61 protein-coding genes and 1 tRNA gene (2 of these 62 only partly in view) are annotated in these 54,038 nt (G+C 65.3%); 32 read left to right on the top strand and 30 right to left on the bottom strand.

Annotation, left to right across the window (positions count from 1 at the left end):
* The 4 genes from EZM81_RS08935 to EZM81_RS08920 all read left to right on the top strand — a co-directional run.
* Nucleotides 1-86: the final stretch of an MFS transporter gene (locus tag EZM81_RS08935; protein ID WP_136645470.1), read on the top strand. The gene continues 1,177 nt to the left of window position 1, outside the view; 86 of the gene's 1,263 nt are visible here — the last part of the coding sequence; its start codon lies beyond the left edge, outside the window; it ends in the stop codon at nt 84-86.
* A gap of 54 nt (nt 87-140) precedes the next feature.
* On the top strand, nt 141-722 hold the full coding sequence (locus tag EZM81_RS08930) for a DUF924 family protein (RefSeq protein WP_136645469.1): 582 nt from the start codon (nt 141-143) through the stop codon (nt 720-722).
* A gap of 76 nt (nt 723-798) precedes the next feature.
* A complete protein-coding gene (gene lpdA, locus EZM81_RS08925) occupies nt 799-2,196 on the top strand; it encodes a dihydrolipoyl dehydrogenase (protein ID WP_136645468.1) in 1,398 nt (465 codons plus the stop codon).
* A gap of 126 nt (nt 2,197-2,322) precedes the next feature.
* Entirely contained in the window at nt 2,323-3,459 is a 1,137-nt protein-coding gene (locus EZM81_RS08920) for an MFS transporter (protein ID WP_248298171.1), read from the top strand.
* A 7-nt stretch (nt 3,460-3,466) separates the two neighbouring features.
* On the opposite strand, the gene EZM81_RS08915 is transcribed toward EZM81_RS08920, so the two are convergent.
* On the bottom strand, nt 3,467-3,826 hold the full coding sequence (locus tag EZM81_RS08915; RefSeq protein WP_169052341.1) for a rhodanese-like domain-containing protein: 360 nt from the start codon (nt 3,824-3,826) through the stop codon (nt 3,467-3,469).
* Between the two features lie 158 nt (nt 3,827-3,984).
* Between EZM81_RS08915 and uvrA the strand changes: the two genes are divergently transcribed.
* A complete protein-coding gene (uvrA, locus tag EZM81_RS08910) occupies nt 3,985-6,849 on the top strand; it encodes an excinuclease ABC subunit UvrA (RefSeq protein ID WP_136645465.1) in 2,865 nt (954 codons plus the stop codon).
* A gap of 1 nt (nt 6,850) precedes the next feature.
* Here the strand turns inward: uvrA and EZM81_RS08905 are convergent, their stop codons facing one another.
* Nucleotides 6,851-7,201 carry an excinuclease ABC subunit A gene (locus EZM81_RS08905; protein ID WP_136645464.1) on the bottom strand — a complete coding sequence of 117 codons (351 nt, stop codon included), beginning with the start codon at nt 7,199-7,201 and terminating at the stop codon, nt 6,851-6,853.
* A gap of 169 nt (nt 7,202-7,370) precedes the next feature.
* Nucleotides 7,371-8,870 carry a CoA-acylating methylmalonate-semialdehyde dehydrogenase gene (locus tag EZM81_RS08900; protein ID WP_136645463.1) on the bottom strand — a complete coding sequence of 500 codons (1,500 nt, stop codon included), beginning with the start codon at nt 8,868-8,870 and terminating at the stop codon, nt 7,371-7,373.
* A 93-nt stretch (nt 8,871-8,963) separates the two neighbouring features.
* On the opposite strand from EZM81_RS08900, the gene EZM81_RS08895 reads away from it, so the two are divergent.
* The 3 genes from EZM81_RS08895 to coaD all read left to right on the top strand — a co-directional run bounded on the left by EZM81_RS08895 (nt 8,964) and on the right by coaD (nt 10,998).
* The gene (locus EZM81_RS08895) at nt 8,964-9,872 is read left to right on the top strand and encodes a LysR family transcriptional regulator (protein WP_135448713.1); all 909 of its coding nucleotides are present in this window, start codon (nt 8,964-8,966) and stop codon (nt 9,870-9,872) included.
* Nucleotides 9,873-9,928: 56 nt separating this feature from the next.
* Entirely contained in the window at nt 9,929-10,363 is a 435-nt protein-coding gene (locus EZM81_RS08890; protein WP_135448712.1) for a CBS domain-containing protein, read from the top strand.
* Between the two features lie 143 nt (nt 10,364-10,506).
* On the top strand, nt 10,507-10,998 hold the full coding sequence (gene coaD, locus EZM81_RS08885) for a pantetheine-phosphate adenylyltransferase (protein WP_135448711.1): 492 nt from the start codon (nt 10,507-10,509) through the stop codon (nt 10,996-10,998).
* 65 nt (nt 10,999-11,063) lie between these two features.
* Here coaD and EZM81_RS18280 read toward each other — a convergent pair whose 3' ends face one another.
* From EZM81_RS18280 to gap (EZM81_RS08875), 4 genes are all read right to left on the bottom strand, one after another.
* A complete protein-coding gene (locus tag EZM81_RS18280) occupies nt 11,064-11,234 on the bottom strand; it encodes a hypothetical protein (protein ID WP_167850924.1) in 171 nt (56 codons plus the stop codon).
* A 173-nt stretch (nt 11,235-11,407) separates the two neighbouring features.
* Complete coding sequence (gene gap, locus EZM81_RS08880) at nt 11,408-12,409, bottom strand: type I glyceraldehyde-3-phosphate dehydrogenase (protein WP_136645462.1); 1,002 nt, start codon at nt 12,407-12,409, stop codon at nt 11,408-11,410.
* Between the two features lie 104 nt (nt 12,410-12,513).
* Entirely contained in the window at nt 12,514-12,657 is a 144-nt protein-coding gene (locus EZM81_RS18275) for a hypothetical protein (RefSeq protein WP_169052340.1), read from the bottom strand.
* A 34-nt stretch (nt 12,658-12,691) separates the two neighbouring features.
* On the bottom strand, nt 12,692-13,693 hold the full coding sequence (gene gap, locus EZM81_RS08875) for a type I glyceraldehyde-3-phosphate dehydrogenase (RefSeq protein ID WP_135448709.1): 1,002 nt from the start codon (nt 13,691-13,693) through the stop codon (nt 12,692-12,694).
* 188 nt (nt 13,694-13,881) lie between these two features.
* Between gap (EZM81_RS08875) and EZM81_RS08870 the strand changes: the two genes are divergently transcribed.
* Complete coding sequence (locus tag EZM81_RS08870) at nt 13,882-14,856, top strand: DUF808 domain-containing protein (protein WP_136645461.1); 975 nt, start codon at nt 13,882-13,884, stop codon at nt 14,854-14,856.
* A gap of 72 nt (nt 14,857-14,928) precedes the next feature.
* On the opposite strand, the gene tkt is transcribed toward EZM81_RS08870, so the two are convergent.
* Nucleotides 14,929-16,944 carry a transketolase gene (gene tkt / locus EZM81_RS08865; RefSeq protein ID WP_136645460.1) on the bottom strand — a complete coding sequence of 672 codons (2,016 nt, stop codon included), beginning with the start codon at nt 16,942-16,944 and terminating at the stop codon, nt 14,929-14,931.
* 212 nt (nt 16,945-17,156) lie between these two features.
* Here tkt and EZM81_RS08860 point away from each other — a divergent pair, with 212 nt between their 5' ends.
* From EZM81_RS08860 to EZM81_RS08850, 3 genes are read left to right on the top strand one after another with little or no spacing between them, the layout of a single operon-like run.
* Nucleotides 17,157-17,663, top strand: coding sequence for a hypothetical protein (locus EZM81_RS08860; protein WP_135448706.1), 507 nt, complete (start codon nt 17,157-17,159; stop codon nt 17,661-17,663).
* Nucleotides 17,650-18,015 carry a cell division protein ZapA gene (locus tag EZM81_RS08855; protein WP_136645459.1) on the top strand — a complete coding sequence of 122 codons (366 nt, stop codon included), beginning with the start codon at nt 17,650-17,652 and terminating at the stop codon, nt 18,013-18,015. Before EZM81_RS08860 ends, EZM81_RS08855 begins: the two co-directional genes overlap by 14 nt.
* Entirely contained in the window at nt 18,012-18,251 is a 240-nt protein-coding gene (locus tag EZM81_RS08850) for an MliC family protein (protein ID WP_136645458.1), read from the top strand. The genes EZM81_RS08855 and EZM81_RS08850 overlap by 4 nt, the downstream gene beginning before the upstream one ends.
* Nucleotides 18,252-18,373: 122 nt before the next feature.
* On the opposite strand, the gene grxD is transcribed toward EZM81_RS08850, so the two are convergent.
* From grxD to EZM81_RS08820, 6 genes are all read right to left on the bottom strand, one after another.
* Nucleotides 18,374-18,733, bottom strand: coding sequence for a Grx4 family monothiol glutaredoxin (gene grxD / locus EZM81_RS08845; RefSeq protein ID WP_135448703.1), 360 nt, complete (start codon nt 18,731-18,733; stop codon nt 18,374-18,376).
* On the bottom strand, nt 18,730-18,969 hold the full coding sequence (locus tag EZM81_RS08840) for a hypothetical protein (RefSeq protein ID WP_136645457.1): 240 nt from the start codon (nt 18,967-18,969) through the stop codon (nt 18,730-18,732). Before EZM81_RS08840 ends, grxD begins: the two co-directional genes overlap by 4 nt.
* A 1-nt stretch (nt 18,970) precedes the next feature.
* A complete protein-coding gene (locus EZM81_RS08835; RefSeq protein WP_135448701.1) occupies nt 18,971-19,207 on the bottom strand; it encodes a BolA/IbaG family iron-sulfur metabolism protein in 237 nt (78 codons plus the stop codon).
* Nucleotides 19,208-19,238: 31 nt separating this feature from the next.
* A complete protein-coding gene (locus EZM81_RS08830; RefSeq protein WP_136645456.1) occupies nt 19,239-19,727 on the bottom strand; it encodes a GNAT family N-acetyltransferase in 489 nt (162 codons plus the stop codon).
* Nucleotides 19,727-21,889, bottom strand: coding sequence for a phosphoribosylformylglycinamidine synthase subunit PurL (gene purL, locus EZM81_RS08825; protein ID WP_136645455.1), 2,163 nt, complete (start codon nt 21,887-21,889; stop codon nt 19,727-19,729). Before purL ends, EZM81_RS08830 begins: the two co-directional genes overlap by 1 nt.
* A 390-nt stretch (nt 21,890-22,279) precedes the next feature.
* A complete protein-coding gene (locus EZM81_RS08820; RefSeq protein WP_135448698.1) occupies nt 22,280-23,185 on the bottom strand; it encodes a LysR family transcriptional regulator in 906 nt (301 codons plus the stop codon).
* Between the two features lie 187 nt (nt 23,186-23,372).
* On the opposite strand from EZM81_RS08820, the gene murI reads away from it, so the two are divergent.
* On the top strand, nt 23,373-24,185 hold the full coding sequence (gene murI, locus EZM81_RS08815) for a glutamate racemase (RefSeq protein WP_135448697.1): 813 nt from the start codon (nt 23,373-23,375) through the stop codon (nt 24,183-24,185).
* Between the two features lie 75 nt (nt 24,186-24,260).
* Here murI and efp read toward each other — a convergent pair whose 3' ends face one another.
* A complete protein-coding gene (gene efp / locus EZM81_RS08810; protein ID WP_135448696.1) occupies nt 24,261-24,827 on the bottom strand; it encodes an elongation factor P in 567 nt (188 codons plus the stop codon).
* A gap of 87 nt (nt 24,828-24,914) precedes the next feature.
* Here efp and epmA point away from each other — a divergent pair, with 87 nt between their 5' ends.
* The 10 genes from epmA to scpB all read left to right on the top strand — a co-directional run bounded on the left by epmA (nt 24,915) and on the right by scpB (nt 34,213).
* Nucleotides 24,915-25,955 carry an EF-P lysine aminoacylase EpmA gene (epmA, locus tag EZM81_RS08805; RefSeq protein WP_136645454.1) on the top strand — a complete coding sequence of 347 codons (1,041 nt, stop codon included), beginning with the start codon at nt 24,915-24,917 and terminating at the stop codon, nt 25,953-25,955.
* A 212-nt stretch (nt 25,956-26,167) separates the two neighbouring features.
* Complete coding sequence (gene argC, locus EZM81_RS08800; protein WP_136645453.1) at nt 26,168-27,196, top strand: N-acetyl-gamma-glutamyl-phosphate reductase; 1,029 nt, start codon at nt 26,168-26,170, stop codon at nt 27,194-27,196.
* A 126-nt stretch (nt 27,197-27,322) separates the two neighbouring features.
* The gene (gene ccmE / locus EZM81_RS08795) at nt 27,323-27,778 is read left to right on the top strand and encodes a cytochrome c maturation protein CcmE (protein WP_136645543.1); all 456 of its coding nucleotides are present in this window, start codon (nt 27,323-27,325) and stop codon (nt 27,776-27,778) included.
* 69 nt (nt 27,779-27,847) lie between these two features.
* A complete protein-coding gene (locus EZM81_RS08790; protein ID WP_136645452.1) occupies nt 27,848-28,459 on the top strand; it encodes a holin-associated N-acetylmuramidase in 612 nt (203 codons plus the stop codon).
* A complete protein-coding gene (locus EZM81_RS08785; RefSeq protein WP_136645451.1) occupies nt 28,450-28,923 on the top strand; it encodes a holin family protein in 474 nt (157 codons plus the stop codon). The genes EZM81_RS08790 and EZM81_RS08785 overlap by 10 nt, the downstream gene beginning before the upstream one ends.
* 61 nt (nt 28,924-28,984) lie before the next feature.
* The gene (gene argS / locus EZM81_RS08780) at nt 28,985-30,727 is read left to right on the top strand and encodes an arginine--tRNA ligase (protein ID WP_136645450.1); all 1,743 of its coding nucleotides are present in this window, start codon (nt 28,985-28,987) and stop codon (nt 30,725-30,727) included.
* Between the two features lie 73 nt (nt 30,728-30,800).
* Nucleotides 30,801-31,805, top strand: coding sequence for an SPOR domain-containing protein (locus EZM81_RS08775; RefSeq protein ID WP_136645449.1), 1,005 nt, complete (start codon nt 30,801-30,803; stop codon nt 31,803-31,805).
* Entirely contained in the window at nt 31,802-32,794 is a 993-nt protein-coding gene (locus EZM81_RS08770) for a glycoside hydrolase family 3 N-terminal domain-containing protein (protein WP_136645448.1), read from the top strand. The genes EZM81_RS08775 and EZM81_RS08770 overlap by 4 nt, the downstream gene beginning before the upstream one ends.
* The gene (locus EZM81_RS08765; protein ID WP_135448688.1) at nt 32,787-33,578 is read left to right on the top strand and encodes a ScpA family protein; all 792 of its coding nucleotides are present in this window, start codon (nt 32,787-32,789) and stop codon (nt 33,576-33,578) included. Before EZM81_RS08770 ends, EZM81_RS08765 begins: the two co-directional genes overlap by 8 nt.
* Nucleotides 33,578-34,213 carry an SMC-Scp complex subunit ScpB gene (gene scpB, locus EZM81_RS08760; protein WP_136645447.1) on the top strand — a complete coding sequence of 212 codons (636 nt, stop codon included), beginning with the start codon at nt 33,578-33,580 and terminating at the stop codon, nt 34,211-34,213. Before EZM81_RS08765 ends, scpB begins: the two co-directional genes overlap by 1 nt.
* 280 nt (nt 34,214-34,493) lie before the next feature.
* Here scpB and EZM81_RS08755 read toward each other — a convergent pair whose 3' ends face one another.
* The 8 genes from EZM81_RS08755 to EZM81_RS08720 all read right to left on the bottom strand — a co-directional run bounded on the left by EZM81_RS08755 (nt 34,494) and on the right by EZM81_RS08720 (nt 40,001).
* Complete coding sequence (locus EZM81_RS08755; RefSeq protein WP_136645446.1) at nt 34,494-35,573, bottom strand: 2'-deoxycytidine 5'-triphosphate deaminase; 1,080 nt, start codon at nt 35,571-35,573, stop codon at nt 34,494-34,496.
* A 70-nt stretch (nt 35,574-35,643) separates the two neighbouring features.
* A tRNA-Pro gene (locus EZM81_RS08750) sits at nt 35,644-35,721 on the bottom strand.
* Between the two features lie 67 nt (nt 35,722-35,788).
* On the bottom strand, nt 35,789-36,475 hold the full coding sequence (locus EZM81_RS08745; RefSeq protein WP_136645445.1) for a MerR family transcriptional regulator: 687 nt from the start codon (nt 36,473-36,475) through the stop codon (nt 35,789-35,791).
* A 14-nt stretch (nt 36,476-36,489) separates the two neighbouring features.
* Nucleotides 36,490-36,792, bottom strand: a complete 303-nt coding sequence (gene ihfA / locus EZM81_RS08740; protein WP_135448684.1) for an integration host factor subunit alpha — start codon at nt 36,790-36,792, stop codon at nt 36,490-36,492.
* 90 nt (nt 36,793-36,882) lie between these two features.
* Nucleotides 36,883-37,854, bottom strand: coding sequence for a beta-ketoacyl-ACP synthase III (locus EZM81_RS08735; RefSeq protein WP_136645444.1), 972 nt, complete (start codon nt 37,852-37,854; stop codon nt 36,883-36,885).
* Nucleotides 37,851-38,987, bottom strand: a complete 1,137-nt coding sequence (plsX, locus tag EZM81_RS08730) for a phosphate acyltransferase PlsX (RefSeq protein ID WP_135448682.1) — start codon at nt 38,985-38,987, stop codon at nt 37,851-37,853. Before plsX ends, EZM81_RS08735 begins: the two co-directional genes overlap by 4 nt.
* Nucleotides 38,988-39,011: 24 nt before the next feature.
* Nucleotides 39,012-39,218, bottom strand: coding sequence for a 50S ribosomal protein L32 (gene rpmF / locus EZM81_RS08725; RefSeq protein WP_135448681.1), 207 nt, complete (start codon nt 39,216-39,218; stop codon nt 39,012-39,014).
* Between the two features lie 174 nt (nt 39,219-39,392).
* A complete protein-coding gene (locus EZM81_RS08720) occupies nt 39,393-40,001 on the bottom strand; it encodes a YceD family protein (RefSeq protein WP_248298170.1) in 609 nt (202 codons plus the stop codon).
* A 95-nt stretch (nt 40,002-40,096) separates the two neighbouring features.
* Between EZM81_RS08720 and EZM81_RS08715 the strand changes: the two genes are divergently transcribed.
* Nucleotides 40,097-40,579, top strand: a complete 483-nt coding sequence (locus tag EZM81_RS08715) for an outer membrane protein assembly factor BamE (RefSeq protein ID WP_371685734.1) — start codon at nt 40,097-40,099, stop codon at nt 40,577-40,579.
* 15 nt (nt 40,580-40,594) lie between these two features.
* Here EZM81_RS08715 and msrB read toward each other — a convergent pair whose 3' ends face one another.
* Nucleotides 40,595-40,987: a peptide-methionine (R)-S-oxide reductase MsrB gene (gene msrB, locus EZM81_RS08710; RefSeq protein WP_135448680.1), complete on the bottom strand. Its 393-nt coding sequence runs from the start codon at nt 40,985-40,987 to the stop codon at nt 40,595-40,597.
* Nucleotides 40,988-41,040: 53 nt separating this feature from the next.
* On the opposite strand from msrB, the gene EZM81_RS08705 reads away from it, so the two are divergent.
* The gene (locus EZM81_RS08705) at nt 41,041-41,766 is read left to right on the top strand and encodes a GNAT family N-acyltransferase (protein WP_240783960.1); all 726 of its coding nucleotides are present in this window, start codon (nt 41,041-41,043) and stop codon (nt 41,764-41,766) included.
* Between the two features lie 86 nt (nt 41,767-41,852).
* Here EZM81_RS08705 and EZM81_RS18270 read toward each other — a convergent pair whose 3' ends face one another.
* The 4 genes from EZM81_RS18270 to EZM81_RS08685 all read right to left on the bottom strand — a co-directional run bounded on the left by EZM81_RS18270 (nt 41,853) and on the right by EZM81_RS08685 (nt 44,868).
* Nucleotides 41,853-42,389 (bottom strand): DUF4157 domain-containing protein, encoded by a 537-nt coding sequence (locus EZM81_RS18270; protein WP_169052338.1) that lies wholly within the window; start codon nt 42,387-42,389, stop codon nt 41,853-41,855.
* Between the two features lie 230 nt (nt 42,390-42,619).
* Complete coding sequence (locus EZM81_RS08695) at nt 42,620-43,600, bottom strand: methyltetrahydrofolate cobalamin methyltransferase (RefSeq protein WP_135448678.1); 981 nt, start codon at nt 43,598-43,600, stop codon at nt 42,620-42,622.
* Nucleotides 43,601-43,615: 15 nt separating this feature from the next.
* Nucleotides 43,616-44,533 (bottom strand): methylenetetrahydrofolate reductase, encoded by a 918-nt coding sequence (locus EZM81_RS08690; RefSeq protein ID WP_136645442.1) that lies wholly within the window; start codon nt 44,531-44,533, stop codon nt 43,616-43,618.
* 32 nt (nt 44,534-44,565) lie between these two features.
* Nucleotides 44,566-44,868, bottom strand: coding sequence for a virulence factor (locus EZM81_RS08685; protein ID WP_136645441.1), 303 nt, complete (start codon nt 44,866-44,868; stop codon nt 44,566-44,568).
* 276 nt (nt 44,869-45,144) lie between these two features.
* Here EZM81_RS08685 and EZM81_RS08680 point away from each other — a divergent pair, with 276 nt between their 5' ends.
* Nucleotides 45,145-46,287, top strand: a complete 1,143-nt coding sequence (locus EZM81_RS08680; protein ID WP_136645440.1) for a Ppx/GppA phosphatase family protein — start codon at nt 45,145-45,147, stop codon at nt 46,285-46,287.
* A complete protein-coding gene (locus tag EZM81_RS08675) occupies nt 46,284-47,027 on the top strand; it encodes an RlmE family RNA methyltransferase (RefSeq protein WP_135448671.1) in 744 nt (247 codons plus the stop codon). Before EZM81_RS08680 ends, EZM81_RS08675 begins: the two co-directional genes overlap by 4 nt.
* A gap of 116 nt (nt 47,028-47,143) precedes the next feature.
* Here EZM81_RS08675 and EZM81_RS08670 read toward each other — a convergent pair whose 3' ends face one another.
* Nucleotides 47,144-47,713: a DUF882 domain-containing protein gene (locus tag EZM81_RS08670; protein ID WP_136645439.1), complete on the bottom strand. Its 570-nt coding sequence runs from the start codon at nt 47,711-47,713 to the stop codon at nt 47,144-47,146.
* 334 nt (nt 47,714-48,047) lie between these two features.
* On the opposite strand from EZM81_RS08670, the gene EZM81_RS08665 reads away from it, so the two are divergent.
* The 4 genes from EZM81_RS08665 to EZM81_RS08650 are packed head-to-tail and all read left to right on the top strand — an operon-like array spanning nt 48,048 to nt 52,264.
* A complete protein-coding gene (locus EZM81_RS08665) occupies nt 48,048-49,643 on the top strand; it encodes a murein L,D-transpeptidase (RefSeq protein ID WP_136645438.1) in 1,596 nt (531 codons plus the stop codon).
* A 33-nt stretch (nt 49,644-49,676) separates the two neighbouring features.
* Nucleotides 49,677-50,768, top strand: a complete 1,092-nt coding sequence (lpxD, locus tag EZM81_RS08660) for a UDP-3-O-(3-hydroxymyristoyl)glucosamine N-acyltransferase (protein ID WP_135448665.1) — start codon at nt 49,677-49,679, stop codon at nt 50,766-50,768.
* 9 nt (nt 50,769-50,777) lie between these two features.
* Nucleotides 50,778-51,071: an acyl carrier protein gene (locus tag EZM81_RS08655; protein WP_248298169.1), complete on the top strand. Its 294-nt coding sequence runs from the start codon at nt 50,778-50,780 to the stop codon at nt 51,069-51,071.
* Nucleotides 51,068-52,264, top strand: coding sequence for a beta-ketoacyl synthase (locus EZM81_RS08650; RefSeq protein WP_136645437.1), 1,197 nt, complete (start codon nt 51,068-51,070; stop codon nt 52,262-52,264). The genes EZM81_RS08655 and EZM81_RS08650 overlap by 4 nt, the downstream gene beginning before the upstream one ends.
* A gap of 58 nt (nt 52,265-52,322) precedes the next feature.
* On the opposite strand, the gene EZM81_RS08645 is transcribed toward EZM81_RS08650, so the two are convergent.
* Nucleotides 52,323-53,000: an invasion associated locus B family protein gene (locus tag EZM81_RS08645; protein ID WP_135448660.1), complete on the bottom strand. Its 678-nt coding sequence runs from the start codon at nt 52,998-53,000 to the stop codon at nt 52,323-52,325.
* 462 nt (nt 53,001-53,462) lie between these two features.
* On the opposite strand from EZM81_RS08645, the gene EZM81_RS08640 reads away from it, so the two are divergent.
* On the top strand, nt 53,463-54,038 hold the start of the coding sequence (locus tag EZM81_RS08640) for a helicase HerA-like domain-containing protein (protein ID WP_136645436.1). Its footprint extends 987 nt past the window's final position; 576 of the gene's 1,563 nt are visible here — the first part of the coding sequence; its start codon is at nt 53,463-53,465; the stop codon falls past the right edge of the window.

Here is a 54,038-nt window from a genome sequence, read left to right as displayed (position 1 = left end):
CCTCGCCGCTGGCCGTTGGGGCTGTGCTGGACGACGCCTCGGTCGAGGTGCAGGCAGAGGTGCAGGCTGGGGCTGGGCAGACATAGGCGGTTGCGGCCCGCGCCATTCCCTGCAAGGCTTGCCGCAGCACGGAGGCGCCCATGTCGGACCCGATCGAGGTTCTGGAGTTCTGGCTGCACGAGATCGGACCGGAGGGCTGGTATTCCGGCGGGGAAGATATTGACCTGGCCTGCACCCGCTTTGCTGGTCTCTGGCAGGCAGCGCGTGACGGCGGGCTCGAGCACTGGGCCGAAGGGACGGTCGGCACGCTTGCCTACCTGATCCTGACCGACCAGATTCCGCGCAACATCCATCGTGGCACCGCGCTGGCCTTCGCAACCGACCCGCAGGCCCGCGCCGCCGCCCGCAAGGCGCTGGAGGCCGGCTGGGACATGAATGCCCCCGAACCTGAACGCCAGTTCTTCTACATGCCCTTCGAGCATTCCGAGGATCCGGCCGACCAGGAGCTGGCGGTGAAGTACCTGACCGAGCGGGTGGCCTCGGACCCGGAAATGGCGCTGCACGCCCGCGCGCATCAGGAGGTGATCGCCCGCTTTGGCCGGTTTCCCACCCGCAACGAGGCGCTGGGGAGGACCAGCACACCGGAAGAGCAGGCCCATCTCGATCAGGGCGGTTACATGGCCGTGGTCAAACGGCTGAAAAGCCATGCGCCCGATGCATAGGGCCACGGCAACCCCAGCGTTGCCTGGAGTTTCAAGATAGTTTAATGGCAAACTACTTTTTCTGGAGGAGGGAAAGATGGCTGCCCAAAGCTTCGACGTGATCGTGATCGGCGCCGGACCGGGGGGCTATGTCGCCGCCATCCGCGCCAGCCAGCTGGGCCTCAAGGTCGCCATCGTCGAACGCGAACACCTGGGCGGCATCTGCCTGAACTGGGGCTGCATCCCGACGAAGGCGCTTCTGCGCAGCGCTGAGGTCTTCCACCTGATGCACCGCGCCAAGGAATTCGGCCTGAAGGCGGACGCGATCGGCTATGACCTGCCCGCCGTCGTCGCGCGCAGCCGCGCGGTGGCAAAGCAGCTTTCGGGCGGGATCGGCCACCTGATGAAGAAGAACAAGGTCACGGTGTTCATGGGCACCGCGACCCTGCCCAAGGCCGGGACCGTCTCGGTCAAGACCGACAAGGGCACCGAGGAGTTGACGGCGAAGCACATCATCCTTGCCACCGGCGCTCGCGCGCGCGAACTGCCGGGGCTCGAGGCCGACGGCGATCTGGTCTGGTCCTACAAGCACGCACTGGTCGCCAGCAGGATGCCGAAGAAGCTTCTGGTCATCGGCTCGGGCGCGATCGGGATCGAATTCGCCAGCTTCTTCAACACGCTGGGCGCGGACACCACCGTGGTCGAGGTAATGGACCGCATCCTTCCCGTGGAAGACGCCGAGATCAGCGCCTTCGCCAAGAAGCAGTTCGTCAAGCAGGGCATGAAGATCCTGGAAAAGGCCGCGGTCAAGAAGCTCGACCGCCATCCCGGCAAGGGCGTGACCGCCCATATCGAACAGGACGGCAAGATCACCACGCAGGACTTCGACACCGTCATCTCGGCCGTGGGCATCGTCGGCAACGTGGAAAACCTCGGGCTCGAGGCGCTGGGGGTGAAGATCGACCGCACCCATGTGGTGACGGACGAATACTGCCGCACCGGGGTTCCCGGGCTTTACGCCATTGGCGACATCGCCGGCGCGCCCTGGCTGGCGCACAAGGCCAGCCACGAGGGCGTGATGGTTGCCGAACTGATCGCGGGCGGCCGTCCGCACCCGATCAAGCCGAACTCCATCGCCGGCTGCACCTATTGCCACCCGCAGGTGGCCTCGGTCGGCCTGACCGAGCAGAAGGCGAAAGACGCGGGCTACACGGTCAAGGTCGGCCGCTTCCCCTTCATCGGCAACGGCAAGGCCATCGCGCTGGGGGAACCCGAGGGCATGGTGAAAACCGTGTTCGACGCAAGGACGGGTGAGCTTCTCGGCGCCCACATGGTCGGCGCCGAAGTGACCGAGCTGATCCAGGGCTATGTCATCGGCCGCACGCTGGAGACGACCGAAGTCGAGCTGATGAACACCGTCTTCCCGCACCCGACCCTGTCCGAGATGATGCACGAAGCCGTGCTAGATGCCTACGGACGTGCGCTGCATTTCTGATCGCGGCAGGGTTTGCCTGTTCGCACGACTTCCTCTTCGCGTCGGTGTACTGCGGCGCGAACTGATGAAGTCATCGACGAGCTACCCCGGCCGCGCTATCCCTCGATGATGCGCAGCCTTTCCCCCATGTTTCTGGTCCTGCTCTTGTGGTGCGCCGGCCTTGGCGCAGCGGCCCAGTTCGGCAAGATCTCGATCCTCTACGAGACACTGCGCACCACCTACGGCGGCGGGGGAGAAGTCGCGCTTGGCCTTGTCGTGTCGATCGTCGGCATGGTCGGGTTGATCTTCGGCACCACCGCCGGCCTTCTGGTCGCCCGGATCGGCCCACGCCGGGCCATTGTCGCGGCGCTGGCGGCGGGGGCGGCGATGTCGGCGCTGCAAGCCCTGCTGCCGCCCTATCCGCTGATGCTGGCCAGCCGCATCGTGGAAGGGGCGAGCCACCTCGCCATCGTCGTCGTCGGCCCGACGATGATCGCTACGCTTGCCCCCGAACATCGCCGGCCGCTGGCGATGACGCTCTGGTCGTCGTTCTTCGGGGTGACCTACACGATCCTGGCGCTGATCGGCCCCCATGCCGGCCCGACCGGGCTTTTCCTCGGCCACGCCGCCTGGATGGGCGCGCTGGCCGCGATCCTCGCCCTGACCCTGCCGCCCGACCCACGGGGCCATGCGCTGCCGATGGACAACCTTTTGGCCCAGCACGCCCGGATCTACGCCTCGCCCCGCCTTGCCGCGCCGGCGATGGGGTTCTGCTGTTATACCTTCCTTTACGTCGCCGTCCTGACCCTGCTGCCGCCCGAAACCCCCGCGACGCACCGCGCGCTGATCGCGGCAGGGATGCCGCTGGTCTCGATCGCAGTCTCGCTGACGCTGGGGGTCTGGCTCCTGGGCCGGATGAGCGCGGTCACGCTGGTGCAGGCGGGCTATGCCGTGGCGATCCCCGGCTTCCTGATACTCTGGGTCTTCTGGGGGCAGGGGGCCGGGATGGTGGCGGGGGGCTTCCTGCTTTCGGCCGCGCTCGGCATCGTGCAGGGGGCGAGCTTTGCCGCGATCCCCGAGCTGAACGCCAGCCCCGACGACCGCGCCCGCGCCGCCGGGGCGGTGGCGCAGCTGGGCAATCTTGGCACAACGACGGGCACGCCGGTCCTGGCCGCGCTGCTGGCCAACGCCGGGCCGGCCGGGCTGACCGCCGCGGCCGTCACGCTTTCGGCGCTGGGGCTTGCCATTCACGCCGTGCAGAAGGCCCGGCGCGCGCGGCTCTGACCCGGGATCAGTAGGCGACGACCCGGCCGCCGCCCGCCGCCCAGTCGCGCAGGCCGCCAAGGTTGTAGACTGGCCCATAGCCCAGCCGGGTCAGCGCATCCGCCGCCATCCCCGACCGCCCGCCCGAGGCGCAATAGACCGCGATCGGCAGCCCTTGCGGTACTTCGCAGCCCGGCTGGCGCGGGTCGGCCTTCAGCGGCAGCAGTGACAGCGGGATCACCCGCGCCCCCTCGGCCACGCCGGAGGCCTTCGCCTCGGCGAACTCGCGCACGTCGATTAGCACCATCCGTTCGGAGGCGACCTCGCGGGCAATTTCAGCAATGTCGATGCGCTGCGCGCCAGCGCCAGTGGGGAAGAAGGAGAACATGGAAAACCTCTCGTTTGGGTTTACATCTATATACATTAAAAGGTGACAATGTAAACCCCTTCCCCGCGATTTTCCCTGTTCGCCATATGTTCACTTTTTCCGGTTGGAGACTCGGCCAAACCGTCCTATGTCTTGCGCCTGCACCTATGGGGCCGGCCATGGCGGAACAGAAGTTCATCGAAGTGCGCGGCGCGCGCGAGCACAACCTCAAGGGCGTGGATGTCGATATTCCGCGTGACAAGCTGGTGGTCATCACCGGGCTGTCGGGGTCGGGCAAGTCCAGCCTCGCCTTCGACACGATCTATGCGGAGGGCCAGCGGCGCTATGTGGAATCGTTGTCGGCCTATGCCCGGCAGTTCCTGGACATGATGGGCAAGCCGGATGTGGACCATATTTCGGGCCTGTCGCCGGCAATAAGCATCGAACAGAAGACGACCTCGAAGAACCCGCGTTCGACTGTCGGCACGGTGACGGAAATCTACGACTACCTGCGCCTGCTGTTCGCCCGGGTCGGCACGCCCTACAGCCCGGCCACCGGCCTGCCGATCACCGCGATGCAGGTGCAGGACATGGTCGATGCCGTGATGGCGATGGAGGAGGGGACGCGCGCCTATCTGCTGGCCCCCATCGTGCGCGACCGCAAGGGCGAATACCGCAAGGAGTTCCTCGAGCTGCGCAAGCAGGGCTTCCAGCGCGTCAAGGTCGATGGCGCCTTCTATGAGCTGGAGGAGCCGCCGACGCTCGACAAGAAGTTCCGCCACAACATCGACGTGGTGGTGGACCGGATCGTGGTGCGCGAAGGCATCGAGACCCGGCTCGCCGACAGTTTCCGCACCGCGCTGAACCTCGCCGACGGGATCGCGGTCATCGAACTGGCCGACGTCAAGGAGGGCGAGGCGCCCACCCGCATCACCTATTCCGAGAAATTCGCCTGTCCCGTCAGCGGCTTCACCATCGCCGAGATCGAGCCGCGCCTGTTCAGCTTCAACGCCCCCTTCGGCGCCTGTCCGGTCTGCGACGGGCTGGGGGTAGAGTTGTTCTTCGACGAACGCCTTGTCGTCCCCGACCAGAACCTGACGCTGCTGCAAGGCGCCATCGCGCCCTGGGCCAAGTCGAAATCGCCCTATCTGACCCAGACGATGGAGGCCCTGGCCAAGCACTACGGCTTCAACCTCAAGGCCAGATGGAAGGACCTGCCGGAGAACATCAAGGAATTGTTCCTGCGCGGGTCCAAGGGCGAGGAGATCGAGTTCCGCTATGACGAGGGCGGCCGGGTCTATCAGGTCAAGCGCGTCTATGAGGGGATCATCCCCAACATGGAACGCCGCTACCGCGAGACCGACAGCGCCTGGTCGCGCGAGGAGATGGAGCGCTACCAGTCCAACCGCGCCTGCGGCGCCTGCGGCGGCTACAGGCTGAAGCCCGAGGCGCTGGCGGTCAAGATCGCCGGTCTGCACATTGGCCAGGTGGTCGAAATGTCGATCACCGAGGCCTTCGCCTGGGTCGAGGGCGTGGCCGAGACGCTGACGAAACAGCAGAACGAGATCGCGCGGGCGATTCTGAAGGAAATCCGCGAACGCCTTGGATTCCTTGTGAATGTCGGCCTGAACTACCTGACGATGAGCCGTGCCGCCGGCACCCTGTCGGGTGGGGAATCGCAGCGGATCCGGCTGGCCAGCCAGATCGGCTCGGGCCTGACGGGGGTCCTTTATGTTCTGGACGAACCCTCCATCGGCCTGCATCAGCGCGACAACGACCGGCTTCTGACCACGCTGAAGAACCTGCGCGATGCGGGCAATACGGTGCTGGTCGTCGAACATGACGAAGACGCTATCCGCGAGGCCGACTATGTCTTCGACATGGGGCCGGGGGCGGGGGTGCACGGCGGCCGCGTGGTCAGCCACGGCACGCCCGCACAGGTGGCCGCCGATCCGACCAGTCTGACAGGCCAGTATCTTTCCGGCGCGCGCGAGATTGCGGTGCCGAAGACCCGGCGCAAGGGGAACGGCAAGGTGTTGACCGTGGTGGGCGCCACGGGGAACAACCTGAAGAACGTCACCGTCGATTTCCCGCTGGGCAAGTTCATCTGCGTCACCGGCGTCTCGGGCGGGGGCAAGTCCTCGCTCACCATCGAGACCCTGTTCAAGACCGCCGCGATGCGCCTGAACGGCGCGCACGAGACGCCCGCACCCTGCGAGACGATCCGCGGGTTCGAACATCTGGACAAGGTTATCGACATCGACCAGCGGCCGATCGGGCGGACACCGCGTTCGAATCCCGCCACTTACACGGGGGCCTTCACCCCGATCCGCGACTGGTTCGCGGGCCTGCCGGAATCGAAGGCACGCGGCTACGGGCCGGGGCGGTTCAGCTTCAACGTCAAGGGCGGGCGCTGCGAGGCCTGCCAGGGCGACGGTGTTCTCAAGATCGAGATGAACTTCCTGCCGGATGTCTATGTCACCTGCGAGACCTGCAAGGGCCAGCGCTACAATCGCGAGACGCTGGAAATAAAGTTCAAGAACAAGAGTATCGCTGATGTTCTTGACATGACGTGCGAAGATGCCCGCGACTTCTTCCAGGCGGTCCCCGCCATCCGCGAGAAGATGGACGCGCTCTGCGAGGTGGGCCTTGGCTACATCAAGGTCGGCCAGCAGGCAACGACGCTTTCCGGGGGCGAGGCCCAGCGCGTCAAGCTGTCGAAGGAACTCAGCCGCCGGGCAACGGGTCGGACGCTCTACATCCTCGACGAGCCGACCACGGGCCTGCATTTCGAGGATGTGCGCAAGCTTCTGGAAGTGCTGCATTCCCTGGTGGACCAGGGCAATACGGTCGTGGTGATCGAGCACAACCTTGATGTGGTCAAGACCGCCGACTGGGTGATCGACATCGGGCCCGAGGGTGGCGACGGTGGCGGCGAGATCGTAGCCACCGGCACGCCCGAGGACATCGTGAAGGTGGCTGCCAGCCATACTGGCCGATATCTGAAGGATCTTCTGCGCCCGCGTCGTGTCGCGGCGGAATAAGTCAGTTCAGGGCGCGGTCCAGAATCCGGACAGCTTCGATCACCGTCAGCGTATCGCGCGCGACCCTGAGGATCTGGTTGTCGATGCGCAGGTAAGTGCTGCCATCGCGATAGTCCCGAAGGGCAAGGCGTTCCCAGTCGGCGCGCGGAATCAGGACGTAGTCGCCATAGATCGGCTCTCCGTAATGCCAGGAATTGCGGTGCTTTTTCTTGGCTTGGCCGGGGGGAACGCAGGGAACTGCCTTCTTTGCCAGCCCCGGCGGGCAATGCCTGGGCTCTGCTGCGGCGGGAAGGGTTCCCAGAAGGCAACCTGCAGTCAGGGCGGCGGTCAGGATCAGGGTAGGTCTGGGCATGTCTTGCATCTCTGCGTTGCCGGGACGGTCTGCCGTATTTCCGCACCAAGGTCGATGGCGCATTGCGATGACGGACGGCGACCGGCAGATCCTTGCCGGCAGAAGTTCAAAGCAAAAGGGGGGCGCCGGAACTGCCTGCGCCCCCTGCCGGTTTCAGACTGCGATCTGCCTAGTCCAGAGCCTTGAAGTTCAGGCTTGCACCTTCCTTGATGCCGCTGAACCAGCGGGCGGTCACGGTCTTGGTCTTGGTGTAGAAGCGGAAGGCGTCAGGCCCGTACTGGTTCAGGTCGCCGAAGGCCGACTTCTTCCATCCGCCGAAGCTGAAGTAGGACAGCGGCACCGGGATCGGGAAGTTGATGCCGACCATCCCGACGTTGACACGCGAGGCGAAGTCGCGCGCGGTGTCGCCGTCGGCGGTGAAGATCGCGGTGCCATTGCCGTAGTCGTTGTCCATCACCAGCTTCAGCGCGTCGTCGTAGGATCTTGCGCGGACGGTGGACAGGACCGGCCCGAAGATTTCCTGCTTGTAGATGTCCATGTCGGGCGTCACATGGTCAAACAGCGTGGCGCCCACGAAGAAGCCGTTCTCGTAGCCCTGAATCTTCAGCCCGCGGCCATCGACCACCAGCTTGGCGCCCTGTGCCACGCCGCTGTCGATCAGGCCTTTCACGCGCTCTTGCGCCTGGCGGGTGATCAGCGGCCCAAAATCAACATCGTTTCCAGCGGTATAGGGGCCGACCTTCAACTTTTCGATCCGCGGGATCAGGCGTTCGATCAGCGCATCGGCCGTCTTTTCGCCCACCGGCACCGCAACCGAGATCGCCATGCAGCGTTCGCCCGCCGCGCCGTAGCCCGCGCCAACCAGCGCATCGGCCGCCTTGTCCAGATCGGCATCGGGCATGATGATCATGTGGTTTTTCGCACCGCCGAAGCACTGCGCGCGCTTGCCGTTTGTCGCGGCGCGGCCATAGATGTATTGCGCGATCGGGGTCGATCCGACGAAGCCCACGCCCTGGATTACCGGATGGTCAAGAATGCCGTCCACCACTTCCTTGTCGCCGTTGACCACCTGAAGCACACCATCCGGCAGCCCCGCCTCTTGCAGAAGCTGCGCAAGATACAGCGAGGTCGAGGGCACGCGTTCGCTGGGTTTCAGGATCATCGCGTTCCCGCAGGAAAGCGCCGGGGCCATCTTCCACAGCGGGATCATGGCCGGGAAGTTGAAGGGCGTGATGCCTGCGACGACGCCCAGCGGCTGGCGCATGGCGTAAAGGTCGATGCCAGGGCCGGCCGAGTCCATGTATTCGCCCTTCAGCATTGCCGGCGCACCCATGCAGACCTCGACGACCTCGAGGCCCCGCTGCACGTCGCCCCTGGCATCGGGGAGGGTCTTGCCATGTTCGCGTGCGACCATTTCGGCCAGCTTGTCCATGTCGCGGTTGATCAGCTGGCCAAAGGCCATCATCACCCGCGCACGACGCTGCGGGTTGGTCGCGGCCCATGCCGCCTGGGCCTTCGCGGCCTCGCGGATCGCGTGGTCAAGTTCCGCCGTGGTCGCCAGCGCGACGTGGGCCTGCACTTCGCCTGTGGCGGGGTTCATCACTTCGGCAAAGCGGCCGGAGGTTCCGGGGACAAGCTTGCCGTTAATCCAGTGACCGATCTCTTGCATGGTATCCTCCCGAATGAGCTGAGGCGCTTTTACTCTTGCGGAAACGCCAGACAAAGAAGCAATCTGCCAAAAGGGTCTTGCAGGAATGCATGAATGGACTGGGACGATCTGCGCGTCTTTCTGGCGGTGGCGCGGACAGAAAGCCTTTCGGCGGCCGCCAAGCGGCTGAAGATCGACCCGGCCACGGTCGGACGCCGCATCGCCCGTCTGGAGGAGGCGACGCGCGCGCGTCTGTTCACCAAATCTCCCCAAGGCTATGCTCTCACCGAAGAGGGTGCGCGGCTTTTCCCTCACGCCGAAGCGGCCGAGCACGCCGCACTGGGGGCACAGGAAAGCCTGTCCGGCCCCGGTGGGCTGACCGGCCTGGTTCGCATCGGGGCGCCGGATGGCTGCGCGAACTATCTGCTGCCGCAGATCCTGGCGCGGATCTGCGACGCGAACCCCGGACTGGAGGTGCAGATCGTCGCGCTGCCCCGCGTGTTCAACCTGTCGAAGCGCGAGGCCGACATGGCAATCGCCGTCTCGCGCCCCGAGGCCGGGCGGCTGACTGTGCAAAAGCTGACCGATTACCGGCTGCATCTGGCCGCCAGCCGCAACTATCTGGCGACGCATCCGCCGATCCGTGTGCCGGCGGATCTCACCGGGCACCGGGTGGTGGGTTACATCCCCGACATGATCTTTGACAAGGAACTGGACTATCTGGCCGAAATCGGGATCGGTCCGGCCAGTCTGACATCGAATTCGGTCTCGGTTCAGCTGAACTGGCTGCGGCACGGGGCGGGGATCGGGGTGGTGCATGACTTTGCGTTGCCCGCCGCCCCTGGCCTGACCCGCATCCTGACCGACCGGATCAGCCTGACGCGGGCCTTCTGGCTGATCCGTCACGAAAGCGACGCGCGGCTGGACAGGCTGAACCGTTTTGCCGACCAGCTGGTCCGCGAGGCGCGGGCCGAGATGGCGCGGCTGGAAGCGGCACTGGCGCAAGCCGAACAGCAGGCTTGACAGAATCCCCGTTGCGGTCCGACCCTTGTCGTCCGGTCAGGAGGAGGGGCCGTCCCATGCTCGTTCAGCAGATCCTCAAGTCCAAGGGTGACGATGGCGTGGTCACCGTGCCGCCCGGCACCAGCGTTCTGAAAACTGCCGAGCTTCTGTCGGCCCGCCGCATCGGGGCGGTCATCGTATCGGCCGACGGCAAGCGCGCACAGGGCATTGTGTCGGAACGCGACATCGTGCGCGAAATCGGGCGGCGCGGTCCGGCCTGCCTGTCGGAGCCGGTGGAATCGCTTATGACCGCGAAGATCGTTTCCTGCACCCGCGGCGAAAGCACCGACGAAGTGCTGGGCCGGATGACCGACGGCCGTTTTCGTCACATGCCGGTGGTCGAGGGCGACGAGATGATCGGCCTGATCTCGATCGGTGATGTGGTGAAGGCGCGTCTGATGGAGCTTGCGGCCGAAAAGGACGCGCTGGAAGGGATGATCAAGGGGTTCTGAGCGCCCGCGTTCATCTGTCTGGCCGGATCCCGGGTTGGGGCGCAGTGGCGTGTGCCCGCAGGCAAGCGACAGCTTTCCGCTTGCACAGGTTGGCGCAATATTGTTGCGTGCGCGGGCAGAGACAGGGCAGGGGGCAGCTGGCCATGCGCATCGGGCTTTATCCGGGAACCTTCGATCCGATCACGCTGGGCCATGTGGACATCATCCAGCGCGCGATGGCACTGGTCGACCGGCTGGTGATCGGTGTGGCGATCAACCGGGACAAGGGGCCGTTGTTCACCCTGGAAGAGCGTGTGGCGATGGTCGATGCCGAATGCCGCGCGATCGCGTCCCGAACCGGCGGCGAGATCGTGGTGCATCCGTTCGAGAACCTGCTGATCGACTGCGCGCGTGATGTGGGTGCGGGCATCATCATCCGTGGCCTGCGGGCTGTTGCGGATTTCGAGTATGAATTCCAGATGGTCGGCATGAACCGGGCGCTGGATTCCAGCATCGAGACCGTCTTCATGATGGCCGATGCCCGGCGGCAGGCGATTGCCTCGAAACTGGTGAAGGAAATTGCGCGGCTTGGCGGCAATGTCTCGAGTTTCGTGCCGGAACCTGTCGTAGCGGCGCTGCAACGGAAATTCGGCTGAGGCGCGATCGGATTTCGGAAACGCAAGAGGGGCCCGAAGGCCCCGCGTCTGGACTGGTCAGGGTGTCATGCGGCTTTGCCGTAGACCGCCTCGCGGGCAATCCTCTCGGCGTCGCCGGGGTAAATCCCCAGGTCCAGGGCCACATTCAGCGGCAGGTTCGCGATCTCGTCGCGGGTCTGCCGATAGCGCGCGTAATTCGCGGCAGCGGTCTTCAGCATGTCGATCACGGCAATCATCTCTTCATCCTTTCGTGCGGGGGTCTGCTTGTCCTCCTCGCATGGTCAGTATGTGGGGATGATGTTAGCGCCAACAACGGCCAATGCTGCGATGCGGCTATGCGTCAGTCGCATGGCTTGCGCAAAAATGAAGGGGCGCCCGAAGGCGCCCCCAAATACCGGATCGCAAGAGATCAGAGCAGTCTGCCCATCGCCACGGCCGTATCGGCCATGCGGTTCGAGAAGCCCCATTCGTTATCATACCAGGACAGGATCGACACGAAGGTGCCGTCCATGACCTTGGTCTGATCCATGTGGAACACCGATGAATGCGGGTCGTGGTTGAAGTCGGACGACACGAGCTTTTCGTTGGTATAGCCGAGGATCCCCTTCAGCCGCCCCTCGGCCGCTTCCTTGATCGCGGCGTTGACCTCTTCCACGGTGGTCGGACGCTTGGCGATGAACTTCAGGTCCACGACAGACACGTTCGGCGTGGGGACGCGCATCGCAAATCCGTCCAGCTTGCCCTTCAACTCGGGCAGAACCAGACCCACCGCCTTGGCCGCGCCGGTCGATGTGGGAATCATGGACAGCGCCGCAGCACGGGCGCGGTAAAGATCCTTGTGCATCGTGTCCAGCGTCGGCTGGTCACCAGTGTAGCTATGGATCGTGGTCATCATGCCCTTATCGATCCCGATTGCCTGGTGCAGGACCTGGGCGACAGGGGCAAGGCAGTTCGTGGTGCAGGAAGCGTTCGACACCACGATGTCGTCACTGGTCAGGGTGTCGTGGTTCACGCCATAGACGATGGTCTTGTCCGCCCCGTCGCCAGGCGCCGATATCAGCACCCGCTTTGCGCCGTTTTCCAGATGCGGCTGGCATTTTTCCTTCGAGGTGAAGATGCCCGTGCATTCCATCACGATGTCCACGTCCGACCAGGGCAGGTCGGCGGGGTTCTTCATGGCAGTCACCCGGATCGGGCCGCGGCCCACGTCGATCGTGTCTGTGCCAGTGATCACCGGGGCGGGAAACTTCCCGTGGACCGAGTCGTAGCGCAGAAGATGAGCGTTGGTTTCCACCGGCCCAAGATCGTTGATCGCCACCACCTCGATATCGGTACGCCCCGATTCGATGATGGCGCGCAAGACGTTGCGCCCGATGCGTCCAAACCCGTTGATGCCAACCCTGACCGCCATGTCCTCGTCCTCCGAAGCTCAGATCCGCTTGCGGCGGTCCCGTGACCGCCCGATAGCGCTAACAAAGCGATATCGCATGGAAATGCAACCTCAGTTTGACGCGGTCAGCGCCAGAAAGCCACCCATTCGATCAGCTCAAGGAACTTGCGCGCCAGGAAGACCAGCGCGGCTGCATCATTGAAGGCCAGGTCGGCGCCGATGCCTGCCAGCAGGACCAGCCCCAGCCACAGCGCGATACGGTTGGTCAAGCCCGCCCCTCCTGCGGGGCCTGCCGCGCCCCGCCTATTGTGCAAGCCGCCCCATGACGCCGGCCACATCGGCCATCCGGCAGGAGAAGCCCCATTCGTTGTCATACCACGCCAGCACGCGAACGGAACGGCCCACGACCTTGGTTTGATCCGGCGCGAAGATCGACGATTGCGGCGTGTGGTTGAAGTCGATCGAGACCTTGGGTTCGGGATCATAGGCCATGACCATGCCCATGTAGCCCTGGCAGGCCTCGCGTACGATCTGGTTCACCTCCTCTGCGGTCACCGACTTCTGTGCAATGAAGGTCAGATCCACGGCGCTGACGTTCGGGGTGGGAACGCGGATCGCGCTGCCGTCCAGCTTGCCCTTCAGCTCCGGCAGAACCTCGCCCAACGCCTTTGCGGCACCGGTCGAGGTCGGGATCATCGCCATGGCAGCGGCACGGGCGCGATACAGATCCTTGTGGCGGCGGTCGAGCGTCGGCTGGTCGCCAGTATAGCTGTGGATCGTGGTCATGATGCCGCTTTCGATGCCGATGGCGTCGTTCAGCACCTTGGCCAGGGGTGCAAGGCAGTTCGTCGTGCAGGATCCGTTCGAAACGACCAGATGTTCCGGCAACAGGCTGCGGTGGTTCACGCCGTAGACCACCGTCATGTCGGCCCGCTTGGCCGGGGCCGAGACCAGAACCCGCTTTGCCCCGCGACCCAGATGCACGGCGGCCTTGTCACGGTCGTTGAACTTGCCGGTGCATTCCAGCACCACGTCCACGCCTTCCCAGTCCAGCTCCTCAGGATTGTAGGTGGACATCACCCGGATCGGCCCGCGACCGAGGTCAAGCCCGCCATCCGTGACCTTCACCACGCCGGGAAAGCGGCCGTGCACGCTGTCGTATTTGAGCAGATGCGCGTTGGTTTCCACCGGGCCGGTCGCGTTGATCGCAACCACCTGCACGTCGTTGCGGTTGGATTCCGCGATATGGGCCAGCGTGCAGCGTCCGATCCTTCCGAAGCCGTTGATGCCGATGGTGATGGTCATGTCGCCCCTCCGGTTCACAGTCTCTGCCGCGCCATAACCGCTACCGCCCGCCCTGCAAAGGCATAAAGCGACACAAAATCATAATGTTAGCGCAATCTTCGCCTGTTTGCGCTAACCTGGGGCGGGGCTTTGCCGAATCCCCCAGTTCCGGGTTACGCGTGAGACCTCAGCCGACGGAGCCGATGCCAATGAGCGGACTGCTTGCCCTTCTTGACGACGTTGCCGCCATCGCCAAGGTGGCGGCGGCCTCGGTGGACGACATCGCCGGTGCGGCGGCCAAGGCGGGGGCAAAGGCCGCGGGCGTGGTGATCGACGATGCGGCGGTCACGCCAAAATACGTCCATGGCTTTTCGGCCGACCGGGAACTGCCGATCATCTGGCGAATTGCGCTTGGTAGTCTGCGCAACAAGCTGCTGATCCTGTTGCCGGGCCTTCTGGCACTGGATGCCTTCCTGCCGCAGGCGATCATCCCCTTGCTGATGCTGGGCGGGGCCTACCTGTGCTTCGAGGGGGCCGAGAAACTGGTTCATGCGCTTGCCCCCCATGCCGACGAGGCAGTGGAGGCCGACTTCGATACGAAGGATCCGGTGCATCTGGAAGAGGAAAAGGTGGCCGGCGCAATCAAGACCGATTTCATCCTGTCGGCCGAGATCATGACCATCGCACTGGCTGCCATCGAGGCGCCAAACCTCTGGCTTCAGGCCGCCACGCTGGCGGTGGTGGGCACGCTGATCACGGTCGCGGTCTATGGCGCCGTGGCGCTGATCGTGAAGATGGATGACGTGGGCCTGCACCTGGCTGCCACGGGCCGGACCGGGGCGGGCAGGGCGCTGGGCCGGGGGCTGGTGCTTGGCATGCCGAAGTTGATGGCGCTGCTTTCTGCGGTGGGAACTGCGGCGATGCTGTGGGTCGGGGGTAATATCGTGATCCACGGGCTTGAGGTCACGCATTTCTGGCCTTGGCCCTATCAGACCATTCACCACATCGCCGAGGTCGCCGCCCATGCCGTGCCCGCCGCGCCGGGCGTGGTGGGCTGGCTGACCACCGCCGCGCTGGACGGGGTGTTCGGTCTGGTCCTTGGTGTGCAGCTGATTCCGGTGGCAACGCGGGTGATCGGGCCGATCTGGGCCACGATCACCGTGGGCAAGGCCGGCACGGACTGATCGGTGCGACCTCACCGGGGCGTAGAAGGCAAACCCAGGAATTTTCACCGAGAAATTCCTGGGCTTCCTGGATCAGAGCAGCGTCTTGACCTTCGCTACCGTTGCCTCGGCGGTGATGCCGAACTCGGCGTAAAGCCGCTCCATCGGGGCCGAGGCGCCAAAGGTGGACATGCCGACGAAACCGGCCTTCGCCTCGCGTCCGCGTTCGCCCAGAAGCCAGCGGTCCCAACCCTGCCGGACTCCCGCCTCGACGGCCACGCGGACCGGGCCGGGCGGCAGGATCTTGCGGCGATACGCCTCGTCCTGTTCGGCAAAAAGCTCCATCGAGGGCATCGAGACGACGCGGGTGCCGATGCCTTCTGCCTCGAGCGCCGCACGCGCCTTCAGGGCGATCTCCACCTCCGAACCGGTGGCAATCAGGATCGCCTGGCGTTTGCCTGTGGCCTCGGCCAGCACATAGGCGCCTTTCGAGACCATGTTGGCGTTGGTGTGGGTCTTGCGCACCGCGGGCAGGTTCTGGCGGCTCAGCGCCAGGACCGTGGGCCGGGTCTTCTGGGTCAGCGCGATCTCCCAAGCCTCGGCCACCTCGACCAGATCGGCGGGGCGGATCACCAGCGTGTTGGGCGTCGCCCGGCTGATCGCCAGATGTTCGACCGGCTGGTGGGTCGGCCCGTCCTCGCCCAGACCGATCGAATCATGCGTCATGACATAGACGACCGGAATCCCCATCAGCGCCGAAAGCCGCATCGAAGGCCGGGCATAGTCGGTAAAGCACATGAAGGTGCCGCCATAGGGGCGCACGCCGCCATGCAGCGCCATGCCGTTCATCGCGGCGGCCATGCCGTGTTCGCGGATACCGTAATAGACGTAGCGGCCCTTGCGGTCCTCGGGGGTAAAGACGCCCAGGTCCGGCGTCTTGGTGTTGTTCGACCCCGTCAGGTCGGCTGAACCGCCGATGGTCTCGGTCATGACCGGATTCACCGCCGTCAGCACCTTTTCCGAGGCCGCGCGGGTGGCCAGTTTCGGCGCATCGGCCACCGCCTGCTTCTTCACCGCCCGGATCGCCGCGCCCAGTTTCGCCGGGGCATCGCCGGCGAAGATGCGGGCGAATTCGGCCTGTTTCGCGGGCGAAAGCGCGGCCAGCCGCGCCTCCCAGTCCGCGCGGGCCTTCGCGCCGCGCGCGCCCAGGCCTTCCCACCACTGCTTGATGTCGGCCGGCACCTCGAAAGGTCCGCCCGGCCAGCCATATGCGTCCTTGGCCGCCTGCAATTGCGCCTTGTCGGTCAGCGCGCCGTGGCCCTTCGAGGTGTCCTGCGCCGCATGGCCAAGAGCAATATGCGTCCTGCAGGCGACCATCGCGGGGCGAGCGCTGGCCTTGGCCGCCGTCAGCGCCCGGTCGATGTCCACCGGATCATGACCGTCACACTCGAACACGTCCCAGCCCGAGGCGGTGAACCGCGCCTTCTGGTCGGTGATGTCGGCGATCGACACCTTGCCGTCGATGGTGATGCCGTTGTTGTCCCAAAGAACGATCAGGCGGCTCAGTTGCTGCTTGCCCGCAAGGCCGATAGCCTCCTGGCTTACGCCTTCCATCAGGCAGCCGTCGCCGGCGATGACCCAGGTGTAATGGTCCTGGATCTTCGCACCCCAGCGGGCGCGCAGGTTTTCCTCGGCAATCGCAAAGCCCACGGCGTTCGAGATGCCCTGACCCAGTGGGCCGGTTGTTGTCTCTACCCCCGCAGCATGGCCGTATTCCGGGTGTCCCGCCGTGATCGCGCCCCACTGGCGGAAGGCCTTGATCTGATCCAGCGTCATGTCCTCGTAGCCGGTCAGGTACAGGAGCGCGTAAAGCAGCATCGAGCCGTGCCCGGCCGACAGGATGAAGCGGTCGCGGTCCGGCCAGCGCGGGGCCTTCGGGTCGAACTTAAGGTGCTTCTCGAACAGCACGGTGGCCACATCGGCCATGCCCATCGGCATGCCTGAGTGGCCCGAGTTCGCGGCGGCCACGGCGTCAAGCGCAAGCGCGCGGATCGCGGTGGCGCGCATCCAGTGGTCGGGATGGGTCTGGCGCAGGGTCTGAATGTCCAAGGCGGCGTTCCTTCGGCAAGGGCTGGGCTTGACCTGCGTCCTATCCAGCACGACCGGCAAGATCAAGCTTGGACCCCAAGGCCTTGGGAAGAAAGGCCGGTCGCCTTTCCCGGCTTTCACGTTAAGATCGGTCTTGACCCGCCGCGCCCGATTCGGACATTGGCGGTCAGCGGCCCGGAGCCGGGTCGTGCGCAAGCTGCAAGGGGTAGGGAATGCAGGACATCGCGGAACTGGAACAGCGGATCACCGCTGCGCTGGAACGGATCGGCAAGGGGCTTGACCGGATCCGCGCCGCCCCGCGCGCGCCGGCACCCGCACCAGCCCCTGCCGCAGCCGCCGGTGGCGATGCCGCCCTGCGTGCCCAGCTGGAGGAGGAGAAGGCGCTGAACGCCCAGTTGCAGGAACGTCTGCGCAACCTGAGAGAACGTGAGTCGAAGTCCGACCTGCAGGCCAGGATCGACCGGTTGACCCAGCAGCTGGACGTGCAGGGACTGGAGTTGCAGCGTCTTCGCCGCACAGCCGCCAATCTGCGCGAGCAGCTTGCGGCCCTGACCGCAGCCCAGGCGGCCGGCGTGACCGAACCTCAGCTGATCAACAAGGCCATGGCGGCAGAGCTGGATGCCCTGCGTGCGCTGCGCCTCAGCGAAATGGCGGAAATGGACGAGATCCTGGCCGCGCTTGAACCGCATCTGATGGAGGCTGGAAATGCCCGAACTTGAGGTGATGATCGGTGGCAAGGGCTTTCAGGTCGCCTGCCAGGCCGGAGAAGAACATTTCCTGCGGTCGGCCGCGGCCATGCTGGACGCCGAGGCTCAGCCGCTGATCGCCCAACTGGGGCGGTTGCCCGAGGCCAAGATGCTGCTGATGGCGGGTCTGATGCTTGCCGACAAGACCGCCGCGGTCGAGGATGAATTGCGTTTGTTGCGCGCAAGGGTGGCCGAACTTGAAGCTAGGCCCGTTGCAACCCGCGACGTGCCCGTGGTGCCGCCGCAGGTGACCGAGACCCTGGCCGAAATCGCCGCGCGGGCCGAGGCGATGGCGGCAAAGGTGGAAGAGCAGGTGCGGGCATGATCCGGCTGTCCCTGATCGCGGCGCTGCTGCCGAGCGCCGTTGCCGCTGCACCGGAGTTCCAGGCAGTCACCTATTTCTGCGACCGCGGGGTGCAGGTACCGGCGACCTATGTCAACATGCCGGAAGGCAGCCTTGTGGTGCTGATGGTCGATGGCCGGCAGATCACACTTGTGGGCGAAGAGGCCGCCTCGGGCGCACGCTACGGATGGCCCTCGGACGGCTCGACCTATGTGTAGTGGACCAAGGGACAGGAAGCCACGCTCTACTGGAAGACGCCCGAGGGCGAGACGCCGATCCTGACCTGCCTGTCCTGAAAGGCGTTTGCAGGGCGGACAAGCTGGCCCGCCCTGCCACGAAGTCATGCGTTGGCTTCGCGGATCTTGTCCGCGGCAGCCTTGTCGAAGGCGATGCCCTTCGATTCCAGAAGCTGGTCAAGTTCGCCCGAAAGGGTCATCTCGGTCACGATGTCGCAACCGCCGACGAATTCGCCCTTCACATAAAGCTGCGGGATCGTTGGCCAGTCGCTGAAGTCCTTGATCCCCTGACGGATTTCGGGGTCGGCCAGCACGTTCACGTCCCGATATTCCACCGACATGTAGTTCAGCACACCCGCCACACGCGACGAAAATCCGCACTGTGGCATCAACTTGGTGCCTTTCATGAACAGCACCACATCGTTGTTCTCGATCAGATCCCTGATCGTCGCTTCCGCGCTCATCGCCCGTTCTCCCGTTCGTCTTCGATGGCGGCATGGTGCCGCCCTGCATCGCGCTGGGCCAGATAGGATGCCATGCGCCGTTCCATTTCCGCAGCTTCGGCCCGCCGCCGTTCGAATTCTTCGTCGCGGGCGGGTGGACCCGCCCGCCGCTTAGACCGGGCCCGGAACATGGTCACGATGCCGACCAGTGTCATCGCTACCGGGACAAGCCCGCCAAGACCAGAACCCGCGGCCATGTCAGTCAGGCGCCTTGGTGGTCAGCGCCAGCGCATGAAGCTCGCCGTTGGCACCGTCCATCTTGCCCTTCAGCGCCGCATAGACCGCGCGCTGCTGCTGAACCCGGTTCATTCCCCGGAAGCTTTCGTCGATCACCTCGGCCGCGAAATGCGCGCCGTCATCGCCCTGGACGCTGATCCTGGCATTCGGAAAGGCTTCCCGGATCAGGGCTTCGATGTCGCGGGCTTCAATGGGCATCGCAGACGCCTCCTTTCTGTCTGGCTTCAACCTAGGCCCGCGCTGAAGTCGCTTCAAGGGCCTGCCACTCGCTGCGCAGCATTCCCATAAGGATCAGGTCCACCGCCCGGCCGAGGGCAGGGCGGAACCAGTGCGCGCGAAGCCGCCCCTCCTGACGGAAACCGGCACGCGTATAGACCTTGATTGCGCGTGCGTTCTCGGCGCTGGCGTCCAGCCATAGCCGTTCCGCGCCGAGGTCGCGGAAGGCATGGTCCACCAGCGCGCGAAAGAAGGCGTCGCCATGCCCGCCGCCCGCGCGGTCGAGCGCGATGCGGAACAGTTCGACCACCGGCTGATCGGCGCTGCGGAAGATCGCAAAGCCGCGCGCCGCGCCTTCCCAGATCAGCACCCTTACCGAGGGATCGTCGATCCAGGCCCGCAGCTGCGCCTCGTCCGCATCGCCGATGAAGGGCGCATAGTCGGGCCGCGTTGTCAGGCTGCGGATGAAGCCGATGTCCGCCGCTGTTGCCGGGCGCAGCATCAGATCCCCAGGGAAGTGGCAAAGGCCGTGCGATAAAGCTTCGACAGGTCGGCAAGTGGGGCGGAATCGCTGCCGAATGCGACGGTCGCGCCGCCGAAGCGTCCGACCACGGATAGCGGAACACCCGCTACCGCTGCCGCTGCGGCCAGCGCCTCGGCTTCGCCTGGTGCCGCTGCCAGCAGATAGCGTGCCTGATCCTCGCCGAACAGGGCAGGGGTGCCCGACACCTCCAGCGTCACGCCAAGGCCCGCGCCTTCGGCCATTTCAAAGGCAGCCAGCGCCAGCCCCCCATCCGACAGGTCGGTGCAGGCGCGGATGTGCCCGCGGTTGGCCCTTACGAATTCGCCGTGGCGCAGTTCGGTTGCAAGATCGACCGGTGGCGCATCGCCTGCTTCGATCCCGAAGGCCTCGGCCAGAAGGGCCGACTGGCCGAGATGGCCTTTGGTTTCGCCCACCAGGATCGCAAGGTCGCCCTCTGCGGGCTTGCCGGCGATCAGTTCGTCAAGGTTGCGCAAAAGACCCACCGCACCGATGGTGGGCGTGGGCAGGATCGGCTGGCCGTCGGTCTCGTTGTAAAGGCTGACGTTGCCGGACACGATCGGCATGTCCAGCGCCCTGCAGGCCTCGCCGATGCCCTGCAGGGCGCCAACGAACTGGCCCATGATCTCGGGCTTTTCGGGGTTGCCGAAGTTCAGGTTGTCGGTGGTGGCCAGCGGCTTCGCCCCAACGGCGCAGAGGTTGCGGAAGGCCTCGGCCACTGCCTGCCTGCCACCCTCGACCGGGTTCGCCTTGACGTAACGCGGGGTCACGTCGCTGGTGAAGGCAAGGGCCTTGCCCGTTCCGTGCACCCGCACGACGCCCGCAGGCAGGCCAGGCGTGACCAGCGTATCCGCGCCCACCTGGCTGTCATACTGTTCCCAGACCCATGCCTTGTGCGCGTAGGAGGCAGAGCCGATCAGCGCCTTCAGCCCGGCGATCGCCCCGATTTCCGGAACTTCCTTCAGCGGCGCGGGGGCGGGGGTGGGCACCCAAGGCCGGTCGTATTCCGGCGCGCTGGACGACAGCTTCGACAGCGGAATGTCGGCCTTTACCTCGTTGCCATGCAGGATCAGGAACCGGTCCTCGGGGATGGTCTCGCCCACGATGGCAAAGTCGAGATCCCACTTCTCGAAGATGGCCCGCGCCTCGGCCTCCTTCTCGGGTTTGAGCACCATGAGCATCCGCTCCTGGCTTTCGGACAGCATCATCTCGTAGGCGCTCATTCCCGTTTCGCGCTGCGGCACGTCGTTCAGTTGCAGCTTGATGCCTAGCCCGCCCTTGTCACCCATTTCCACCGCCGAGCAGGTCAGCCCCGCCGCGCCCATGTCCTGGATGGAAATGACCGCGCCCGACGCCATCAGCTCCAGGCACGCCTCCAGAAGGCGCTTCTCGGTGAAGGGGTCGCCGACCTGCACGGTGGGGCGTTTTTCCTCGATCGTGTCGTCGAACTCGGCACTGGCCATCGTGGCTCCGCCTACCCCGTCGCGCCCCGTCTTGGCGCCCAGATAGACGACTGGCATACCCACGCCCGAGGCGGCCGAATAGAAGATCTTGTCCGCATCCGCGAGGCCCGCAGCAAAGGCATTGACCAGGCAGTTGCCGTTGTAGCTGCGATGGAAACGCACTTCGCCGCCCACGGTCGGCACGCCGAAGGCATTGCCGTAGCTGCCGATGCCTTCCACGACACCCTTGACCAGATGCGCGGTCTTGGGGTGGCTTGGCAGGCCGAAGGACAGCGCGTTCATCGCCGCGATGGGCCGCGCGCCCATGGTGAAGACGTCACGCAGGATGCCGCCCACACCGGTCGCTGCGCCTTGATGCGGCTCGATGTAGGAGGGGTGGTTGTGGCTCTCCATCTTGAAGATGACGGCCTGCCCGTCGCCGATATCCACCACGCCCGCGTTTTCCCCCGGACCGCAGATCACCTGCGGGCCGGTGGTGGGCAGCTTCTTCAGGTGGATCTTCGAAGACTTGTAGGAACAATGCTCGTTCCACATTGCCGAAAAGATGCCCAGCTCGGTGAAGGTCGGCTCGCGGCCCATGATTTCCAGCAGGCGTTCCCATTCGTCGGGCTTGATCCCGTGGGCAGCGACGAGTTCGGGCGTGATGGCGGGTTCTTGCATGGCATCCCCTCTGGCGGCTTGGCCCGCCTCATAAGGGAAAGGCCGAGGAAGGGCAAACCGCCGCAGCCTGTCCGGGTCGAAAAATCTTTGCCAGGGATGCCATGGGCTGCGGCTGCGGCCGCACGGGCACGAGACCGGGCCGGGGGACATGAGCCAGGAGGCACCATCCGGGCCGCCGCGACCCGGCCCCGGCATGGCGACGTTCGAAAAAAAAGGCCGAGCTTCCGCTCGGCCAAGTCCAACAGGGAGGTACGAAGGAACGCGAGCCAGGCTCAGCGTCGCTTCGAGCGTTCAGATAGTGCCCTGTGCTTGCGCAAACAAGTCTGGATTGCCCGACGTTTAAGCATTGCCGATATGCAAATGCTGCATGGCGGCATCCCACCCTTGCGTTCAGGCCGCGGCCTCCTCCTGCTGACGGCGGCGGAAGGACATGATCTCGTCGGTCACGAAGTCGCGGAAGGCGGCCACGCGCTTGGAATGGCGCAACTCTTCGGGATAGGCCAGGAACACTGGCACCTCGGCGCTCTGGACATCCGGCAAGACCCTGACGAGGTTCGGAAAATCCTCGGTCAGATAGTCGGGCAGGACGCCCACGCCCAGATGGTTCAGCACCGCCTGCAAGACCCCGAAATAGTTGTTCACCGTCAGGGTCGAGGGGATGTCATGCGTCATGAGTTCCGCCACCAGAAGCGCACCTGCCGCGACCTGCGGCGTGCCGGCGTGCTGGCTGATCAGCCGGTGGGCGCTGAGATCGTCCATCGTCTCGGGCGTGCCGTGGGCGGCCAGGTATTCGGGCGTCGCGAATAGCTGCATCCTGATGTTCATCAGCCGCTTACGGATCAGGTCGGCCTGGCTGGGCTCTTTCATGCGGATTGCGACGTCCGCCTCGCGCATTGGCAGGTCCAGAACGCGCTCTTCCAGCATCAGGTCGATCTTCAGCGCCGGGTATTTCTCGTACAGCCGGGCGAGGCGCGGGGCCAGCCACAGTGTGCCGAAGCCCGTGGTGGTGGTCACGCGCAATTCGCCGAAGACTTCATCCTCGCTGTCGCGGATGCGTGCGGCCGTGGCATCCAGCCGCTTGACCATCTGGGTCGTGGCGTCGAACAGCAGTTCGCCCTGTTCCGTCAGGATCAGCCCGCGCGCATGGCGGTGGAACAGCGTGACCGACAGGCTTTCCTCCAGCGCGCGGATCTGCCGGCTGACGGCGGACTGCGACAAGTGCAGCACCTCGCCGGCATGGGTCAGGCTGCCCTTTTCCGCGACGGCGTGAAAGATTCTCAGCTTGTCCCAGTCCATGAAGCACCTCGCGAAATCAGTCGTGACCCTAGCACGACCGCCCCTAGATAGGGAAATGCGAATGCAAGTGAATGGGGCTTTACCGCATCTTGCGCCAGCGCTTGCCCCTTTCACGCCACCGACACCCGCCGTATGATGAAATCAAGGCAAGACGCGCAGAACGCGACGGCCGAGGAAAGGGGCAGGCATGGCGGTAGGTATCTTCGATTCGGGCCTCGGCGGCTTGACCGTTCTTGAGGCGGTGACAAAACGGTTGCCGGATGTTCCCTTTGTCTATTTTGGCGACAATGCCCACGCGCCCTATGGTGTGCGCACGGCGGATGACATCTTTCATCTGACCTGCGCCGCGGTGGAACGGCTGTGGGCCGAGGGTTGCGATCTGGTGATCCTGGCCTGCAATACCGCCAGCGCGGCCGCGCTGAAGCGGATGCAGGAAACCTGGTTGCCGCCCCACAAGCGTGTTCTGGGCGTCTTCGTGCCGCTGATCGAGGCGCTGACCGAACGGCAATGGGGCGACAACTCGCCCCCGCGCGAGGTTGCGGTGAAGCATGTCGCCCTTTTTGCCACCCCTGCCACCGTTGCAAGCCGTGCCTTCCAGCGCGAGCTGGCCTTCCGCGCCATCGGAGTGGATGTCGAGGCCCAGCCCTGCGGCGGCGTTGTGGATGCCATCGAGCAGGGCGACGAGATTCTGGCCGAGGCCTTGGTGCGCAGCCATGTCGAGGCGCTGAAGCGCCGCATGCCGCACCCCGAGGCGGCGATCCTGGGCTGTACGCATTACCCCCTGATGGAAAAGGCTTTTCAGGAGGCGCTGGGCGAGGAGGTCAAGGTCTATTCCCAGGCAAACCTGGTGGCCGAGGCTCTGGCCGACTATCTGCAGCGCCGGCCAGAGTTCCTTGGGCCAGGCACCGAGGCGAAGTTCCTGACCACGGGCGATCCTGCAAGTGTTTCGAACAAGGCCACCCAGTTCCTGCGCCGGAAGATCACGTTCGAGGCAGCCTGAACCCCGCAAACTCAAGCAGGGCGGGCATTGCTGCCCGCCCTGCGCATGGTTCAGCCGTGGTCCGGGCTTGTAGCCTCAGTCCTTGGCGCGTTCGACGTAGGAATCGTCGTCGGTGTTGATCACGATACGGGTGCCGGGCCCGATGTGCGGCGGCACCATCACGCGCAGCCCGTTCGAGGTGATTGCGGGCTTGTAGCTCGAGGAGGCGGTCTGCCCCTTCACCACCGGCTCGGTCTCGACGATTTCCACCGTGATCTTCTGGGGCACCTCGATCGCGATCGGCACGCCCTCGAAGGTCTTGAGATAGCAGCGCATGCCTTCCTGAAGGTAGGGCTTGTTGCCGCCCATCACGTCCTCGGTCACGACGACCTGTTCGTAGGTGTTCGGCTCCATGAAATGGAAGCCTTCGCTGTCTTCATAGAGAAAGTCGTATTCGCGTTCGTCGACGGTGGCCTTTTCCACCATCTCGGTCGTCCGCCAGCGCTCGGAGACCTTAACCCCATCGGAAATCCGGCGCATGTCCACGCTGGTCGTGGGCGTGCCCTTGCCGGGGTGGAAGTTCGAGGCGGTAAGAACAACGTAGAGCTTGCCGTCCATCTCGACGACATTGCCCTTGCGAAGGCTTGAGGCGATGACTTTCAAAGGTCTGGTCCTTGCTATATCCCGGGGCCCGGTCCCACGGACCGGCATCTGCACGCGCCCCTAACCGATCCCGACCGGAATTTCCAGATGAATCCCTCGTCCCAATGGTGGAACCCAGCCGTTCATGCCGACCGCCGCCCCGTGCTGATGGCGCGCAACCGTATCCAGGCCGCAATCCGGCGCTACCTGGCGAAGGAGGCTTTCGTGGAGGTCGATCCGGCGGCGCTTGCGGTCAGCCCTGGCAACGAGGCGCATCTTCACGGCTTTGCCACCGAAGCCATCGGCAATGACGGGCAGCGTCGCCGGATGTATCTGCACACATCGCCCGAGTTCGCGATGAAGAAGCTGCTGGCCGCCGGCGAGACACGCATTTACGCCTTTTCGCATGTCTGGCGCAACCGCGAGCGCGGGCCGCTGCATTCCCCCGAGTTCACCATGCTGGAGTGGTATCGGGCGGGCGAGGGGTATGAGGCGCTGATGAACGATACGCTTGTGTTCCTGCGCCTTGCCGCCGACGAGGCGGGGGTAAAGCTGCTGCGCTTCCGCGACCTTGCCTGCGACCCCTTCGCCGAAGCCGAGCGGCTGACGGTGGCCGACGCCTTCGGCAGGCATGCCGGGGTGGATCTGATGGCCTCGATCCGTCCTGACGGAACCACCGATGCCGCACGCCTGGGGGCAGAGCTGGACCGGATCGGTTTGCGCCGGGCGGCCGATGATACCTGGTCGGACATGTTCAGCCGGGTACTTTCAGCGAAGGTCGAGCCGCACCTGGGGCAGGGCAGGGTGACGATCCTTGACCATTATCCCGCAGCAGAGGCCGCCCTGGCGCGAAAGGTGCCCGGAGATGCAAGGGTTTCCGAACGGTTCGAGGTATATGCCTGCGGGGTGGAACTGGCGAACGGCTTCGGCGAACTGACCGACCCCGAGGAACAGCGCCGGCGGTTCGAGGCCGAGATGGCCGAGAAGGCGCGCGTCTATTGCGAAAGCTACCCGCTGGACGAGGATTTCCTCGCGGCGCTTGCGCTCATGCCACCCGCTGCCGGCATCGCGCTGGGTTTCGATCGCCTTGTGATGCTGGCGACGGCTGCGCCGCGGATCGACGATGTGATGTGGACCCCGGTGCCCTGACCTCATCGCGGTTTGAAAGGGCTGACGAATTGAGCGGCTGGCGCCGCAAGGCAGTGTCTCGCCTCTGGCCTTCGGCCAACTGGCTCGCGTGCCGGGGCTTTCCCCCCCCGGACCCCCGGAGGATATTTCCGCAGAGAGGAAGGACAACCGGCAGACTTGCATTGTCACGGCCAACCGCGCAAAGAGGGTGCGGTTTTGACAGGAGCCGCGCAATGACCCATCGCATCGCCATTCTTGGGGCTTCAGGCTACACGGGAGCCGAGCTTGTCCGCCTGATCGCGACGCATCCGGGAATGCGCATCGTGGCCCTGTCGGCCGACCGCAAGGCGGGGATGACGATGGCCGAGGTCTTTCCCTTCCTGCGACATCTGGACCTGCCGCGGCTGACGAAGATCGACGAGATAGATTTTTCCAATGTAGACATGTGCTTCTGCGCGCTTCCTCATGCCACGACGCAAGAGGTTGTGGCCCGTCTGCCGCGCGATCTGCGGATCGTGGACCTTTCGGCCGACTTCCGGCTGCGCGATCCTGCGGAATACCAGAAATGGTATGGCCAACCCCATGCCGCGGTGGACATCCAGAAGGAAGCGGTCTATGGCCTGACCGAGTTCTACCGGGACGAGATCCGCCGGGCTCGGCTGGTGGCGGGCACGGGCTGCAACGCAGCGACCGGCCAATACGCGCTGCGCCCGCTGATCGCGGCGGGGGTGATCGACCTGGACGACATCCTGATCGACCTGAAGGCCGGCGTGTCCGGCGCGGGGCGCAGCCTGAAGGAAAACCTGCTTCACGCGGAATTGTCTGGCGGCACCCATGCCTATTCCGCGGGCGGCAAGCACCGGCATCTGGGAGAGTTCGATCAGGAGTTCTCGAAAATCGCCGGCCGGCCGGTGCGGGTGCAGTTCACGCCCCACCTTCTTCCGATGAACCGGGGAATCCTGGCGACGGTCTATGTCAAGGGCGATGCGACGATCGTTCACGAAGTTTTGGAAAAGGCTTACGAAAATGAGCCGTTCCTCAAGGTCTTGCCCTTCGGGGCGCTGCCATCGACGCGCGACATCGCGGGGTCGAACTTCTGCCATCTGGGGGTTGTGGGCGACCGGATTCCCGGCCGGGCTGTGGTGGTTGCGGTTCTGGACAACCTGACCAAGGGATCCTCGGGACAGGCGATCCAGAACGCCAATCTCATGCTGGGCCTGCCCGAGACCGAGGGTCTGATGCTGGCGCCGGTCTTCCCCTGAGCCCCGCCTATGGCACCGTGTCGCTGCCGGGGGGCTTGACTTGACGGGTGCCATGCCCAAGTTGGAGGCGCTGGCCCGGCATCGGGCGGGGAGAGAGGCATGACCGAAAAGCAGGCGTTCCGGGGCCTGAAGGGGCTGAAGAAGCAACGGCGCATCCAGATCGTCGCCCTGGCCGCGGTGGCGCTGATCGGCGCGACGGGGCTGGTCGGTTACGCCATGCGCGACGGGATCAACTTCTTCCGTTCGCCCAGCCAGGTCATGGAGAATCCGCCCGGCCCCGGCGAGACGTTCCGCATCGGTGGTCTGGTGGTCGAAGGCTCGATCGTCCGGGGTGAGGGGACAGAGGTCGCCTTCGCCGTCACAGACACAAATGCCACCGTTCCGGTGCGCTATACCGGCATCCTGCCCGACCTGTTCCGCGAGGGCGAAGGTGTGGTTGCCCTGGGTCGGCTGGAGGGCGGCACCTTCGTTGCGACCGAAGTCCTGGCCAAGCATGACGAGACCTACATGCCGAAGGAAGTGGTCGACGCGCTGAAGGAGCAGGGGGTTTACGTCGATCCGAAGGCCCAGCCCGACAGCTGAGCGCGCGCTGCATCAGGGGGGCGTTAATGCCGCCTTGTCAGGCTATCCCTGTCTGAAATGGGGGTCAGCATGCCGGATGTCCGACGGATTGCCGAAGAGATCGTCGCCCGCGAGGGCGGTTTCGTGAACGACCCGGACGATCCGGGCGGGGCCACGAACCACGGGGTCACCATCGGCACGCTGAGGCGGCTGGGGATCGACGTGAACCGCGACAGGCGGATCGATGTGGCCGATGTGAAGGCCTTGACCCGCGCCCAGGCGGTGGAGATCTATCTGGAACATTACTATCGCCGTCCCGGCATCGCAGCCCTGCCCGAGCCGATCCAGGCCAGTGTCTTCGACATGTATGTGAATGCCGGGGCCAATGCGGTGAGAATACTGCAGCGGCTGCTGACCGAGATGGGCTTTCCCTGCGAGCCGGACGGGGTGATCGGGCCGAAGACGATTCGCGCGGCGCAGCTGGCCCATGAGGCGGCGCCTGCGCATCTGGCCGATGCCTACGGAATCGCGCGTCGGAACTATTACTACGCGCTGGCCGACAGCCGCCCCGCCAGCCGCAAGTTTGCCAGGCGCAAGGACGGCGGAAAGGGCGGCTGGATCCTGCGGGCAGAGGAATTCATCTCTCCGAAATACCATCTGACCGAGGCGCAGCACCGGGCGCGGGTGGCGCAATGGGTATGATCGGCAGGCTGATTGGTTCCCCCGGCACGGTCACGGCGCTGGGCGAGGCTGCGAAGGGCGTGGCCGAGGTCTTCGTGCCCAGCGCCACGAAGCGCATGGAATATTCGGCAGAGGCGCAGATGGCCGCCTTGCGCCAGTTGGGCGAGGAGTATCAGCATCCCGCCCTGTCCCGGTTCGACCGGATGGTGAACGGGCTGAACCGGCTGCCGCGGCCGTTTCTTGCCTTCGGCACAATCGGGTTGTTCGTCTACGCCATGGTGGACCCGAGGGCCTTCGCTGACCGGATGGCGGGGCTGAATGCGGTGCCCGAGCCGCTGTGGTGGCTGCTGGGCGCGATCGTCGCCTTCTATTTCGGCGCGCGCGAGACGCATTACTTCCGCAATCGCGCCGTGACGTCCGCGTCCGCAGCGCCACAGGCGGCGACCGAAGAGAATGCGGCGCTGGAGGATTGGCGGCGGTCGTGAGCCATCCTTGACCACGGGCCGGGCCTCTGGCATGGCCTGTTCGGGGAAAGGATGTGATCAAATGAACCTGTTCGCCGATATCCGTGAGCTAGTGGTCGCCGAGTTGCAGGCGCTGATGGCCGAGGGCGTGCTGCCCCAAGGCCTCGACCTGTCGAATGTCGCGGTCGAGCCGCCGCGCGATGCGGGGCATGGCGAGATGGCGACGAACGCGGCGATGGTGCTGGCGAAACCGGCCGGCATGCAACCCCGCGCGATTGCCGAGGCACTGGCCGTGCGGCTGATGGAGGATCCGCGCGTGGCGGGCGCGGATGTGGCGGGCCCGGGGTTCCTGAACCTGCGGCTTGAGTCGGCCGCATGGCAGGCCCTGGTGCGCGACATCCTGACCGAAGGCACCGATTTCGGCCGCTCGACCATCGGACAGGGCCGCAAGGTGAACGTGGAGTTCGTAAGCGCCAACCCGACCGGGCCTATGCATGTGGCCCATGCGCGGGGCGCGGTGGTGGGCGATGCGCTTTCTTCGCTGCTTGCCTTTGCAGGCTGGCAGGTCACGCGCGAATATTACATCAACGATGGTGGCGGCCAGGTCGATGTGCTGGCACGCTCTGCCTATGAACGCTATCGCGAGGCGCATGGCCTGTCGCCCGAGATCGCCGAGGGGCTTTATCCCGGCGATTATCTGATCCCGGTGGGTCAGGCGCTGAAGGAAAAATACGGCGACAGCCTTCTGGAACAGCCCGAAAGCGTGTGGCTGGCCGATGTGCGCACCTTCGCCACCGACATGATGATGGCAATGATCCGCGATGACCTGGCGGCGCTGGGCGTCACGATGGATGTCTATTCCAGCGAGAAGGCGCTTTACGGCACAGGCCAGATCGAGGCCGCGATCGAGGCGCTGCGCGCCAAGGGGCTGATCTACGAAGGTATCCTTGAGCCGCCCAAAGGCAAGGCGCCCGAGGACTGGGAGCCGCGCGTGCAGACGCTGTTCCGTTCCACCGCCTTCGGCGACGATGTCGACCGCCCGGTGAAGAAGTCGGATGGCAGCTGGACCTACTTCGCCCCCGACATCGCCTATCACTTCAACAAGGTGCAGCGCGGCTTCGACGAACTGATCAACATTTTCGGCGCCGACCATTCCGGCTATGTCAAGCGGCTGAAGGCGGTCGTCTCGGCCCTGTCCGAGAACCGGGTCAACCTCGACATCAAGCTGATCCAGCTCGTCAAGCTTCTGAAGGGCGGCGAGATCGTCAAGATGTCCAAGCGCGCGGGCACCTTCGTCACGCTGCGCGATCTGATCGACGAGGTCGGGCCTGACGTGGTGCGCTTCGTCATGCTGACGCGCAAGAACGACGTCGCACTGGATTTCGATTTCGACAAGGTGACCGAACAGTCGAAAGACAACCCGGTCTTCTACGTCCAGTATGCCAATGCCCGGGTGAACAGCATTCTGCGCAAGGCGCGCGAGGCGGGACTGGATGTGTCGGATGCGGCGCTGTCGCTGGCGCATCTTGCCCATCTCGGGCATCCGGCCGAGCTTGAGGTGATCCGCAAGCTGGGTGAATGGCCAAGGCTGGTGGAGATTGCCGCCAAGGGGCACGAGCCCCACCGGGTGGCCTTCTACCTTTACGAACTGGCCTCCGACTTCCACGGTCTGTGGAACAAGGGCAACGACGATGACAGCCTGCGCTTCATCCAGGAGGACGTGGCCGTGTCGCAGGCGAAAATCGCCCTTGCAAGGGCCGTGGGCGTTGTCATTTGCGCCGGTCTTGGTATCCTTGGCGTTACACCGGTCGAGGAAATGCGCTGAAACAATCGCGCCCCGCCGGCTATGAGGCGTGTATGCAGGGGCGGACGAACCGTCCCGCAGGCAGGGGCAGCACATGGCGGACGCGGACTACGACGGCTACGGCAGCTATGACGGCGGGCGCGGGGGAGCGCAAGTCCTGGCCCGGCGTTATGTCAATCTCGCAGGGGCGCTGGTCTCTCTTGGCCTTGTGGTGGGCCTTTCCATCTGGGGATACAAGCTGGCCGTGCGCGATGTGCGTGGTGTGCCTGTCATCAAGGCGATGGAAGGGCCGCTTCGGGTGGCGCCCGAGGATCCGGGCGGCGAGATCGCAAATCATCGTGGCCTTGCCGTGAACGAGGTGGCTGCCTCTGGCGTGGCGGCAGAGGTGCCCGATCGTCTGGTTCTGGCTCCCCGCCCACAGGAACTTGAACCAGAGGATGAGGCCGGTCTGGCCGGACCCGGCAGTTCGGCCCTGGCCGCAGTGGCTGCGCCCTTGCCTTCGCTGGGCGGGGCAGGGGTCGAGAATCCGGATCTTGCCCTGGCTGCGGCGCCGCCGACGGAAAGCGCCAGTCCTACCGCCATCGCGGTGGATGCCGCGATCGCCGAAGCCCTGGGTCTGGCGCCGGAGGCGGTCTCTGCAGGGATTGCCGATCCGGTCGAGGACGGCGACAGCATTCTTGCACTGGGCGACCTGGGCCCGGAGTTCGCGCCCGAGTTGCCTGATGATGGCGGAATTGCCGTCTCTCCGCGGCCAAAATCGCGCCCGGGCAGCAGGTCTGCCGCAGCGGTGCCGGCGCCAGCGGTCGCGATGTCAGCCCCTGAAGAGATCGACCCGGCCATCATTCCTGTCGGTACCCGGCTGGTTCAGTTCGGCGCCTTCGACACGATGGACGAGGCGCGGGCCGAATGGGCACGTCTTTCGGGTCAGTTTGGCGAGTTGATGGCTAGCAAGCGGCTGGTGCTGCAACCGGCCGAAAGCGGTGGGCGCACCTTTTATCGCTTGCGCGCCCATGGCTTCGACGACGAGGCAGACGCGCGCCGCTTCTGTTCCGCCTTTGTTGCGCAGAACGCCACCTGCATCCCGGTGCCGCAGCGATGACCATCGGCCGCGGGGCGACGATCTTCGGCTGCGCCGGCCCGGTCCTGTTGCAGGACGAACGCGCCTTTTTCCGCGAGGCAGATCCCTTCGGCTTCATCCTTTTCGCCCGCAACATCGAGACGCCGGATCAGTTGCGGCGTCTGACCGCCGACCTGCGCGCGGCCGTGGGCCGCGATGCCCCGATCCTTGTGGATCAGGAAGGCGGTCGCGTGCAGCGCCTGCGGGCTCCGCACTGGCGCGAATGGGATCCGCCACTGGACACCGTCGAACGGGCCGGCTCGGTTGCGGTCGCCGCGCGCGCGATGCGGGCGCGGATGCGGGTGATCGGCGCCGAATTGCGCGCGGTCGGCATCGACGCGAACTGTGCGCCGCTAGGTGATGTGGCCCGGCCCGGAACGCACCCTTTTCTTCGCAACCGCTGCTATGGATCGGACCCCGAAACAGTGGCAATCATTGCACGCGCCGTGGCCGCGGGGCTGAAAGAGGCCGGCGTCCTGCCGGTCGTCAAACATCTGCCGGGCCACGGCCTGTCGCATCTGGACACCCATCTTGCCCTGCCGACGGTGGATGCCCCGCTGGACGAGTTGCGCGCCGTCGATTTCGCCCCCTTCCGCGCCCTGAACGATCTGCCGATGGCGATGACCGCGCATCTGGTCTTTGCGGCGGTCGATCCGGGCTTGCCTGCCACACAGTCGCCAACCATGATCCGGCTGATCCGGGACGAGATCGGTTTTCAGGGCCTGTTGATGAGCGACGATCTGAACATGGAGGCGCTGAAAGGCAGCCTTGCCGACCGCACCGCGCGAACGATGGCCGCAGGCGTGGATATCGCGCTGCACTGCAAGGGCGATCTGGCGGAAATGCAGGCTGTGGCCGGGGCGGCCGGGGATATGACGCCCGCAGCAGCCGACCGCGCCCGTGCGGCGCTTGCCGCCCGCACTGCGCCGTTGCCCTTGGACGCAGCCCTTGCGGACCTTGCCGATGGCTGAGCCCGACGACTGGGATCAGCCGGAACGTCTGCCCATCGACGACCGCCTTGCCGCCGAGGCGCTGATCGTCGATGTCGATGGGTTCGAGGGGCCGCTTGACCTGCTGCTGACGCTTTCCCGCACGCAGAAGGTGGACCTGCGCAGGATTTCCGTCCTGAAACTGGCCGAGCAATACCTGGGCTTCGTCGAACGCGCCCGGACGCTGCGGATCGAACTGGCCGCTGATTACCTTGTGATGGCGGCCTGGCTTGCCTTCCTGAAATCACGCCTTCTGCTGCCGCCCGAGCCCGGCGAGGCAGGGCCTTCCGCCGAAGACCTGGCCGCGCATCTGGCCTTCCAGCTGGAGCGCCTGCAGGCCATGCGAGACGCAGCGGCCCGGCTGATGGGGCGTGACCAGTTGGGGCGCGACTTTTTCGCCCGCGGCGTCCCCGAGGAAGTGACGCATCACCGCAAGGTCGTCTACACCGCCACGCTTCTGGACCTGATGCGCGCCTATGCAATGATCCGTACGAAGGACGAGTTCCGTCCCTTCGTGCTGGACCGTGAACATGTCTATACAATGGAGCAGGCGCTGGATCGTCTGCGCGGCCTGATCGGTTACGCCGGGGACTGGGCGAGCCTGACCAGCTTCCTGCCTGAAGGCTGGGACGTGACGCCTATGGCCCGCCGCTCGGCCCTTGCCGCGCATTTCGCCGCCGTTCTGGAGCTGGCCAAGCGCGGTCAGGTCACCCTGCGCCAGGGCGAGACCTTCGCGCCCATCGAACTGCGCCGCCGGGAGGGATGATGGACACCGGGGAAGAACAAAGCCTTTTCGATGCACCGCCTATGGGCGAACAGGAGCGGATGGTAGAGGCGATCCTGTTTGCGACGGCCGAGCCCGTGACCGTGGCCGAACTTCAGGCCCGGATGCCGCATGGCTGCGACCCGGCCGAGGCGCTGGTCAGGCTGCGCAAACGCTATGAGGGGCGGGGCGTCAATCTGGTCAGGGTGGGTGATGCCTGGGCAATGCGCACCGCGCCGGACCTCGGCTTCCTGATGCGCCGCGAGACGGTAGAGACGCGAAAGCTCAGCCGTGCGGCAATCGAGACCCTGGCGATCATCGCCTATCATCAGCCGGTGACGCGGGCCGAGATTGAAGAGATCCGCGGCGTCGCGGTCAGCCGCGGCACCATCGACCAGCTGATGGAACTGGAGTGGATCCGCCTGGGCCGCCGGCGCATGACCCCGGGTCGACCGGTGACTTTCGTGGTGACCGAACGGTTCCTGGATCATTTTGGTCTGGAATCGGCCCGCGACCTGCCGGGCCTGAAGGAGTTGCGCGCTGCCGGGCTGCTGGACAGCCGCCCCCTGCCGGGCCAGGCGGCCACAAGCGAGGATGACGATGCCATGACCGGCCAGAGCGAGCTGTTCGAGGACTAGGGTGAAGCAAATGGACCTGAACCGGCTTTTCGGCATGCTGACGCGGATGTTTGTCCGCAGCGCGGTGAACACCGGGGTCGATTTCGCAGCGCGCCGGGGCAAGCCCGACTCAAAGCTCACACCCGAAGAACGCAGGCAGGCCCGGGACGCAAAGGAAACCGCAAGGAAGGCGCAGAAGCTGGCACGGCTGGGCCGGCGATTTTTTCGCTAGGAATGCCACCGGCAAAGACCGTCCGGGGACTTTGCGCCGTCTTGAAAGACCCGCGCTTCCGGCGGCGCGTCAGCCCGGCCGGAACTGCTTTGCCAGCTTCAGCCCTTGCCCCTGATAGTTTGAGGCGATCCCCGCGCCATAAAGTGTTTCCGGCCGCTCTGCCATGCGTTCATAGACCAGCCGGCCCACGACCTGCCCGTGTTCCAGCACGAAGGGTGCCTCGTGGCAGCGCACCTCCAGCACGCCGCGCGACCCTGCGCCACCGGCCGAGGCATGGCCAAAGCCGGGGTCGAAGAAACCCGCGTAATGCACCCGGAACTCGCCCACCATTGCCAGATAGGGCGCCATCTCGGCGGCATAATCGGGCGGGATCGTCACCGCCTCACGGCTGACAAGGATGTAGAAGGCCCCCGGGTCCAGGATGATGCGGCCGTCACGGGTGTGCAACTCTTCCCAGAAGTCCGAGGCCGGGTAATGGCCGATCTGGTCCAGATCGATCACGCCGGCATGCGGTTTGGCGCGGTAGCCGACCAGAGTGCCCTGCGCCGGGCGCAGATCGACCGAGAAGCCCAGACCTTCCGAAATCACGGCCTCGCCCGTCACCAGCGGTTCGCGCGCATGAAGTGCGGCAAGTTCGGCATCCGACAGCACGGCCTGGCCGTGGCGGAATCGGATCTGATTCAGCCTTTGCCCTTCCCGCACCAGCACCGAGAAGCTGCGCGGGCAGACCTCGGCATAGAGGGGACCGGTGTAACCTTCTGGAATGCGGTCGAATTCTATTCCGCCGTCGGTGATCGTACGGGTCAGCAGGTCCAGCCGGCCGGAAGAGCTTTTGGCATTGGCAACCGCCGTGATGCCCCGTGGAAGCGACAGGTGTTCCGCCAACGGAATCACATAGACGCAGTTCTTTTCCAGAACCGCACCCCCGGCAAGGTTCACCTGGTGCATGGTGAATTCCTCCAGCCGGTCGGCGACCTTGCGTCCCCTGCCGGCCAGGAACGATGCGCGCACGCGATAGGCCACCGGCCCCAGGCGCAGGTCAAGGCTGGCGGGCTGGATCTGGTCCTCACGGATCGCGGGGGCGGCCGAAAGCGCGCCGTTGGCAATCAGCCGGCGCAGGGCCTGTGCGGGAAGCACTCCGGTCGTCATGTCTGTCTCTCCCTGGCCCCGGATATGAAACTGCCCGCTCTGCCGTGGCGGCAGGCGGGCAGGTTTTCGATGGTCGGGCCGGAGAGATTCGAACTCTCGACCTCCCGCCCCCCAGACGGACGCGCTAACCAGGCTGCGCTACGGCCCGACACGGGGCGATACATACCGATATTCCGGGCAGGGGCAAGCGGGAAAGCGCATGGCGGGGCACCGACTTATCCCAGACCTTCGGCGCGGTCGGCTAGCCGGGCCCGCAGCGCGGCTAGCCGGCGGGCCAGGGCGGCGACTTCCGGTCGTGCCGTGCCGGGATATCCGGCGGGCAGGGCACGGATCAGGCCGGCAAGGGTCACGTCGTCGCGCTGCACGCGCTGGGCAGGCGCTACGGGTGCCGGCGGGGCAGGCGCAGGCTTGGGAGCCGGGGCAGCGGGTGAAACCTCGACCACGGCATCGAACAGCGGCAGCGACGGCTGTTCGGGTCTGGCGCGCGTCGCGGGCTTCGCGGGCGGCGGCGCGGCTTCGGGCTCTTCATCCTCATCCTCGACGGCAATGAAGCCGGCTTCGGGCACCTCGTCCTGCCAATTCGCGGCTGAGACCGGTTCCTCGGCATCCTGCGGGCCGACCAGCGGAACCGCACCGTCCGCCAGGCTGGCCACATGCCGCACGCCCTTGTCGCGCAGCATCTTCTGTACGCCCCGGATCGTCATACCTTCGTCGTGCAGCAGCCGCTTTATCCCGGCCAGAAGCGCCACGTCCGACGGGCGATAATAGCGTCTGCCGCCGGCTCGCTTGACCGGGCGCACTTGCGTGAACCGGCTTTCCCAGAAGCGCAGCACATGGGCGGGCGTGTTCAGCACCTCGGCGACTTCGCTGATGGTGCGAAAGGCGTCCGGCGACTTGTCCATATGGGGTCAGCCCCTCAGCGCTTCTTGCCTGCGGCGACGCGGTCCTTCATCAGATGCGAGGGGCGGAAGGTCAGAACCCGGCGCGGCGAGATCGGAACTTCCTCGCCCGTCTTGGGGTTGCGACCGATCCGCGCCGTCTTGGACCGGACCGAGAAGGTGCCGAAGGACGAGATCTTCACCGTCTCGCCTGCGACCAGTGCGTCGGACATGTGCCGGAGCACACTTTCCACCAGTGCGGCCGATTCATTGCGGCTCAGTCCTACCTCGCGGAACACAGCTTCGCTCAGATCCATCCGGGTCAAGGTCTTGTCGCTCATCTCGTCCCCCCACGAGGTTGTTTGAACGACCATGCGACCGTTGGATTTCCGAGTCAATATCAACCACTTGGACCGCGTGGTTGAAGGCGTCTACCAGCGCAGGACGACCGAACCCCAGGCAAGCCCGCCGCCGATCGCCTCGGTCACAAGCAGGTCGCCAGGCCTGATCTGGCCGCGCGCCTTGCCGACCGACAGCGCCAGCGGGATCGATGCGGCCGAGGTGTTGCCGTGGTCCTGCACGGTGACGACCACGCGATCCATCGGCACCTGCATCCGTTTCGCGGTGCCCTCAATGATGCGGATATTGGCCTGATGCGGCACGATCCAATCCACGTCGTCAGGGGTCAGTCCGGCCTTGTCCAAGGCGCGGTGTGCGGTTTCGGCAAGTTTTTCAATGGCATGGCGGAAGACTTCCTTGCCTTCCATCACCAGATGTCCCGTCGTGCCCGTCGAGGTGCCGCCGTCCACATAAAGGATGTCGCGGTAACGCCCGTCCGAGTTCAGATCGCTTGCCAGGATGCCGCGATCCGCCGGTGTGCCTTCGCCCTGGGCTGCCTCAAGCACCAGTGCGCCAGCCCCGTCGCCGAACAGGACGCAAGTCGTGCGGTCCTTCCAGTTCATCAGGCGGCTGAAGGTTTCCGCACCGATCACCAGCACCCGGTTCGCCTGACCGGTGAGAATCAGTGCATTTGCGTTCGCCAGCGCAAAGACGAATCCGGCGCAGACTGCCTGAACATCGAAGGCAAAGCCGCGTGTCATGCCCAGTTCTGCCTGAACCATGGTCGCAACCGAGGGGAAGGTCAGGTCCGGTGTCGAGGTCGCCACGATGATCGCATCGATGTCGTCGGCTGTCAGACCCGCATCGGTCAGCGCCGCGCGAGCGGCACGGGCGGCAAGGTCGCTGGTCAGCTGGCCTTCGGCCGCAAAGTGGCGCCGCTCGATCCCCGAGCGGCTGCGGATCCACTCGTCCGAAGTCTCGACGATGGATTCGAACTCACTGTTCGGAACGATGCGGTCGGGAAGATAATGCCCGACGCCCTTGACTGCCGCGCGTAAACTCATTCGGTCGGACTGCCCCCCGCCCCATGTGCGTCGGGGCTTGCCTGTGCGGCATCCTGCCCCGCTCGCCCGGCGGATGCAACCCGTGCAGCCAGCCGTTCGATGAACCGTGCGCGCGCCAGCTGATAGGCAAGGCTGACGGCTGCAGACACCCCTGTTGCATCTGCGGCACCGTGTGATTTCACCACGGTGCCATTCAGCCCGAGAAACACCCCCCCGTTCACCCGGCGCGGGTCGATCCGGCGTTGCAGTCGCTTGAGCGAATTCATCGCCAGAAGCGCCGCGAACTTCGACAGGATGCCCGCACCGAACGCCTCGCGCAGGAAGTCGGCAATAAGCTTTGCCGTGCCCTCGCCGGTCTTCAGCGCGACGTTGCCGGTGAAGCCATCGGTCACGATCACATCGACCCGGTCGGAGGGCAGGTCTCCGCCCTCGACGAAACCGACGTAGTCGAAATCCCCCGCCTTCGCGATCGGCCCCATGCGCTCATGCGCCTCTTTCAGTTCGGCGCGGCCCTTGTGATCCTCGGTGCCGACGTTCAGCAGGCCGATGCGCGGCCGCTTCAGCCCCAGGCCATTGCGCGCATACGAGGCACCCATTGTGGCATACTGCAGCAGATCGTCGGCTTCTGCCTTCACGTCGGCGCCCACGTCGAGCATGAGGTTGAACCCGCCCGGATTGCGCGAGGGCCACAGACAGGCGATTGCCGGACGGTTGACCCCCGGCAGCTTGCGAAGCCGCAGCATGCTGACCGCCATGAGCGCCCCAGTGTTGCCGCACGATACGGCAACAGAGGCCTCGCCGTTCTTCACGGCATCAATGGCCGACCACATCGAGGTCCCCTGACCGTGACGCATCACCTGGGCGGGCTTGTCCTCCATGGTGACGACACGATCGGCATGGCGCAGGGTGATGCGGGAAGCCAGTTCAGGGTGACGGGCAAGCAGGGGCCTGAGGCTTGCCTCATCCCCGTGCAGGATCACCTGCATGTCTGGGTGCTCGACCATCGAATCGACAAGACCGGCAACAACTGCTGCCGGTCCCTGGTCTCCACCCATCGCGTCAACGGAAATCACGACGCGTTCGGACGCCGGAGTGAGGGCCGTGACAGAGGCAGACTCGGGTCCGGTGGCCATCTTCACGGTCGCGCGGGCGTTGGATTACGCCGCGTCCTCGTCGACATCGACTTCGCGCGCCATCGATACGACTTCGCGCGAATCGTAGTGGCCACAGGCGCTGCAAACATGATGCGGGCGCTTCAGTTCGCCACAGTTCGGGCATTCGTTCGGGTTCGCTGCAACCAGAGCATCATGTGCACGGCGCATGTTGCGGCGGGAGCGGGTGGTGCGGTTCTGCGGGACAGCCATGTCTAAACCTCGGGCAGTGGGGACACGTGCCCCTGTTTTCCTTATCGATCCAGCACCTTGGCCCATGCTTGCGGCAATAGCCGAACGGCGCTGTTTCGCAGCTTGAACGAGGCGCGGAACATACTCGGATTCCGTCCGGGCGCAAGCCCCCTTTTGCCGGGCGCGCAGCAGTTCTCAGTCGTCGGTTTCGTTGTCTGGCTTGCCTTTCGTCCCAAGGCGGGCAGCCAGTGCGGAAAGACCCGCAAAAGGCTTCATGTCGTCATCCCGCAGTGGCTCGACGCCCTCTGCGCTGTGCACCATTTCGCCCAGTTCCGCGCCCGGGGCGCGGGGATACAAGGGCAGGGCCAGGGCCAGCGCCTCGGCAGCGATCTCGGCAAGGTCGATCACCTCGGGCATCGGCTCCAGCGTGTCGTCTTCGGGCATTTCGACTTCTGCGCCCTGCGGTTCGGTAAGTCCCGCGACGTAGCGGCGGTGGATTTCCTCGTCGATGGCGGCGGCCACCGGCTTCAGCGTCACGACGCAGGATTGGTCGGCTGCCGCTGTCAGCCGGGCGGTCAGAACAAGTTCATCACGACCCACGGGCCGGATCTCTCCGGCAAGGTGAAGCCGCTTCAGGGCCAAAAGACCAAGTTGCCGGGCCAGTTCGGCGCGCGCCGAGCCATCCGGGGCATAGTCGAAGCGCGTCGGCTTGCGTGGGCTCAGTCCACCGGTGCGGAACCGGGTCGGGCTGTTGGGGGCAGGGTCGGTCATCGGGTGCCAATTCCCATGGCTGCGGCGTTCCATTCTTGAACAATGGGCTGCCCTTCTGTTATCGGGAAAGCCAGAGGTTTTGAAGCACCCGCGCCGCGTGCCGGCATTTCAGGGGCAAGAGGGCAGGTATGGCAGATTTCCGGTTGACGCGGATGGTCGGAGCGGCCTGCACAGGGTTTCTCCGAAAGGCCATTGCCCTGATGCTGGTTGGCGCGCTGATCGCTTGCTCACCGGTGTTCCGCAATCACGGATACGTACCGGCAGATGACGAACTTGCCAAGATCGAGGTTGGTGTCGATACCCGGGAAAGCGTCGGCGAAAAGATCGGGCGCCCTTCGACTTCGGGTCTGCTGAACGACGAGGGCTGGTATTACGTACAAAGCCGATACCGCCATTTCGGCCCGCGCGAGCCGCAGGAAATCGAGCGGCAGGTCGTGGCCGTGACCTTCGACAGTTCTGGCCGGGTGGAGAACATCGCCCGCTTCGGGCTTGAGGACGGCAAGGTGGTGGAAATCTCGCGTCGTATCACGCAGACCAACATCAAGGGCCTTGGCCTTATCCGTCAGCTTCTGGGCAACTTCGGCCGCATCCAGGCGGGCGACGTTCTGTGACGCGGGGCCTTTTGGTCAGGCGGCCGGGTCGAACTTCAGCGCCACTCCGTTGATGCAGTAGCGCAGCCCCGTGGGGGGCGGGCCGTCTGGAAAGACATGGCCGAGGTGGGCATCGCAGCGGTTGCAATGCACCTCGGTGCGCCGCATGAACCAGCTGTTGTCGGCCTGTTCGCCGACGCTTTCGGGGTCGATCGGGGCATAGAAACTGGGCCAGCCGGTGCCGCTGTCGAATTTCGTCGCCGCATCGAACAGCGGCGCGTCGCAGCAGATGCAGCGGAACGTGCCTGGGCCCTTCGGAAAGTTGTCGTGCGTGAAGGCGCGTTCTGTCGCGTGCTTGCGCGTCACGCGATAGGCGAGGTCGGACAGCTGCGCCTTCCATTCGGCATCGGACTTGACGATCTTTTCCATCGGGGTCTCCTTTGAGACGCAGTCTATAGTGTGACGGGGCGGGGTAAAGGGGCGTGGAGCCACTTCAGCGGGGCGGTATGGTGGCGCGGTTGGCGCGGGGCCGGGCCGACATGGCCCGCGTGATGGCCTTTCGCAGCGCGGCCTTCCCCCGACGGGCCGGCCGGGAAGGGGATGCCCAGGACGCGCTCTCCGCCCATGTCGTGGTCGAGAGCGACGGGGTGCTGCTTGCCTATTTCCGGGTCATGCTGTTCGGCTGGGGGGCGGGGCTGGCTCAGGGCTATGCGGCGCGCTTTTACGATGTGGCGCCACTGGCGGGTTATGCCAGGCCCATCGCCGAGATGGGGCGATTCTGTGTGGCCTCGGGCGGCGTGCACCCTGACGTGCTGCGCCTGGCGTGGGGCGCGATGACGCGGATAGTGGACGAAGGCCAGGCGGGGCTGCTGGTTGGCTGTACCAGCTTTCGTGGGGCGGAATGGCAGGCGCATCGGGCGGGGCTGGCGCTGCTTGCGGCAGAGTTCGTAGGCCCTGCGGAGCATCTGCCGCGGCAGAGGGCAGCGGAGGTGGTGGACTATCCGGCGCTAGCCGGGCCGGTTGCCGACCGCCGTACATCGCTTGCTGCGCTGCCACCGCTGCTGCGCACCTATCTGGGCATGGGGGGCTGGGTGTCGGATCATGCGGTGGTGGACAGGGAGCTGGACACGCTGCATGTCTTCACCTGTGTCGAGGTGGACCGGGTTCCGCCGGCCAGGGCGGCCTCCTTGCGTGCGGTGGCGGGTTAGCGTTTCGTGTCGGGCGGACCTTCCGTGCGAAAAAGGTCGGCGGATCATGCCAGGCCCTCCAGGCGGCCCGGACCCTTCGACCTGTCTCATCCGCCGCCGTGGATGGCCTTCACCACGTCGCCGATCGCATAGGCCTCGGCCTCGACCGTTGCGTGGTCGAGGACGTAGCGACGGGCAAAGCCCGAAAGGCCCCAGCGACGGAACTGTTCCACGTGCTTGACCTCATGCGCCCAAAGCGCAATGTCGGTCTCGGCCTCGCGCGGGTCGGCAAAGACGATGGTGTCGATCAGGGTGATGGCATTGGCCCGGCCATGGCGGATGGCCAGGGATTGCAGCGTCGAATCCTCGGCGATGCCCACGCGGTATTCGATGCTGTCGAGGAGGTCTGCCGGATACCAGGCAAGCAGCGCCTGCCGGATATGGGGCGGCATTGGCCGGGTGCCGGCGGCCCAGGCCGCGTCGCGGGACAGGACCATGGAATTGGCCAGAGATGCCGCCGCCATATCAAGCGCCGTTTCCAGCGCGGCGCGGCCAGTGGCATCGAAGGGCATGGTCAGGCCGCTGCCCTGGGCAGAGGCCGGGGCGGCAAGCAGACAGAGCGCGAGGGCAAGACGGCGCGGCATGGCGGCAAGGTGCCAAGGCCGGGGCCGCGGTGCAACGGGCCTTCGGGTGCACTGTCGCAAAGGTGAAGCGCCGCGCAGCACGGCGGCCGCGCGTTCCGCGCCACGGCAGGTGTTGCGCGGAGTTGCGTCGGGGACGCAGCTCCGCACGCGTGCCTCTGGCCGGGACATTGCGGAACAGAAGAAGGGAAGGCGCGCGAGCCCCCTTGGCTGGCAAGGGGGCAGGGAGGCGCTCAGGCCCGACCGCGGCGGCCGCCGCGACGCCCGCCGGCGGCCTGGGAGGCGGCGGCGGAGGCTTCGGAGAAGCTCATGCCACCCTCGACGGCTTCCAGAACCTTGGCGAAGCGGATCCATTCGCCGCCGTTCGGGTCGTGGTTCATCAGGAAGTTGGCGGCGCGGATCGCCTCCATCTCCTGCTGGCGGACGGGGTTCATGATCGCCGACGTCATGCCGGCGCAGATCGCCATGGGCAGGAAGGCCGCGTTGATGCCGTGGCGGTGCGGCAGGCCGAACGATATGTTCGAGGCACCGCAGGTGGTGTTCACGCCCAGCTCTTCGCGCAGACGCCGGACCAGGGTAAAGACCTGCTGGCCGGCCGAGGCCATGGCGCCCACGGGCATCACCAGGGGATCCACCACGATGTCATGCGCGGGGATGCCGTGGTCGGCGGCGCGCTGCACGATCTTCTTCGCCACAGCGAAGCGGACATCGGGGTCGGGCGAGATGCCGGTGTCGTCGTTCGAGATCGCCACCACGGGCACGTTGTATTTCTTGACGAGGGGCAGGACGAGTTCGAGGCGTTCCTCCTCGCCCGTGACCGAGTTCAGGAGCGGGCGGCCTTCGCAGGCCTGAAGTCCCGCCTCGAGCGCGCCGGGGACCGACGAGTCGATGCAGAGCGGCACGTCCACGGTCTGCTGCACGATCTCGATCAGCGCCTTCATCAGGGGCGGCTCGACGAAGTTGTTGTCGGCATAGCGCGGGTCTTCGGCCATCTTGTTGGTGAAGACCGCGCCCGAGTTGATGTCGAGCACCGTCGCCCCGCAGGCGACCTGTTCCAGCGCATCCTTGATGACGGTTTCGAAATTCCCCGCCTCGAGTTCCGCGGCCAGCTTCTTGCGCCCCGTCGGGTTGATGCGTTCGCCGATCACGCAGAAGGGTTCGTCGAAACCGATGACAACGGTTTTCGTCTTGGATTCAATGACAGTACGGGTCATTCCTAAACCTTTTTCTCAGGCAGTTGCGCTGGCCGGAACGCCGGAGGCGCCGCCATGTTCGGTCACCCACTGGGCATTGGTCTTGATACCGCCGAGGGGGAAGAAGTGGACCTGCTCGATGCCGAAGCCGGGGTTCGCGGCCTTGTGGGCGGCGAGATCCTGCAGGATCTCGGTCGGCTCGTAGGGCAGGAGAAGCTTGGTGACATCCATCGCGCGTTTCTGCAGCACGCGCAGGCTGGGCCCGACGCCGCAGGCAATGGCGAACTTGATGAGGGTCTGAAGCTTCGCAGGCCCGGCGATGCCGATATGGACCGGAAGCTTCACGCCCTCGGCCTGAAGCCGGTTGACCCAGTCGATCACCGGCTGGGCCTCGAAGCAGAACTGGGTGGCCATGGCCATCTGCGCATCGGTGCGTTCGGCGAAGGCGGATTTCCAGCGCGCGGCCTCCATCACCATGCGGTCGGAGCCGTCGGGGTCGATGTCCTTGTTGCCTTCGGGGTGACCCGCGACATGCAGGCGCTTGAAGCCGGTAAAGGCGCCGGATTCAAGGAGTTGCATCGAGGAGTGGAAGTCGCCCACGGGCTGCGCGACGCCGCCGGCCAGGAGCAGGCCCTGTTCGACGCCGACATCGCGGTAGCGGGCGACCCAGTCGAAAAGTGTGGCCTTGTCCTTGATGATGCGCGCCGGGAAATGGGGCATCACGGCAAAGCCTTCGCCGGTGATGCGCCTGGCGGTGGCCACCATGTCCTCGATTGGGGTGCCGTCGATATGGGCGATGTAGACGCGGGTGCCCCTCGGCAGGATGTCGCGGAAATCCTCGACCTTCTCGGCGGTGCGGGGCATGACCTCGATGGAATAGCCCTTGAGGAAGGCTTCCAGCGACCCGGTGGCGGTGGCGGTGTCGTCCTTGCGGCGGAAGTTGAACAGGGCCATCACGGTCTCCTTCAATGACGGGGGCATGGGCGTCAGGCCTTGGCCCAGCCTTCGGCGTCGATCAGCGATTTCAGGCGTTGGGTGTCGTATTCGGTTTCCAGCTTCGCGGCCCAGTCGGCGGCAATGGTATCGGGGTCGCCCTCGACCTCGGCCACGACGGCCTTGCGCCATTCGGCGAGATAGCTGTCGGTGTCACGCGCCCCGACCTTCATGGCGCACCGGTCGATGGCCTGTTCGAAGCGTTCGGAAAGCTGCACCTTCGAGCCGCGACGACCCTTGCCGACGATGACCTGGGCCGGGATGTCGCGCCAGGAGACGATGGTGACTTCGGCCATGATCCGGTGATTCCCCTTGGCTGTGCTGACCCCGTTGATAATCGCCGATCTCCGACAGCCGGTGTCGGATTTCGACATGGCGCGCGATGGATGCGACCCCGGTGCACGCCATCTGTGGGTAGCACGCGACAGCTGCAGTTGCGACAGGAGAAGGTCGGAAAAATCTTCATGCAGATCATGAGCCTTGGCCAAACCCCCCTTGGCCTTATGGATGCGCGCTTGCGCGAAGGTGGGATCGAGACTACCTTTGATTCCAACCACAGATGGAGGGCGGCCATGACGCCCGAGCGTCCCCGCAGGGCGGACGCTTTCCAGGCGCAGGTCGAGACGCCCCTTGCCGTTTCCCGCGCCGGTAAGCCGTCAGCCCTTTCCGACCTAGGGTCGGCCCCGCTTTATGCGGCGCTTGACCTTGGCACAAATTCCTGTCGCATGCTGATTGCCCAGCCCAGGGGCAGTCAGTTTGCGATCGTTGACAGCTTTTCCAAGACTGTGCAGCTGGGCGTCGGGCTAGAGGCTACGGGAAGGCTGAGCCGTTCGTCCATGGGCCGGACGATCCAGGCCCTGCGCATTTGCGAGAAGAAGATCGAACGGCACGGTGTCGTGCGGATGCGGCTGGTTGCCACCGAAGCCTGCCGCCGCGCCCGGAACGCCCGCGACTTCATCCGCCAGGTCCGGCGCGAGACCGGTCTAAGCCTGGAGATCATTGCGCCCGAGGAAGAGGCCCGGCTTGCCGTGATCTCTTGTGCGCCGCTGGTCAATCCGTCCACCGAACAGCTGCTGGTGGTCGATATCGGCGGCGGCTCGACGGAACTGGTCTGGATCGACCTGAGCGCCGTGCCGCCGGCCGAACGCGCCCGTGCAATCATGCGCCTGCACATGGGCTTCGATGCGCAGGGCGACGGGGCGGTTGCAAGGGTGGTGGACTGGATCAGTGTGCCGCTCGGCGTGGCCACGCTGAAGGACCAGTTCGCCGATGTCGATGATGACGCGGCGCGCTTCGCCCTGATGAGCTGGTTCTTCGAAGAGAACCTGGCCAGCTTCAGCCCATACAACGCCCAGAACCCGCGCGAGGGCTTCCAGATCATCGGCACCTCGGGCACGGTTACCACTGTCGCGGCATCTTTCCTGAACCTGAAACGCTATGATCGCACGAAGGTCGATGGTCTGCAGATGACCAGCGACCAGATCGACATGGTGATCCGGGAATACCTGGCGCTGGGGCCGGAAGGCCGGCGGACCGACCCGCGTATCGGGCGCGACCGGCACACGCTGATCATGTCCGGCGCGGCGATCCTGCAGGCGCTGATGCGCATATGGCCCACCGACCGCTTGTCCGTTGCCGACCGTGGCCTTAGGGAGGGGCTTCTCTATGCGCAGATGAGCGCGGACGGCGTTCTGGAAGACGGACCTTATACATGATCGACAAGCCGAATTCGGGGCGCGGCCAGCGCGAACTGCGGGTGCGGGTCAAGACCGCGAAGGGGCGGAAGCTCAGCTCCACCCTTTGGCTGGAACGGCAGCTGAACGATCCCTATGTCCAGCGCGCAAAGCGCGAGGGCTATCGCGGCCGCGCGGCCTACAAGATCATCGAACTGGACGACAAGTATGGTTTCCTCAAGCCTGGCGCCCGGGTGGTCGATCTGGGCTGCGCGCCGGGCGGCTGGTGCCAGGTGGCGGTGGCACGGGTGAACGCGCTGGGGCAGAATCCGAAAAAGCCGGTCGGCCGCGTCCTGGGGGTGGATCTGCAGGAAGTGGAGCCGATTGCCGGCGCCGAAATCCATCAGCTGGATTTCCTGTCTGACGACGCCGACGAGAAGGTGAAGGGCTGGCTGGGCGGTCGTGCCGACGTCGTGATGTCGGACATGGCGGCCGCGGCATCGGGTCACAAGGCGACCGACCATCTGCGGATCGTGGCCCTGGTCGAGGCGGCTCTGGCCTTCGCCTTCGACGTGCTGGAGGACGGCGGAACCTTCGTGGCCAAGGTGCTGGCCGGAGGGGCCGAGAACGAGATGCAGGCCATGCTGAAGCGCAACTTCCGCAAGGTGGCCAACGTCAAGCCGCCTGCCAGCCGGTCTGACAGTTCCGAGAAATTCGTGGTGGCAATGGGCTACCGCGGGCGCGAGATCGCGGGCGGGGCAGGGCAGGGCGTCCCGGTCTGAAAGGCCCGACCGCGTGATGACGGTGGCAAGCCGTGGCGTAGCCACCGATGATCGGCCGGGCAGGTGCCAAGGAAAAAGGCGCCATACGGCGCCCTTCCTTCATCAGACGAGGCGGCTCAGCCGCCCCAGCTGCGGACCGGACCGCAATCCATGTGGACGAAGTTCGACCGCGAATACTTGCCTACGCCACCCGAGGCACAGGCCGCCGCCGCACGGGCCATCTGGCTGACCGAGCGCGATTTCAGCCGCAGGTCGGCTGCCTGCCCCTTCATGTGCAGCGAGTTCTTCGCCACGCCACGCGATTTCGACCGCAGCATGGCATTCGTCTTCGGGCAGCGATAACCCGACAGAAGCATGTAGGGTTCGTTAACGTCCATCAGCCGGTGCGATGCAGCCATGATGTCGACGGTGCGCATGTCCATGTTCATGGCTTCGTTCGACCGCCAGTCGCGCATGAAGTAATTGATTTCCTTCACGACTTCTGGGATGTACTCGCCATCGACCCAATATATCGTGTCGATGCTTTCGCCTGTCCGACCTGAATACATGCGAATGCGGCGAATGTCCCCTGCACCTTTCAGAAGGCCGAAGGCGTTCGAATATGTCGGAGCGGCTACAACCGCGGTTGCCGCGAACACGCCCAGAAGGCCACGCCGCGTGACGCCGTAAGTCCCAAGATCCGTCATTCTAACGCCTGTCCCCGTAGCTGTCTCTGGCTGCTGAACGCAGCTTTTGTGCAACTTCTTCCCCAAGTGCCGGTATCTTATGGCACAGGTCGAATCGAAGCCCAAGTGCCGATTGCCCGGGCGAGGGACAACTCAACCTGAATAGGCAAATTTTTGCTGAACGCCCGCGCAAATGATCGTCTGTTGTCATTTTGCATCAAAAGGCCCCAGAACTGTTGCCGGTTCGGAAATAGTCGCCGTGGCAAAACCTGGCCGGGTCGGTTTGTGAATGGACAGTCCGGGCAGAATCCGCTGATAGTGGCAAGAGATGCAAGTCCTTGAACTCGGTGCCTGAATGGTCATTTCCGCATTCGCAAGGCTGACGGCCTGCACAGTGTTTCTGTCGTGTTCGCTGGCCCTGTCGCCTGCGGTGCAGGCACAACCCTCCTCGTTCACCCAGTCGCTGGCCGCGGCGGCCAGCGAGGATCAGACGATCGCGGACTGGTATCGGAAGACCGGCTACAAGACGCTATGGACCGGGCCCGAGGATGCCGGCCGCCGCCAGGCGCTGCTGACCGCGATTTCCGCAGCAGCCGATCATGGCCTGCCGGTGGCTCGCTATGACGCCAAATCACTGGCGGCGGCCTTCCGCTCTGCCCAGACCGAGGCGGACCGGGGACGGGTCGAGGTGGAAATGACGCGGGCCTATCTGGCCTGGGCGCATGATCTGACTTCGGGGGCGCTGGATCCGGCGAAGGTGGACAAGGGGATCGTCCGCAAGATCGACGTGACCGATCCCGCCGTTTTCCTAGTGCGGATGGCCAATGGTGATCCAGCCACGGTGCTGAGCCGCCTTTTGCCGAAATCATCGGTCTACTTGAACCTGATGAAGGCCAAGATCGGGCTTGAAGCGCAGATCGCAGCTGGGGGCTGGGGTGCGCCCGTGCCGCCGGCAGAGCTGAAGCCGGGCGCGACCGGCCCGGCGGTGGTGGCGCTGCGCGACCGGCTGATCCGGATGGGTTATCTGCGGCCTACCGCCACCTCGACCTTCGACCGTGCGGTTCAGGCGGCCGTGCTTGAGTTCCAGCTTGCACACGGGCTGGTCGCGGACGGCATCGCCCGAGAGGGAACGATTGCAGAGATCAACAAGGGACCGGAAGAGCGGCTGAAGTCTGTCATCGTGGCGCTGGAACGCGAACGGTGGATGGATATCGACCGGTCTGTGCGCCACGTCTGGGTGAACCTGCCCGACTTCAAGGCCCGCATCATCAAGGACGGCCGGACCATCTTCGAGACGCGCGTCGTCATCGGCAAGGACGTGCCCGACCAGCGCAGCCCGGAATTCTCGGACGAGATGGAACACATGGTCATCAACCCCTCATGGGGTGTGCCCCGGTCGATCATCGTCAAGGAATACCTGCCGCTCTTGCAAAGAAATCCTAATGCCGTCAGCCACTTGCAGGTCATTGACGGTCGCGGTCGCGTGGTGCCGCGTGGGTCGGTGAACTTTGCCGCCTACACGGCCCGGAACTTCCCCTTCGCGATGCGCCAGCCGCCTTCCGACGCGAATGCACTGGGCAAGGTCAAGTTCATGTTCCCGAACGAATACAACATCTACCTGCACGACACGCCGTCGAAATCGCTGTTCGACAAGGAAATCCGCGCCTACAGTCACGGCTGCATCCGTGTGGCCGACCCCTTCGAGCTGGCGCACGAGCTGCTGTCCTGGCAGACCGACAATGCCGAGGAAGAGTTCGACCTTGCATTGCAGTCCGGCAAGGAGACGACGGTGAAGCTGAAGCAGACGCTGCCGGTGCACCTGGTCTATTTCACCGCCTATCCCGATGCGAAGGGGCGGATCAACTATCGCCGGGATGTCTATGGGCGGGATGAGGCGCTGTTCCAGGCGATTTCCTCTGCCGGGGTGGAACTGCCGGGCGTTCAGGGGTAATCCTGCGGGCTGGAACGACCTGTCGAGGATGCGATGCCCCATACGATCCGCGCCATTGCCCTTGCTCTGGGGGCCGAGGCCGAGGGTGATCTCGACCTGACGGTAACCGGTGCGGCCGAACCGCAGATGGCCGGGCCCGACCAGTTGGCCCTGGCGATGGACCCGCGCTATGGCGAGGGCATCGCGAAGGGACGGGCGCGGGCGGCAGTGGTTTGGCCCGGGGCCGACTGGCGGGCGATGGGATTGAAGGCCGCGATCTTCGCCCCGCGCGGGCGGCTAGCCATGGCGGGGCTGACGCGGCTGATGGATCCGGGGCCGGCGGTCGCTGCTGGCTTGCATCCCATGGCGATCGTCGATCCCTCGGCCGAGATCGGGCCGGGCGCGGCCATCGGGCCTTTCGTCGTTATCGGCGCGGGCGTGCGGATCGGCCCGAACGCACGGATTGCCAGCCACGTTTCCATCGCCGAGGGCGCGACCATTGGGGCCGATGCGCTGATCCTGCAGGGCGCGCGGATCGGGGCGCGCGTCACCATTGGCGACCGCTTCATCTGTCAGCCGGGCGCGGTGATCGGGGCGGACGGGTTCAGTTTTGTCACGCCCGAGAAATCCGGTGTCGAGGAAATCCGCGAGACCCTGGGCAGCCGGGCCGAGATCCGCGACCAGTCGTGGACCCGCATCCATTCGCTGGGGGCCGTTACCATCGGCGACGATGTGGAAATCGGCGCGAACGTCTGCATCGACCGTGGCACGATCCGCGATACCTCGATCGGATCGGGCACCAAGCTGGATAACCTTGTTCACATCGGACACAACGTGCAGGTCGGGCGCGACTGCCTGCTATGCGGGCAGGTCGGCATTGCGGGTTCTGCCCGGATCGGCGACCGGGTGGTGCTGGCCGGGCAATGCGGGGTGAACGACAACATCTTCGTCGGAAATGACGTGATCGCGGGCGGGGCGACCAAGATCTTCACCAACGCACCGGCGGGAAGGGTGCTTCTGGGCTATCCGGCGGTCAAGATGGAAAGCCATGTCGAGATACAGAAGGCGCTACGCCGCCTGCCTAGGCTTGCCGCGCGGGTGGCGGCCCTGGAAAAGGGCGTTCCGCCGGGGTCGGATTCCGACTAGATCATGGGCATGACGAAGGGCAGAACGGCCATGACCACACGGGCAGAGATCGAAGAGGCGGTGATTGCCATTCTGGCTCAGGAACTGTTGTTGCCGCCGGGCGAGATCTCGCCGGATGCCCGGATCGATGATCTGGGGCTGGACAGCCTGGGCAAGGTCGAGGCCATCTTCGCGCTGGAGGAGCGCTTCGGCATCGCCATCCCGTTCAATGCGAACGAGCCTGACCTGCCGGAATTCGACTTTGCCACTGTGCAGCAGATCGTGGACGGCGTTGAAAGGCTGATCGCCCAGTCGGCGGAATGAGGCGCGTCGTTGTCACCGGCATCGGCACGGTCAATGCGCTGGCGCCAGATGTGCCGGGAACCTTTGCCGCGCTGGCCGAGGGGCGGTGCGGCATTGGCCCGCTGACCTTTCGCGATGCAGACCGCCTGACTGTAAGGATCGGCGGCGAGGTCCGCGACTGGCCGTCCGAGGGGCGGTTCGATCCCGCCCGACTTCCCCTTTATGACCGTGTCACCCAGTATGCCATAGCCGCCGGGGCGGAGGCGATGGCGATGGCCGGGCTCGCCCCCGGGTTGGGCAATCGCGGCGGCGTGATCCTTGGCACGGCGGCGGGGGGCATCGCCACCTGGGAGGAGGCATATCGCGCGGTTCTGGCCGAAGGGAAGAACCGCGTATCGCCCCTGACCGTGCCGCGACTGATGCACAATGCGCCGGCATCGCATCTTTCGATCCTGCACGGGCTGACCGGGCCAGTGCTGTCAGTCTCGTCGGCCTGCGCCAGCGCCAACCATGCCATGGGGCTGGCACTTCAGCAGATCCGTCAGGGGGCGGCAGATGTGATGCTGACCGGCGGCACCGAGGCGATGCTGTGCTTCGGTGGCGTCAAGGCCTGGGAGGGCCTGCGCATCCTGGCGCCCGATGCCTGCCGCCCGTTCAGTCTTGGGCGCAAGGGGCTGGTGATCGGCGATGGCGCAGGGGTGCTGGTCTTCGAGGCCGAGGATCACGCCCGCGCGCGCGGGGCGCAGATCCTGGCAGAAGTCGCGGGTTTCGGCATGTCGGCGGATGCGGGCGACATCGTGGCGCCGGATCCCGAAGGGGCTGCCCGTGCCATGCGCGCAGCGATTGAAGATGCCGGGCTGTCGCCTGCCGACATCGGTTATGTCAACGCTCACGGCACCGGGACGCTGCTGAACGACCGCTCCGAGGCCACGGCGATCCGGGCGGTGTTCGGCGATGCGCCGCCGCCGGTGTCATCCACCAAGTCGATGCACGGCCATGCCATCGGCGCAACCGGGGCGCTGGAGGCGATCGCCTGCCTGTTTGCCCTGACCCGGGGCGTCCTTCCCCCGACCATGGGGTTCGAAAGCCCCGACCCGGATTGCAATCTGGATGTCGTGCCGAATGCGGCGCGCCCATCCGATGTGACGGCCTGCCTTTCCAATGCCTTTGCCTTCGGCGGCCTTAATGCGGTGCTGGCCTTCGCCAGGACGTGAAATGCAACGGGGCCGGCCCCGACAGGCCGGCCCTCGATCCACCCTGACGACAGGCGGCCTATTCGTTCGCCGGCGCGGGCGTCTGTGCCTGGGCGGCTGCCGCTGCGGCATCCGCTGCATCGTTGGCCGCATCCACTGCGGCCAGGCCGGCCGTGAAGCCCTTCAGCGAGACCGACAGTTCTACCTTGTCGTTCGGCGCAACGAAGGGAACGATGGTGATCTTGGCGTTCGCGCCTTTCTTCATCTGTGCCACTTCCTCGGCGGTGAAACCGATGCGTGCCACGCAGCCGATCTGGGTGCAGAAGGTGAAGGGATAGGCCTTGGGCTTGCCGGCATCGATCTGAAGCGTCATGCCCGCCGTCAGCAGCGTCTCGAGCGGGGCGATGAACGTCGCCCCCGCCACGGCCGGGCCTTGCGTACCCTTCGGCAGGCCGAAGATCGTGAACTCGGCCACGTTGTTGCCGTCACCGTCCTTCAGCAGCATGTAAAGCTGGCAAGGGTCGATACCGTTTTCGGTGCGCACGCAGCGCTGCTGCCAGGCCTCGAAGTTCGCGGCAACGTAGGTGTCGCCGACCCCGCTGCCGGCCACTTCCTGGCCCATTGAAAGCCCTTCGGGCGTCGCGGAATCGGCAGCCGCCGGTGCTTCGGTCGGCGCTTCTTCCGTGGTCTGTGCGGCCAGCGGCAGCGCGGCAAGCGCAAGGATGAAGGCAAGCGCAGAGGTCGTGGTCTTGGCCATCTGGGGCAGTTCCTTTGGTCTTGTGTCTGCGGCGGTCTCTAGCACGGTGCCAGCGCCAAGTCAGGTGGCAAATGGCCGCCATGGCGCGGTTCTGCGCGTCTGACCCGCCAAGCCACGCAAATGTGAAAAAGGGCCGGTGAGACCGGCCCTTCCCGAAAGTTATTGTTTGCTCCCTGTCGGACTGGCCGACTTCATGGTCAGGGACGCTATTGTGCTTTTCCCATCAGGTCAACGGGATTCTGGCCTGCCGCATCCTGCATCTGCGACGAAAAAAAGCCGCGCCTTTTCAATGGCGCGGCCAGTCGACAGGGAGGAAGTCACCACCAGTGCACCGCCGGGCGATGCACTGGTCGCTTCAGTCTGGCGCGAAGGGGTTAAGAATGTATTCTGGCCCCGGGCGACAAGCGGCCGTGCGGCGCAAAGGGTGGCCGTCGGGGATGCGATCAGGGCAAGAGGTGTGACGTGGCAGAGCAGGGTTCGACCGAAGACAGCATCTTCGTTGGCGGCGGCGGGGAAGGCCATGCCGTGCCGCAGCGGCTGCTTCTGCGGTATGGCAACCGTCATGGCCTGATCGCGGGCGCCACCGGCACCGGCAAGACGGTGACACTGCAGATCCTGGCCGAGGGGTTCTCGGCCGCCGGGGTTCCGGTGTTCCTGTCAGATGTAAAGGGTGACCTGTCGGGAATCGCCGTCGCCGGTTCGGCAGACCACAAGCTGCACGAAGCCTTCATGAAGCGCAGCCAGACCATCGGGCTTGACCTGAAGTATCGCGCCTTTCCCGTGATATTCTGGGATCTGTTCGGCGAGAAGGGCCACCCTGTCCGCGCCACGGTCGAGGAGATGGGGCCGCTTCTGTTGTCGCGGCTTCTAGAACTGACCGAGGCGCAGGAGGGCGTTCTGAACGTGGCGTTCCGCCTGGCCGATGAAGAAGGCCTTGCGCTGCTGGACCTGAAGGATCTGCAGGCGCTGCTGACCTTTGTCGCCGAGAACGCGAGGGAGATTTCAGCCCGCTACGGTCTGGTCGCGCGAGACTCGGTA

Origin of the sequence: Tabrizicola sp. YIM 78059, from assembly GCF_004959785.1 — a bacterium.
Lineage (GTDB): Bacteria > Pseudomonadota > Alphaproteobacteria > Rhodobacterales > Rhodobacteraceae > Tabrizicola > Tabrizicola caldifontis.
This window is presented reverse-complemented; position numbering and strand designations above follow the sequence as displayed.

Bases quoted from the DNA above. Each gene is read 5' to 3' on its own strand.
- EZM81_RS08930 (WP_136645469.1), top strand. From the start codon at position 141: ATGTCGGACCCGATCGAGGTTCTGGAGTTCTGGCTGCACGAGATCGGA.
- lpdA (WP_136645468.1), top strand. From the start codon at position 799: ATGGCTGCCCAAAGCTTCGACGTGATCGTGATCGGCGCCGGACCGGGG.
- EZM81_RS08920 (WP_248298171.1), top strand. From the start codon at position 2,323: ATGTTTCTGGTCCTGCTCTTGTGGTGCGCCGGCCTTGGCGCAGCGGCC.
- EZM81_RS08915 (WP_169052341.1), bottom strand. From the start codon at position 3,826: ATGTTCTCCTTCTTCCCCACTGGCGCTGGCGCGCAGCGCATCGACATT.
- uvrA (WP_136645465.1), top strand. From the start codon at position 3,985: ATGGCGGAACAGAAGTTCATCGAAGTGCGCGGCGCGCGCGAGCACAAC.
- EZM81_RS08905 (WP_136645464.1), bottom strand. From the start codon at position 7,201: ATGCCCAGACCTACCCTGATCCTGACCGCCGCCCTGACTGCAGGTTGC.
- EZM81_RS08900 (WP_136645463.1), bottom strand. From the start codon at position 8,870: ATGCAAGAGATCGGTCACTGGATTAACGGCAAGCTTGTCCCCGGAACC.
- EZM81_RS08895 (WP_135448713.1), top strand. From the start codon at position 8,964: ATGGACTGGGACGATCTGCGCGTCTTTCTGGCGGTGGCGCGGACAGAA.
- EZM81_RS08890 (WP_135448712.1), top strand. From the start codon at position 9,929: ATGCTCGTTCAGCAGATCCTCAAGTCCAAGGGTGACGATGGCGTGGTC.
- coaD (WP_135448711.1), top strand. From the start codon at position 10,507: ATGCGCATCGGGCTTTATCCGGGAACCTTCGATCCGATCACGCTGGGC.
- EZM81_RS18280 (WP_167850924.1), bottom strand. From the start codon at position 11,234: ATGATTGCCGTGATCGACATGCTGAAGACCGCTGCCGCGAATTACGCG.
- gap (WP_136645462.1), bottom strand. From the start codon at position 12,409: ATGGCGGTCAGGGTTGGCATCAACGGGTTTGGACGCATCGGGCGCAAC.
- gap (WP_135448709.1), bottom strand. From the start codon at position 13,693: ATGACCATCACCATCGGCATCAACGGCTTCGGAAGGATCGGACGCTGC.
- EZM81_RS08870 (WP_136645461.1), top strand. From the start codon at position 13,882: ATGAGCGGACTGCTTGCCCTTCTTGACGACGTTGCCGCCATCGCCAAG.
- EZM81_RS08860 (WP_135448706.1), top strand. From the start codon at position 17,157: ATGCAGGACATCGCGGAACTGGAACAGCGGATCACCGCTGCGCTGGAA.
- EZM81_RS08855 (WP_136645459.1), top strand. From the start codon at position 17,650: ATGCCCGAACTTGAGGTGATGATCGGTGGCAAGGGCTTTCAGGTCGCC.
- EZM81_RS08850 (WP_136645458.1), top strand. From the start codon at position 18,012: ATGATCCGGCTGTCCCTGATCGCGGCGCTGCTGCCGAGCGCCGTTGCC.
- grxD (WP_135448703.1), bottom strand. From the start codon at position 18,733: ATGAGCGCGGAAGCGACGATCAGGGATCTGATCGAGAACAACGATGTG.
- EZM81_RS08840 (WP_136645457.1), bottom strand. From the start codon at position 18,969: ATGGCCGCGGGTTCTGGTCTTGGCGGGCTTGTCCCGGTAGCGATGACA.
- EZM81_RS08835 (WP_135448701.1), bottom strand. From the start codon at position 19,207: ATGCCCATTGAAGCCCGCGACATCGAAGCCCTGATCCGGGAAGCCTTT.
- EZM81_RS08830 (WP_136645456.1), bottom strand. From the start codon at position 19,727: ATGCTGCGCCCGGCAACAGCGGCGGACATCGGCTTCATCCGCAGCCTG.
- purL (WP_136645455.1), bottom strand. From the start codon at position 21,889: ATGCAAGAACCCGCCATCACGCCCGAACTCGTCGCTGCCCACGGGATC.
- EZM81_RS08820 (WP_135448698.1), bottom strand. From the start codon at position 23,185: ATGGACTGGGACAAGCTGAGAATCTTTCACGCCGTCGCGGAAAAGGGC.
- murI (WP_135448697.1), top strand. From the start codon at position 23,373: ATGGCGGTAGGTATCTTCGATTCGGGCCTCGGCGGCTTGACCGTTCTT.
- epmA (WP_136645454.1), top strand. From the start codon at position 24,915: ATGAATCCCTCGTCCCAATGGTGGAACCCAGCCGTTCATGCCGACCGC.
- argC (WP_136645453.1), top strand. From the start codon at position 26,168: ATGACCCATCGCATCGCCATTCTTGGGGCTTCAGGCTACACGGGAGCC.
- EZM81_RS08790 (WP_136645452.1), top strand. From the start codon at position 27,848: ATGCCGGATGTCCGACGGATTGCCGAAGAGATCGTCGCCCGCGAGGGC.
- EZM81_RS08785 (WP_136645451.1), top strand. From the start codon at position 28,450: ATGGGTATGATCGGCAGGCTGATTGGTTCCCCCGGCACGGTCACGGCG.
- argS (WP_136645450.1), top strand. From the start codon at position 28,985: ATGAACCTGTTCGCCGATATCCGTGAGCTAGTGGTCGCCGAGTTGCAG.
- EZM81_RS08775 (WP_136645449.1), top strand. From the start codon at position 30,801: ATGGCGGACGCGGACTACGACGGCTACGGCAGCTATGACGGCGGGCGC.
- EZM81_RS08770 (WP_136645448.1), top strand. From the start codon at position 31,802: ATGACCATCGGCCGCGGGGCGACGATCTTCGGCTGCGCCGGCCCGGTC.
- EZM81_RS08765 (WP_135448688.1), top strand. From the start codon at position 32,787: ATGGCTGAGCCCGACGACTGGGATCAGCCGGAACGTCTGCCCATCGAC.
- scpB (WP_136645447.1), top strand. From the start codon at position 33,578: ATGGACACCGGGGAAGAACAAAGCCTTTTCGATGCACCGCCTATGGGC.
- EZM81_RS08755 (WP_136645446.1), bottom strand. From the start codon at position 35,573: ATGACGACCGGAGTGCTTCCCGCACAGGCCCTGCGCCGGCTGATTGCC.
- EZM81_RS08745 (WP_136645445.1), bottom strand. From the start codon at position 36,475: ATGGACAAGTCGCCGGACGCCTTTCGCACCATCAGCGAAGTCGCCGAG.
- ihfA (WP_135448684.1), bottom strand. From the start codon at position 36,792: ATGAGCGACAAGACCTTGACCCGGATGGATCTGAGCGAAGCTGTGTTC.
- EZM81_RS08735 (WP_136645444.1), bottom strand. From the start codon at position 37,854: ATGAGTTTACGCGCGGCAGTCAAGGGCGTCGGGCATTATCTTCCCGAC.
- plsX (WP_135448682.1), bottom strand. From the start codon at position 38,987: ATGGCCACCGGACCCGAGTCTGCCTCTGTCACGGCCCTCACTCCGGCG.
- rpmF (WP_135448681.1), bottom strand. From the start codon at position 39,218: ATGGCTGTCCCGCAGAACCGCACCACCCGCTCCCGCCGCAACATGCGC.
- EZM81_RS08720 (WP_248298170.1), bottom strand. From the start codon at position 40,001: ATGGAACGCCGCAGCCATGGGAATTGGCACCCGATGACCGACCCTGCC.
- EZM81_RS08715 (WP_371685734.1), top strand. From the start codon at position 40,097: ATGGCAGATTTCCGGTTGACGCGGATGGTCGGAGCGGCCTGCACAGGG.
- msrB (WP_135448680.1), bottom strand. From the start codon at position 40,987: ATGGAAAAGATCGTCAAGTCCGATGCCGAATGGAAGGCGCAGCTGTCC.
- EZM81_RS18270 (WP_169052338.1), bottom strand. From the start codon at position 42,389: ATGCCGCGCCGTCTTGCCCTCGCGCTCTGTCTGCTTGCCGCCCCGGCC.
- EZM81_RS08695 (WP_135448678.1), bottom strand. From the start codon at position 43,600: ATGACCCGTACTGTCATTGAATCCAAGACGAAAACCGTTGTCATCGGT.
- EZM81_RS08690 (WP_136645442.1), bottom strand. From the start codon at position 44,533: ATGGCCCTGTTCAACTTCCGCCGCAAGGACGACACCGCCACCGCCACC.
- EZM81_RS08685 (WP_136645441.1), bottom strand. From the start codon at position 44,868: ATGGCCGAAGTCACCATCGTCTCCTGGCGCGACATCCCGGCCCAGGTC.
- EZM81_RS08680 (WP_136645440.1), top strand. From the start codon at position 45,145: ATGACGCCCGAGCGTCCCCGCAGGGCGGACGCTTTCCAGGCGCAGGTC.
- EZM81_RS08675 (WP_135448671.1), top strand. From the start codon at position 46,284: ATGATCGACAAGCCGAATTCGGGGCGCGGCCAGCGCGAACTGCGGGTG.
- EZM81_RS08670 (WP_136645439.1), bottom strand. From the start codon at position 47,713: ATGACGGATCTTGGGACTTACGGCGTCACGCGGCGTGGCCTTCTGGGC.
- EZM81_RS08665 (WP_136645438.1), top strand. From the start codon at position 48,048: ATGGTCATTTCCGCATTCGCAAGGCTGACGGCCTGCACAGTGTTTCTG.
- lpxD (WP_135448665.1), top strand. From the start codon at position 49,677: ATGCCCCATACGATCCGCGCCATTGCCCTTGCTCTGGGGGCCGAGGCC.
- EZM81_RS08655 (WP_248298169.1), top strand. From the start codon at position 50,778: ATGACGAAGGGCAGAACGGCCATGACCACACGGGCAGAGATCGAAGAG.
- EZM81_RS08650 (WP_136645437.1), top strand. From the start codon at position 51,068: ATGAGGCGCGTCGTTGTCACCGGCATCGGCACGGTCAATGCGCTGGCG.
- EZM81_RS08645 (WP_135448660.1), bottom strand. From the start codon at position 53,000: ATGGCCAAGACCACGACCTCTGCGCTTGCCTTCATCCTTGCGCTTGCC.